The 57,671-nt window shown below is 46.8% G+C and carries 46 protein-coding genes, 1 tRNA gene and 1 pseudogene; 30 read left to right on the forward strand and 18 right to left on the reverse strand.

Annotation, left to right across the window (positions count from 1 at the left end):
• Positions 1-252: 252 nt before the first annotated feature.
• The 8 genes from Q1V85_RS18930 to Q1V85_RS18965 all read right to left on the reverse strand — a co-directional run bounded on the left by Q1V85_RS18930 (position 253) and on the right by Q1V85_RS18965 (position 13,736).
• Entirely contained in the window at positions 253-1,446 is a 1,194-nt protein-coding gene (locus Q1V85_RS18930) for an aldose epimerase family protein (RefSeq protein WP_300602133.1), read from the reverse strand.
• Between the two features lie 53 nt (positions 1,447-1,499).
• Positions 1,500-3,527, reverse strand: a complete 2,028-nt coding sequence (locus Q1V85_RS18935) for a beta-L-arabinofuranosidase domain-containing protein (RefSeq protein ID WP_300602134.1) — start codon at positions 3,525-3,527, stop codon at positions 1,500-1,502.
• A 51-nt stretch (positions 3,528-3,578) separates the two neighbouring features.
• Positions 3,579-5,621 carry a family 43 glycosylhydrolase gene (locus Q1V85_RS18940; RefSeq protein WP_300602135.1) on the reverse strand — a complete coding sequence of 681 codons (2,043 nt, stop codon included), beginning with the start codon at positions 5,619-5,621 and terminating at the stop codon, positions 3,579-3,581.
• A 1-nt stretch (position 5,622) separates the two neighbouring features.
• A complete protein-coding gene (locus Q1V85_RS18945; protein ID WP_300602136.1) occupies positions 5,623-6,672 on the reverse strand; it encodes a glycoside hydrolase family 43 protein in 1,050 nt (349 codons plus the stop codon).
• Positions 6,672-7,619, reverse strand: coding sequence for a glycoside hydrolase family 43 protein (locus Q1V85_RS18950; protein WP_300602137.1), 948 nt, complete (start codon positions 7,617-7,619; stop codon positions 6,672-6,674). The genes Q1V85_RS18945 and Q1V85_RS18950 overlap by 1 nt, the downstream gene beginning before the upstream one ends.
• Positions 7,620-7,776: 157 nt before the next feature.
• Positions 7,777-8,949, reverse strand: coding sequence for a cellulase family glycosylhydrolase (locus Q1V85_RS18955; RefSeq protein ID WP_300602138.1), 1,173 nt, complete (start codon positions 8,947-8,949; stop codon positions 7,777-7,779).
• Between the two features lie 181 nt (positions 8,950-9,130).
• Entirely contained in the window at positions 9,131-10,657 is a 1,527-nt protein-coding gene (locus Q1V85_RS18960; RefSeq protein ID WP_300602139.1) for a RagB/SusD family nutrient uptake outer membrane protein, read from the reverse strand.
• 58 nt (positions 10,658-10,715) lie between these two features.
• Positions 10,716-13,736 carry a TonB-dependent receptor gene (locus Q1V85_RS18965; RefSeq protein ID WP_300602140.1) on the reverse strand — a complete coding sequence of 1,007 codons (3,021 nt, stop codon included), beginning with the start codon at positions 13,734-13,736 and terminating at the stop codon, positions 10,716-10,718.
• A gap of 462 nt (positions 13,737-14,198) precedes the next feature.
• On the opposite strand from Q1V85_RS18965, the gene Q1V85_RS18970 reads away from it, so the two are divergent.
• The 3 genes from Q1V85_RS18970 to Q1V85_RS18980 all read left to right on the forward strand — a co-directional run bounded on the left by Q1V85_RS18970 (position 14,199) and on the right by Q1V85_RS18980 (position 20,461).
• Positions 14,199-17,357: a two-component regulator propeller domain-containing protein gene (locus Q1V85_RS18970; protein WP_300602141.1), complete on the forward strand. Its 3,159-nt coding sequence runs from the start codon at positions 14,199-14,201 to the stop codon at positions 17,355-17,357.
• Between the two features lie 116 nt (positions 17,358-17,473).
• Positions 17,474-19,360, forward strand: coding sequence for a family 20 glycosylhydrolase (locus Q1V85_RS18975; RefSeq protein WP_300602142.1), 1,887 nt, complete (start codon positions 17,474-17,476; stop codon positions 19,358-19,360).
• 306 nt (positions 19,361-19,666) lie between these two features.
• Entirely contained in the window at positions 19,667-20,461 is a 795-nt protein-coding gene (locus tag Q1V85_RS18980) for a response regulator (RefSeq protein WP_300602143.1), read from the forward strand.
• On the opposite strand, the gene Q1V85_RS18985 is transcribed toward Q1V85_RS18980, so the two are convergent.
• Complete coding sequence (locus Q1V85_RS18985; RefSeq protein ID WP_300602144.1) at positions 20,458-21,687, reverse strand: NAD(P)/FAD-dependent oxidoreductase; 1,230 nt, start codon at positions 21,685-21,687, stop codon at positions 20,458-20,460. The two genes, Q1V85_RS18980 and Q1V85_RS18985, sit on opposite strands and share 4 nt — an antisense overlap.
• 118 nt (positions 21,688-21,805) lie before the next feature.
• Here Q1V85_RS18985 and Q1V85_RS18990 point away from each other — a divergent pair, with 118 nt between their 5' ends.
• Positions 21,806-22,120, forward strand: a complete 315-nt coding sequence (locus Q1V85_RS18990) for a hypothetical protein (protein WP_300602145.1) — start codon at positions 21,806-21,808, stop codon at positions 22,118-22,120.
• A 7-nt stretch (positions 22,121-22,127) separates the two neighbouring features.
• Here Q1V85_RS18990 and Q1V85_RS18995 read toward each other — a convergent pair whose 3' ends face one another.
• The gene (locus Q1V85_RS18995) at positions 22,128-23,066 is read right to left on the reverse strand and encodes an alpha/beta hydrolase (protein WP_300602146.1); all 939 of its coding nucleotides are present in this window, start codon (positions 23,064-23,066) and stop codon (positions 22,128-22,130) included.
• Positions 23,067-23,202: 136 nt separating this feature from the next.
• Between Q1V85_RS18995 and Q1V85_RS19000 the strand changes: the two genes are divergently transcribed.
• Positions 23,203-23,913, forward strand: a complete 711-nt coding sequence (locus Q1V85_RS19000; protein WP_300602147.1) for a M15 family metallopeptidase — start codon at positions 23,203-23,205, stop codon at positions 23,911-23,913.
• Positions 23,910-24,467 (forward strand): AAA family ATPase, encoded by a 558-nt coding sequence (locus Q1V85_RS19005; protein ID WP_300602148.1) that lies wholly within the window; start codon positions 23,910-23,912, stop codon positions 24,465-24,467. Before Q1V85_RS19000 ends, Q1V85_RS19005 begins: the two co-directional genes overlap by 4 nt.
• Before the next feature lie 22 nt (positions 24,468-24,489).
• Here Q1V85_RS19005 and Q1V85_RS19010 read toward each other — a convergent pair whose 3' ends face one another.
• From Q1V85_RS19010 to Q1V85_RS19025, 4 genes are all read right to left on the reverse strand, one after another.
• Positions 24,490-26,190 carry a sodium:solute symporter gene (locus Q1V85_RS19010; protein ID WP_300602149.1) on the reverse strand — a complete coding sequence of 567 codons (1,701 nt, stop codon included), beginning with the start codon at positions 26,188-26,190 and terminating at the stop codon, positions 24,490-24,492.
• A complete protein-coding gene (locus tag Q1V85_RS19015) occupies positions 26,187-26,324 on the reverse strand; it encodes a hypothetical protein (protein ID WP_300602150.1) in 138 nt (45 codons plus the stop codon). The genes Q1V85_RS19010 and Q1V85_RS19015 overlap by 4 nt, the downstream gene beginning before the upstream one ends.
• 101 nt (positions 26,325-26,425) lie before the next feature.
• Positions 26,426-26,605, reverse strand: a complete 180-nt coding sequence (locus tag Q1V85_RS19020; RefSeq protein ID WP_300602151.1) for a hypothetical protein — start codon at positions 26,603-26,605, stop codon at positions 26,426-26,428.
• Entirely contained in the window at positions 26,595-29,090 is a 2,496-nt protein-coding gene (locus tag Q1V85_RS19025; RefSeq protein ID WP_300602152.1) for a PIG-L family deacetylase, read from the reverse strand. The genes Q1V85_RS19020 and Q1V85_RS19025 overlap by 11 nt, the downstream gene beginning before the upstream one ends.
• 641 nt (positions 29,091-29,731) lie before the next feature.
• On the opposite strand from Q1V85_RS19025, the gene ggt reads away from it, so the two are divergent.
• The 24 genes and pseudogenes from ggt to Q1V85_RS19145 all read left to right on the forward strand — a co-directional run bounded on the left by ggt (position 29,732) and on the right by Q1V85_RS19145 (position 52,067).
• A complete protein-coding gene (ggt, locus tag Q1V85_RS19030; RefSeq protein WP_300602153.1) occupies positions 29,732-31,459 on the forward strand; it encodes a gamma-glutamyltransferase in 1,728 nt (575 codons plus the stop codon).
• Positions 31,460-31,563: 104 nt separating this feature from the next.
• Positions 31,564-32,091, forward strand: coding sequence for a DUF1572 family protein (locus Q1V85_RS19035; protein ID WP_300602154.1), 528 nt, complete (start codon positions 31,564-31,566; stop codon positions 32,089-32,091).
• Positions 32,092-32,094: 3 nt separating this feature from the next.
• Entirely contained in the window at positions 32,095-32,577 is a 483-nt protein-coding gene (locus tag Q1V85_RS19040; protein ID WP_300602155.1) for a GAF domain-containing protein, read from the forward strand.
• Between the two features lie 9 nt (positions 32,578-32,586).
• A complete protein-coding gene (locus Q1V85_RS19045; RefSeq protein ID WP_300602156.1) occupies positions 32,587-32,859 on the forward strand; it encodes an acylphosphatase in 273 nt (90 codons plus the stop codon).
• Positions 32,860-33,523: 664 nt separating this feature from the next.
• Positions 33,524-33,790: a hypothetical protein gene (locus Q1V85_RS19050; protein ID WP_300602157.1), complete on the forward strand. Its 267-nt coding sequence runs from the start codon at positions 33,524-33,526 to the stop codon at positions 33,788-33,790.
• Between the two features lie 135 nt (positions 33,791-33,925).
• A complete protein-coding gene (locus Q1V85_RS19055; RefSeq protein ID WP_300602158.1) occupies positions 33,926-34,669 on the forward strand; it encodes a DUF1080 domain-containing protein in 744 nt (247 codons plus the stop codon).
• A gap of 102 nt (positions 34,670-34,771) precedes the next feature.
• Positions 34,772-34,844: transfer RNA gene (locus tag Q1V85_RS19060), tRNA-Gly, on the forward strand.
• Positions 34,845-35,388: 544 nt separating this feature from the next.
• The gene (locus Q1V85_RS19065) at positions 35,389-37,641 is read left to right on the forward strand and encodes a TonB-dependent receptor (RefSeq protein ID WP_300602159.1); all 2,253 of its coding nucleotides are present in this window, start codon (positions 35,389-35,391) and stop codon (positions 37,639-37,641) included.
• A 174-nt stretch (positions 37,642-37,815) separates the two neighbouring features.
• Positions 37,816-38,196: a hypothetical protein gene (locus tag Q1V85_RS19070; RefSeq protein ID WP_300602160.1), complete on the forward strand. Its 381-nt coding sequence runs from the start codon at positions 37,816-37,818 to the stop codon at positions 38,194-38,196.
• A 253-nt stretch (positions 38,197-38,449) separates the two neighbouring features.
• Positions 38,450-38,752: an urease subunit gamma gene (gene ureA / locus Q1V85_RS19075; RefSeq protein WP_090391253.1), complete on the forward strand. Its 303-nt coding sequence runs from the start codon at positions 38,450-38,452 to the stop codon at positions 38,750-38,752.
• Positions 38,753-38,769: 17 nt separating this feature from the next.
• Positions 38,770-39,069, forward strand: a pseudogene (gene ureB, locus Q1V85_RS19080) (urease subunit beta); the annotation flags it as partial.
• 111 nt (positions 39,070-39,180) lie between these two features.
• Positions 39,181-40,902: an urease subunit alpha gene (ureC, locus tag Q1V85_RS19085; protein WP_300602162.1), complete on the forward strand. Its 1,722-nt coding sequence runs from the start codon at positions 39,181-39,183 to the stop codon at positions 40,900-40,902.
• A 257-nt stretch (positions 40,903-41,159) separates the two neighbouring features.
• Positions 41,160-41,747: a hypothetical protein gene (locus Q1V85_RS19090; RefSeq protein ID WP_300602163.1), complete on the forward strand. Its 588-nt coding sequence runs from the start codon at positions 41,160-41,162 to the stop codon at positions 41,745-41,747.
• On the forward strand, positions 41,744-42,247 hold the full coding sequence (gene ureE / locus Q1V85_RS19095; RefSeq protein ID WP_300602164.1) for an urease accessory protein UreE: 504 nt from the start codon (positions 41,744-41,746) through the stop codon (positions 42,245-42,247). Before Q1V85_RS19090 ends, ureE begins: the two co-directional genes overlap by 4 nt.
• A gap of 79 nt (positions 42,248-42,326) precedes the next feature.
• Positions 42,327-43,016, forward strand: coding sequence for an urease accessory protein UreF (locus Q1V85_RS19100; RefSeq protein WP_300602165.1), 690 nt, complete (start codon positions 42,327-42,329; stop codon positions 43,014-43,016).
• Positions 43,017-43,046: 30 nt separating this feature from the next.
• The gene (locus Q1V85_RS19105) at positions 43,047-43,448 is read left to right on the forward strand and encodes a hypothetical protein (protein ID WP_300602166.1); all 402 of its coding nucleotides are present in this window, start codon (positions 43,047-43,049) and stop codon (positions 43,446-43,448) included.
• Between the two features lie 126 nt (positions 43,449-43,574).
• On the forward strand, positions 43,575-44,210 hold the full coding sequence (ureG, locus tag Q1V85_RS19110) for an urease accessory protein UreG (protein ID WP_300602167.1): 636 nt from the start codon (positions 43,575-43,577) through the stop codon (positions 44,208-44,210).
• 1 nt (position 44,211) lies between these two features.
• Positions 44,212-45,000, forward strand: coding sequence for an urease accessory protein UreD (locus tag Q1V85_RS19115; RefSeq protein ID WP_300602168.1), 789 nt, complete (start codon positions 44,212-44,214; stop codon positions 44,998-45,000).
• Positions 44,982-45,683, forward strand: a complete 702-nt coding sequence (locus tag Q1V85_RS19120; RefSeq protein WP_300602169.1) for a sulfite exporter TauE/SafE family protein — start codon at positions 44,982-44,984, stop codon at positions 45,681-45,683. The genes Q1V85_RS19115 and Q1V85_RS19120 overlap by 19 nt, the downstream gene beginning before the upstream one ends.
• A 94-nt stretch (positions 45,684-45,777) precedes the next feature.
• A complete protein-coding gene (locus Q1V85_RS19125) occupies positions 45,778-46,656 on the forward strand; it encodes an urea transporter (protein WP_300602170.1) in 879 nt (292 codons plus the stop codon).
• A gap of 245 nt (positions 46,657-46,901) precedes the next feature.
• A complete protein-coding gene (locus Q1V85_RS19130; RefSeq protein ID WP_300602171.1) occupies positions 46,902-47,810 on the forward strand; it encodes an AraC family transcriptional regulator in 909 nt (302 codons plus the stop codon).
• 427 nt (positions 47,811-48,237) lie between these two features.
• The gene (locus Q1V85_RS19135) at positions 48,238-48,825 is read left to right on the forward strand and encodes a hypothetical protein (protein ID WP_300602172.1); all 588 of its coding nucleotides are present in this window, start codon (positions 48,238-48,240) and stop codon (positions 48,823-48,825) included.
• Between the two features lie 18 nt (positions 48,826-48,843).
• Positions 48,844-50,994, forward strand: coding sequence for a cation:proton antiporter (locus tag Q1V85_RS19140; protein ID WP_300602173.1), 2,151 nt, complete (start codon positions 48,844-48,846; stop codon positions 50,992-50,994).
• A 248-nt stretch (positions 50,995-51,242) separates the two neighbouring features.
• Positions 51,243-52,067: an ATP-binding protein gene (locus Q1V85_RS19145; protein WP_300602174.1), complete on the forward strand. Its 825-nt coding sequence runs from the start codon at positions 51,243-51,245 to the stop codon at positions 52,065-52,067.
• A gap of 79 nt (positions 52,068-52,146) precedes the next feature.
• On the opposite strand, the gene Q1V85_RS19150 is transcribed toward Q1V85_RS19145, so the two are convergent.
• The 4 genes from Q1V85_RS19150 to Q1V85_RS19165 all read right to left on the reverse strand — a co-directional run bounded on the left by Q1V85_RS19150 (position 52,147) and on the right by Q1V85_RS19165 (position 57,669).
• Positions 52,147-53,184, reverse strand: a complete 1,038-nt coding sequence (locus Q1V85_RS19150) for a hypothetical protein (protein WP_300602175.1) — start codon at positions 53,182-53,184, stop codon at positions 52,147-52,149.
• 91 nt (positions 53,185-53,275) lie between these two features.
• Complete coding sequence (locus Q1V85_RS19155) at positions 53,276-54,004, reverse strand: EcsC family protein (RefSeq protein WP_300602176.1); 729 nt, start codon at positions 54,002-54,004, stop codon at positions 53,276-53,278.
• Between the two features lie 65 nt (positions 54,005-54,069).
• Positions 54,070-55,749, reverse strand: a complete 1,680-nt coding sequence (locus Q1V85_RS19160) for a sodium/sugar symporter (protein ID WP_300602177.1) — start codon at positions 55,747-55,749, stop codon at positions 54,070-54,072.
• A 228-nt stretch (positions 55,750-55,977) separates the two neighbouring features.
• The gene (locus tag Q1V85_RS19165) at positions 55,978-57,669 is read right to left on the reverse strand and encodes a sodium/sugar symporter (protein WP_300602178.1); all 1,692 of its coding nucleotides are present in this window, start codon (positions 57,667-57,669) and stop codon (positions 55,978-55,980) included.
• Positions 57,670-57,671 lie beyond the last annotated feature (2 nt).

Here is a 57,671-nt window from a genome sequence, read left to right on the forward strand (position 1 = left end):
TTTCCTGCCATGATTGAAAGCTGCTCTTTTATGGCTGCATCGCTCAGGTGATTTATCAACTTTAGCGTTCGCATGTATATAAGTTTGAACGCAAAGATAAGAAATTATTATTTTAGTATTTTTGATAGCGGGATATTATAACATCGTTTATACCACCGGCCATTCTTTGGTTGCCGGCTATATAAAATAAGGGCCATCTCTTTCTTTGAGACGGCCCTTATTCTAATAGGTCCTATAAAAGCAGAAGGACGCTTATTGTTTCACTGAAAATTTATAATAAGAAACGGTATGATAGGTTGCCCCTGGTTTTAATACTACGCTTGGAAAAGCTGGTTGATTAGGAGAATCGGGAAAATGCTGTGTCTCCGCACAGAAAGCACCACGATGAATGTCTTTTGCCCCGGACTTCAATGTGTTTTTACCTTCATTAAAGTTACCGCTATAAAACTGCAGGCCGGGCTCCTGGGTATAGATGTCCATTACAACACCCGACTGGTCGCCGGTGAAGGTTGCGGCATGCGTTAAGCCATAAGCGCCCTTGGTTCCGTTCAATACAAAGTTATGATCGTACCCCTTGCCATATTTTAACTGGATATTATCTGCACCAATACGCGTACCGATAGCTTCCGGTTTTGTAAAATCGAAGGGAGTACCTGCTACAGGCTCCAGCTTACCGGTAGGAATCAGGGTTGAGTCAACCGGTGTATATTTATCGGCATAGATCTGTGCCGTGTGTTTCAGAATATCGCCGCTCCCTTCACCGTTGAGGTTGAAGTAGGCATGGTTGGTCAGGTTTACAACCGTATTCTTACTGGTTTGAGCACTGTAATCCATTTTTATGGCATTGTCGGAAGTAACGCTGTAGGTTACCTTTACTTTCAGCTCACCCGGAAACCCTTCCTCCATATCCGGGCTGGTATAGCTTAATTCCACGGTACTGTCGTTGGGTTGCACGGCATCCAATACCAGGTACTGAAATCCTTTCTTGCCGCCGTGCAGGCTATTGGGACCATTGTTGGCAGCCAGCGTATATTCTGTACCATCCAGTTTAAAACGGGCATGCCCGATGCGGTTTCCGTAGCGGCCGATCGTAGCACCCAGGTAGGCTTCTGTTGCTTTTTCATAGCCTTCCACGCTGTTCAGTCCGATCACCACATCTGTAGGTTTTCCGGATTTATCCGGTACCCAAAGGCCTACGATGCGACCTCCGTAATTGGTAATGGCTACCCGCATACCATTATTATTTTTCAAGGTATATAACCCCGTCTTCTTTCCATCGATGGTAGCTTCAAAGTTTGCCGGGTTCAGGTCCGAATTGCTGTTGGCACCGGCTACGGCAGTGGAGTCGCTGCTGCCTTGTGCGCCTTCTTTATTTTCCGGGCTCTTGCAGGAAAGAATGCCTGCCGCCATCAGCGAAAAAGTTACCATTTTAAGCGTTTGATTCATGTGTATCATTTTTCAATTTTGTTTTACATTTTTAAAAATTACAGCGCCTTTCTTTACGGTACTACCGGAAATGCCACGATCCTTAAACGGGTAAACCCGTAAGGGATCAGGATCAGCGGGGTTTCTCCGCCGGCAACCGGTCCCTTATAAATACCTTCCCTGTCGGATACCGGCTGATCGGCTACCCTTCCTTTTTCCGCATGCCATGCCGGTATCTGTTTACCGGTGGCTGTAATGGTAACAGGTGCCATTTCCTGTACCCATTTAAAATCCTTCTGCAGCGGCAGTTCCGCCACTTTTAGTGCCGAAGGTGTTTCAATTATCTTTTTTACTAAACCGTAGTTCCAGGAATCCGTTGTGGTCAATGTTTCATAAGTACCTTCAGCGGCCTCAGTACCCGAAGCCATTTCTTCTTTTAGTTTCAATGCATATACCAGCGGCCCGCGTTCTATAGCGCTTGAGTTGCGTCCCCAATTGCTTACCTGGATAACCATGGGCAGTTTCAGCCGCACTACATCACCTGTTTTCCAGGTTCGCTTCAGCGTTACCAGGCCCTGATGTACATCCGGCAATTGTGCCTCATTGTTTACCCATAGTTCCGGTTGCCGGCACCAGGCAGGAATCCGCAATAAAAGCGGAAACGAAACAGCCGTCCCGTTTTTTATTTCAAACAGGATTTCATCACTGAACGGATACGTTGTTTTTTCTGTAATTGTTACGGGTTGGTTCCCGATGGATGTGGACAGTTCACTGGGTGCATAAACAAGTGCGGCAATACCGTTTTGCTCCGTTTTATGCCAAAGGTTCCGGACAAACTTCGGCCAGCCCTGATGCATATTGGCCAGGCAACAACTGTACCCGCTGCGGGCGCCAAAAACATTGTTCATCTGCCGGTCGAAGGGCAGCGAGAAATCGTAAACGCCGCGCTCCACAGCAACCTGGTTGGCGATCTGGAAATATTGTTTCTTTTCAAAATCAGCCGTAGTTTGAGGGGGAAACGCGTTAAAGGTCATCCGCTCCAGGGCATCCGCAAATTTCAGATCGCCGGTAATCGAAAGGGCTTCCTCCATAGAAAACATTGTTTCTACAATAGCACATAATTCGGTACCCTGTGTAGGAAGGTTGCCATGCAGGTCTTCATCTGCAGAAAAAATTCCGTTGGGCAATCCATGCAGTAACATAATATCGCTCCACCCGGTGTTCAATATATCGATATACTTTTTATCGCCTGTCCGTTCGTAGTTGAGTGCCGGTTCTTTAATCGCCATGCCCACATTTACCCCGTGGCGGGTCATCCAGGCTTTGTTATTCTGAAAGGCAGCCGCATGCATCACCCAGTTGCGCCCTCCCAGCATCGCACTCCAGGGTAATGACTGGTCGCGGATCAATGCTGATAACTTTAATAGAAATGGTTCTTTCGTAACACTGTACAGCCATTGCGCAACGAGCATATTTTCCGAACCGCGGGATACGGCCCACTCCGTCCATTTTGAAAGCGGCGCTTTTTTTAGCGCTGCTTCCTGGTAACGGAAATAGCGGAGCATAAACGGCAACACCCTTTTATCTTTAGTAGCACTGTAGTATTGCTGCAGCACTTTTAGCATCACCATTTTGGGCCACCAGTCCTCCCCCTTATCGGCCGTTTCGGGCGTTATGATGTTCCCGGTTTCGCGCTCGTAGGCGGTAAGCGGACCAAAATACCCGGAGGGCCGCTGATGCTCTAATGTCCAGTTGATATACTTTAATACTTTTTCCTTCAGCTGCGGATCATTCAGCATATAGGCCACAGGAACGGCCCCATCCAGCCAATACGGTGTTTCTTCCCATCCGTCTCCTTTTCCACCCAGCCAGCCATTGTCCTTCTTTATCTTATCATGTGTTTCGTCCAGGTGACCTGTAGAATGCCCGGCCACTGTTTTCAGCTGATCCAGCAACCAACCGGCGGGCTTTACAGCCCCAATGTCAAACGGCTGGTATACGCGGGGCATATAGTGTACCGCTTCAGCCGGTGCCTGTTGTTGCGCCGGAACAGCGGAGGCTAAAAACAATAAAAGGATGCCGTAAAAACTATGCAACCGCATATGCAATCATTAATAAAGTCAAATATACAATAAATCATTCCCCTGGCAGGCCTACAAATTACCGTTTTTTTCGATGCGGCCAAACCGGATTTTTATATCATGTCCTCCACCGGCTCTTTTTCTTGATGTTACAATACCGATGGTATGTGCATCAAACTGATACATACTCTGCCATAAGGTTTGCGTCCAGTCGGTTTGAAAAGATACCGGATGTGTCCAGGGCATCGGCTGCTTTCTCCAGGTGACGCCATAGTCACCGCTTATAGTAACCATTCCCAGGTTGGAGGAAAGCAGCAGGTTCCCATCCGGAAGTGCCAACACATACGGTGCAGCTTTTTGCTCCGGGGCTTTTGTTCCCAGCCCTTCATCCCAGCGAAGGCCATCTTTACTTATTTTATAATAAATGCCACAATCTTCCGGCCCGCAAACTTCATACACCGCCATGTAGTTACCATCCTGCATCCGGTCTACAACCGGCATACCAGGTCTCGATTGCGGATGCCCCGGTGTATGTGCTACCCATTGTTCTTTTCCCCAGGTTTTTCCAAGGTCATCAGACACTTTCTGTGCAATGATCTGACTGTACGAAGGCGATTCCGTAACATGCTTTTCACTGGCATACATTACCGCCAGGCGGCCATCCTTTAAAAAATAAAAATGGGGCTCATAAATTCCTTTATCCGGTTTCCCCAATGCGCCCGGGGACCCTTCATTGAAATCAATCACGCTTAACAGCTTCCAGCTTTTTCCATTATCGCTACTCTTATATACCGGCAGCCGGTACGATTCCTGCCAGCGAACCGAACGTCCTGCAAGCAACACTGTTCCATCCGGCAGCAGGATCATTTGTGCATTATCCAGATCCCTTCCAGGGTCTGTAATCCAGCTGACCGGTCTCCATGTTCTGCCTCGGTCCTTACTTTCTGCAATCTCCAGCTCCAATCCGCCTTTGGGATCGTTACGATAGCCTTTATTTCGCTGTACGGTATAAGCTGCCAGCCAGTTGTTTGCTCCAAGCTGCAATAATCTTGGGTATTGAGCTCCATAGTTGGGCAGTGGTTCTCCCGATGCATTTTGCCGGTATCCCGTACTAATGGTAACACTGTCCGTCCACCGTATGGAAATGGCAGGAGGCGCTTGTTTTACAACTACCGGCCAACCGTTCCGGTATTCAATCCGATCCAAATACATAACCCTTCCATATCGCTTTTGGGCAAATGCTTCTTTTGGAATGGCATGATAGGCGATCCATTTTTGCCCGCTCCGGTCTTTTAGTATTGAATTATGCCCCGGTGCAATCATATAGTCATCACTTTTGAGGATTACACTGCTTTTGTTAGCTGCTACTGTTGCTAAACGCGTGTACGGGCCCATAATATTTTTGGAACGGGCCACCATTACCGCGTAATGCGCATTCACACCGCAACAATTGTCACCGGAGTAGTAGAGATAATAATACCCGTTATTGTAATCGATCCAGGCACCTTCCACCAGTTTTCCATAATCCCGGTCGGCTCCTGCCGGTATCACAGCCCGGTCGGTTGATCCTTTCGCAAAAGCGGTCATGGAAGGATCCATTTCCCGGATCCTTAATGGCTGAAACCCCGAACCCCATACCATAAAGAATTTTCCGGATTTCGGATCTTTGATCACCATCGGATCGATGGCCTCGAATTCCGGGCGTACAATCAGGGGTTTACCGGAATCTTTGAAGGGCCCTTCAGGCTTGTCGGCAAAAGCAACACCGATGGCCTTTCCTGCCGCTGCATCTACAGTTTCAGCCGAATAAAACAGCACATACTTTTTCAGTAGTTCGTTATACAATACATGGGGAGCCCAGAAATCTTTATATCCCCATACCGGCTTTTCCGGCAGCGCATCCCCGATAATTTTCCAGTTTTTCAGATCTTCCGAAACCGCCACCTGCACATGCAGGAATTTTCCTGCAGGACCAGAGTTGGTAGCATAGGCATAGTATTTTCCATCAGCAACAATTACGGTAGGATCCGGGAAATCGGTTTGGATCACCGCCTGCTCCTGGGCACCAGCCTGTAAGCATAATACCAGTACAATGAAACAAAGCGTTTTTTTCATACTACTTCTTTTTCGATGGTTCCGGCAAAGCGGTACTTGTTGGCAACGGACGGCCAAAATCCGGAGTACCATCTTTGCGCCAGGTGAAACGCTGCGCACGTGGTGAACGGTGTCCCCCACATCCCTGTCCGGGTTCCGGATTGGCATGATAAAGGATCCAGTCTTCTTTGCCATCGGGTGATTTGAAGAATGAGTTATGTCCCGCGGCATACACGCCGTTTTCCGGTGCCGCTTTAAATACAGGTTCGGGACTTTTTATCCAATTATTCCGGTCCAAAAGATTTTTATTGTCTTTAAGAGTTAGCATGCCCAGCGTGTAATTTTCAGTCCAGCAACCGCTGGCCGAATACACAATAAAAATACGATCGTTACGGATCAGGAACTGCGGCCCCTCATTTACATATACATGATCGGGGGTTTCGCCCCTGAGGTATCCATATTTTTCCCATTTGTATTCGGGTTCTGAAATCAGCACCCGCTCCCCTTCGATCGTCCAGGGATTGCTCATTTTTGCGATATAAATATTCTGCTGGCCATTGGTATCACCGGCCCACCCGGACCAGATCATATACAACTGTCCCTTGTATTCAAATACATCCCCGTCAATGGCCCATTTATCGGCGGGGTCTGCAACTTTCCCTTTAAACACCCACTCCCCCTGCATTGGATCGGCGGCACTGTTTTCAAGGACATACATCCGGTGATTATGATTATTGCCGTCGTCCGCCGCAAAATACATATACCATTTACCTCTTAAAAACAGGATCTCAGGCGCCCACAGCTCTTTCGAATACTTCGTATTACGGGGCGGCGTCCAGATCGTTTTTTGCTCCGCATTTTTCAGATCAGAAAGGTTTCTGGTTTTCCACAACACCAGCCGGTTCTGCGCCGTATGGGTATAATAATAATAGCCGTCTTTATAAAAGCTATAGGGGTCCGCCCCTGAAGGTAACAGCGGGTTGGTAAATGTGTGTACAGCTGTAGCCGTCTTAGTGCCGGAACATCCGGCCATAACTACCACAAAAAGAAAAAAAGAAAAGAATCGCAGCATTATTGAAGATTTAAAAATCGAAATGTTTCGGGAACAGTAGTGATTGTTTCATGTTGATTTTGCGGCAGCAACACCTGTATGATTGCGGTTTTACGCGGCCCCACCCGGGTTTCGGAAAAATGCGTGTGCAATACATACTGCCAGTTACCCTTTTTATCTTTAAAAAGATCGCCATGCCCCGTACCCTTAAATCCTGTATTGTTTTTTGAAATAACCGGGTTGCCTGCCTGTTTGATCCAGGGGCCCGTTGGAGATACACTTGTTGCAACTCCTATTGCATAATCGGGGTTACGGAAATCATTTGCAGAATAGAGCATATAATAACGGCCGCCTTTTTTAAAAACAGTAGGGCCTTCCGTAACGCTCCATGTTGCATTGGCCGTATTTTCCCAGGGCTCGGTAGCATGTATGCATTCCCGGGCGGTTGCTTCCTCAATGCGTTGGAGTGTTGCATCCATTTCGGCTACAAAGATCCGGTTACCTTCCTGCAGCCGTACATGGTACAGATAAATTTTGCCCTTATCAAAGAAAACAAAGGGATCGATCATCCGTACCGGAGCCTCCAGCGGCTTTAACTCCTTTTGCTTAAATGGCCCCAGGGGACTATCGGCTACTGCAATGGCAATATGTTCATTTGCTGTATAGGCCATGTAAAACCGCCCCTTATACGCAAATACCTGTGGGGCCCAAAACCCTTTTGTGCCAAATGCCGCTCCGGGCGTAAGTACCTGTCCCGCGGCCTTCCAGGTATACAGGTCTGTGGAAGTATAGGCCATAAATCCTTTATCAGCATTATGTCCGTTCGTGCCATAGAGATAGTACACTCCTTTGTGATAAAAGATTGTTGGATCCGCTGCCAGCGGGTTGGGCGCATCGGCGGTTTGGCTCACAGCTTCAAAACGCAGTACAGTCAGGCAAATCAGAAGGCTTAAAAAAAAGCGATACACGTATCAGGGATTTAATGGTTCAAAATACGAAACTGTAGGTTTCAAACAACCGTTTTTTTTATATTTGTTTCAGCTCCTTTTATCCGGATCCCCGTTCATGATTTTACCACGAACGGGGATCCGGTTTTATAAGAAACACCAATCTTGCGAAGGTACCTTATTGTTTCCCGGTCATGGACTTTATAAAATCTACTTCGTCCTGTTTATAAGGCGTTCCATCTTTCCGGAAAATATCATGGAACCACAGAGGCGGCTCACCGGTATAGGTTTTTGTCCAGCTATCCCAGGGATAAATGGTTTGGGATTTACCATCTACAAACCCCCAGTTGATCATCGCCACTTTGTACTCTTTACCAATAGGCAATGCGCTCTGGAAGGTGCTTTTATTCGGGCGTGCCATATATTCCGTACACCACATGGGTTTATTGTATCTTTTTAACTCGTTGATCTTTTTGCGAAGCGTTACCGAATCATCATAGCAGTGAAAGGATACAATGTCCGATTCCTCCAGCTGCAACCGCTCTATCGGTTTCAGCGTACTGTCCGCCGCCCAGTTACCGGCCCACACGCCAGAGGTAAGCGGCTGTGAAGGATTCGCACTCCGGGCCCATTCAAATGTCTTTTTCAGCAAGGGCAATACAAGCGCCACTTTATTGGGGATCTCCACTTTTTCATAAGAGGCTCCGGTCATATTATCCGGCTCGTTCCATACATCCCAGGCAATGATGCGCTGATCATTTGCAAACTTGCCTACGATGGCTTTTACATATTGTTCTAATGCCGGGTACTGCGTGGAATCCTTCAGCACTGCCTGACCGGGGCTTTGCACCCAGCCGGAATTATGCGTAAAGGGCTTCGGATCTCTTTGTTTACCGGCTTTTGGAAAAGGATCCCAGCAGGAATCAAAAATGGTAAATAATATTTTTATCTTATGCCGGTCGGCGATCTCCAGGAACTTATTGATCCGGTCATAAAATCCCTGCTCATCATTTTTGAACACGAGGTCGTGCAGGTATACACGCATCACATTCATACCTATAGAAGCTGCCAGGCCCAGTTCTTTATCAATGGTAGCCGTATCAAAAGTTTCAGCCTGCCACATTTCCAGCTGGTTGATAGCGGTACTGGGCAAAAAATTGGCTCCCACATACCAGGGCTGTGTTGCATACCAGTCATTGGCCTGTTGTGCCGTCCACACTTCCCGGGCAGCTGCAGGCTCGTTATTTTCACTTCCTGCCGTTTCCGGGTTATTACAGGACGCGAACAACAGGACCGCTACTGCCCAGGCCATTGTTCTTTTCATTACATGTCTAAGGTTCAATTTTTTCATGATGCACTATGGTTTTATATAATTATTTTATTGCTGAGCGGTTCTATTTAATCTATGATGGATTACCGCTCTTTTCCGGTGAACCGAAAATATTGGAATTTATTAAACAACTAATTTCTTTTAGATGCCGGAACAAGTTCCTCATCACATCAGAGCTTCCTTTTATCAACACCCGCGGTCATCAATACCCCGCATTCTGTTTTAGGTTTGGATTGTTCAGCACTTCTGTTTGCGGTATTGGCAGGCGGATATGTTTTCCCACTGTAAAGTTTTTAAAATCCGGATCACGTTGTGCCACCACATCCACTTTCTGCTGGGTTTCCAGATCCCCCCAGCGTTTCAGGTCTGCCCAGCGTACACTTTCGCCGCAAAGTTCCAGGGCCCGCTCTACCTTCAGTCGCTCACGGAACAGGTCTTTATTATTACCGATTGCCGGGTACGCCGTGGCCAGGGAAGCCATTTGCGCTCTTGTACGTACCTGGTTCACATATTGATAAGCATCCGATGTGTTGCCCAGTTCATTTAACACTTCCGCATACATCAGTAAAATATCTGCATAGCGAACCAACCGGTTGTTTACCTCAGAATAATAATCCTCATTATTCCGGTAATAATCCCGCGAATACTTCTTAAACCAGGCTTCATCGGTGCCCCACTCCCAGCTGCGACCGTATACTTTATCGCCAAAGTCTTTTTCAAGATCGGGGTAAAACAGCGAGTAACGGAGCCGGGGGTCGATCTTATCATCCGTTGTTTTTTCCTTCTTGAACTCCTGTACCAGCCAGAAGCGGGCCTGGCCGTCGGACCAGCCAATACCCCTTGGCGCAAAGAACTGCGTGCGGTTACTGCCCATATTGGCATTTACACCATCGCCCTCCCCTGTTTTGTTGGCGTCGGAAAACTGGATCTCAAAAACCGATTCGGCATTATTTTCCTGTGTAGCTCTAAAATTCTCTTTGTAATCTACCAATTGATACAATCCCTTTCCTTCACCGGTGAAAAAATAATCAAGCGCCGTTTTAGCCTCAGCCCATTTATGCTGTTGCATATAGGCGCGGGCAAGATAAGCATTTACAGATCCTTTGGTAGGACGTCCAACATTCGGATTGTCCCAGGTTACCGGAAGATCCGGTAATGCCTCTTTAAGATCTTTTTCCACTTGTGCCCATACTTCAGCTAATGTACCGGCAGGTGGTGTATATCCCGGATCATCCAGATGTGGATCCGTCATCACCGGCATATTTTCCCAGAGTACCGCTCCATAAAAATAATAAAACGCTCTAAAGAATTTTGCCTGGGCCAGAATGGCCGCCTTTTTCTTTTCATCTGCAAAGGGAATATTCGGAACAAATTTCAGCACCTGGTTGGCGCGGAAGATCGCTTTGTATGTATCTTTCCAGGTATTCCCATTCCCTTCGAAAAAATTATAATTTACATAGTTAAAACGCGTCCAGTCAGCCAGCTCTACCCAGGGACTTTTACTCATTCCTTCATCGGATGTAAGATCCAGCCTGAAATAGATCCAGCGGTTCCAGCCCCCATTCTGATAGAACATCGCATAAATAGCATTCACCCCTTTCTGGGCATCGTCTTCCGTTTTCCAGAACTGGGAAACCGGCATTGCATTCGGATTTAACTGATCCAGCACTGATTTACTGCAGGAGGTCAGCAACAGCACTATTAGTATAAATAATAAACTCTTTTTCATTGGAATATTTTTTTGTTACCGGCGTATTATAGCCGGAATAGCACTTAAATCAAATATCTTAAAAACCAAAATTTAATCCTACGGAGAACATTTTCAGATTTGGATAAGCGCCAAAATCATAACCTCTTTCATAGATATTCGTATTGTTAAATTCTGGATCCAAGCCGGTATATTTTGTAATGGTTATCAGGTTCTGACCCGAAACGGATAATTGGGCATTGGTAAACCCGATCCTGGAAAGCCATTCTTTTGGCAGGTCATAAGACAGACTGATCAGTTTTAAACGTGCAAAAGAGCCGCTCTCCAGCCAGCGATCAATGTCTCCCCTCGAATTCAACGTAGATGCATATAATGCCCTGGGTGTATTGGTGTTTGGATTCTCGGGTGTCCAGGGCTGTATGCCTTTGCGATAGTTGGCATTATCAGAAAAACCGTCCATTGCAATACGTGGGCCATTGATCACCTTTGCCCCAAATGAACCGAACCAGTCCATTGCCAGTGAGAATCCCTTATAAGAAGCGTTCAGATTAAGTCCTGTTTCAAATTTGGGCCATGCATTTCCCATATCCATTTTATCGCTATTGGTGATCTGGCCGTCGTCATTCAGATCCACGAACCGGAGATCGCCCGGCTTTGCATTTGGCTGTATCACCTGCCCCTTTGAATTTTTGTGATTGTTCACTTCGTCCTGTGTTTGGAAAAGCCCATCCGTTTTCAGAAGATACCACAACCCTAATGGCTGTCCTACGGTGGTACGGGTCAATCCTGTAAACAGATCATTACCCTGGTAGCCCAGTTTTAATACTTTATTGCGTATTGCTGTAAAATTCAACGTCCCCCCGTATCTAAACGCATCGGTATTTTCCTGATAGGTAATTGCAAACTCAAAGCCACTGTTTTGAAGTGAGAGCGCATTCACCAGCGGGTTACCACCGTCATTACCAGTAGTCATTAATATAGGCGCGCCATAAAGTACGTCATGGGTTTTTGCAATAAAATAATCCCCTGTCAGCGATAGTTTGTTATTAAGGAACGACACATCAAACCCGTAATTCTGCTGCTCCAGTGTTTCCCAGCGAAGATCCGGATTGGTAAGCTTCACCTGTGTTCCCAGATGTTCCACATGCTGGTCTCTTCCCATGGCAATGGTCGGAAATGTATTGATCACCGGGAATGGATCATAATATCCGATATTGGAGCTACCCAGTGTTCCATAGTTCGCTCTTAGCTTTAGATCACTGATCCAGCTCACATTGAAAAATTTTTCGCCGCTGATACGCCATGCTGCAGATACGGAAGGGAAATAGCCGGTTTTATGATCCGTACCTAACCTTGATGTTCCATCGTAACGTAACACACCATTGATCAGGTATCGATTATCATACGCATATTCTACCCGTCCAAAGTAAGAGATCAGATCAGCCTCCTGCCGGTATCCGCCCAATTGCCCGCCATCACCCTGATCCAGTACATCATAATAATGGCCGGATGCATCCTGTACAATGTTTCGTTTTGAACCCCATATCTGGGCATAGGTTTGTTTTTGGAATGATTGTCCTAAAATAGCAGAAACATCATGTTTTCCAAACTTTTCTTTAAATGTCAGCGTATTTTCAACCAGTTTATTTTCATAAGAAGCCCGGTTTTCATTTGCAATGGATGGATCGTAAGACTGGTTGAGTGTCCAGTAGCCATCTTTTTTCAGGTATTTATAATGATCCCGACTCGTTTCATAACCCAGGTTCAACCTGTATTTTAAAAACGAAGTAAACTTTAACTCACTCCACAGATTCCCTCTTACACGAAAATTGTCAACGCCTGAATTGACAATATTTGCGATTGCCAGCGGATTGGTTCCGAAGGTTCTTGCTTTTTGTTCATCACCATACCCATATCCTCCCGGATGCGTGTTGTCATATACCGGTATTGTAGGTAGTAAGCGGTACACATCTACCACCGGGTTGCCCTGCATATCAGCTACATTCGCGTTACTAATAGCCAGGTTTTCCCCGATACTGAAAATGCCTTTTGAGCCTTGTGTATTTACCCGCAGATTATAGCGATCGAATTTTGTTCCGATCACTGTTCCTTTGTTTCCAAAATACCCGCCGGAAACATAATAAGAGCCACTGTTACCTCCACCGGAGAAACTCATGTTCAGATCCCTCGCTGCTCCGGTACGAAATGCAACGTCCTGCCAATCGGTATTAACTGTACTATCCAGCTTTTGTCGCGGAACGCCAGCATTATCATACGCCTGGTAATTTAGCTTCATAAAGTCCGGTGTTTCCATCAGATCATACAGCGGCATTTTCTGAACAGTATACCGGGCGGATGCCTGGATCTGCATCGGTCCGCTTTTTCCTTGCTTCGTAGTGATAATGATCACCCCGTTTGCTGCCCTGGATCCATAAATAGCAGCGGCCGAAGCATCTTTCAGGATCTGGATGGACTGGATATCAAAACTGTTAAAATCGCGATTGGCATCCGTGATCAATCCGTCAATTACATAAAGCGGATTGGTTCCCGTAAGATTTTTCGCTCCCCGGATCTGTATCAGCGCCTCTGCTCCTGGCTGTCCGCCACCTCTGACACGAATACCGGTGGTTAACCCCTGCAAAGCTTCAGCTACAGTGGTGGACTGTCGTTTTAATACATCAGAAGCCTTCACTACGGAAACCGCCCCGGTAAGATCCTTTTTTAATTGTGTTCCATAACCCACTACTACTACTTCATTCAGATCAGTAGCAGCAGACTTCAATACCACATTAATTTCGGACCGGTCCTGCACCGGTATTTCCTGGGAAGCATATCCCACACTTGAAACCACGAGCGTGCCATTACCTGGCACTGTAATCCGATACGTTCCGCCTTCGCCCGCAACAGTGGCATTCGATGTACCCTTTATAGAGATACTAGCCCCGGCCAATGCCGTTCCCCGCTCATCGGTAACAGCACCAGTAACCGTTTGCGGGTTCTGTGCATGCACAGCGTTTAATAAAAAACAAAGGGAAAAGAGGCAAAACAAATGTCGCCCATAAAGGACGCGATTCAATGGCGTTTGAAATCTATATTTCATATAGCATAAAATTTAACAATCAGAATACTTTCAAAAATAGAACAACCCTTTACCGAATATTGCACATTTTGTCTCATTCTTTCATCAAATTGTATCAGGAACGATTCAATCCTTTTCATACCCGATGTACGATCCATTTCTACATTTTCAATTCAACAGGGAGACTGGGAGGCTGGGGAAACACAGAATACGTGCAATGAAATAGGACCTTATTTTTTGAAATTTGGTTTTTGCTTTTGGTCCAAATTTTCACATCTTCAAATTTTTAAATTCCAATACTGTCAGCGGTTCAACGCTTAAGTCAGATCCCGTTCATATTTGATGCCAGATCGCCGATCCCAGGCATAATCGACTGATAACTGAAAACTGATAACTGATGGCTGAAAACTGATGGCTGATAACTAATAGCTGACAGCTGAAGACTACGAAATTTTATGTACGTTTGAAAAAAATCAGTTCCGGTTGTACACCCGTATTATTTGCATCCTGTTGTTGTTCCTGGGAATGGCCTTTTCACTCAGGGCGCAGCATTATTATTTTGAACATTTCCAGGTAGAACGGGGCTTATCTAATAATACAGCTACCTGCGTCATCCAGGACAGGAAGGGATTTATCTGGATCGGCACCAAGGATGGCCTCAACCGGTTTGATGGCTATAGTTTTAAGGTTTTCCGCAATATAGCCGGCGACAGTACCAGCCTGGGAAATAATTCAGTATGGCAGCTGCACGCGGGAAATGACGGCACGCTTTGGGTAGGCACCGAACACGGCATTTATACTTACAACCCGGAGCATGAAACCTTCACGCATCTGCCCAACACACCAAAACAACTGGTACGGGGCATCGCTGAAGACCAGCAGGGCAACCTCTGGTTTGTGATCAATTTTAAGCTTTACCAGTTCCCTCGCAACAGTCGTGAAGCCCGGCTACACACGGAGGAAGGATTGAACCAATGCACCACACTTACGATCTCGAACAACAACCAGCTTTGGGTAGGCACGCTATCCGGAATGATAGGGCGCTATGACCCGGCAACCGGCCGCTTCCGGTTCCGTTCGGTCTTTGACCACTCACGCCCTGCAGTGTCTACCTGGTTAGAGCGGATCTATGATACAGGAGAAGGATATTTCCTCATCGGCACCGCAACACAGGGCATTAAAAAATTTGATCCGGCCAGGGAAACCTACGAGGACCTGCTCACCTATAATACGGATAATACGGAAATCTATGCACGGGATTTTGTACGGTCAAAAGAAGGAGAATACTGGATCGCAACGGAAAGCGGCATTTATATTTATAACACGCAAAGCAATCAATTTACCAACCTGAAAAAAAATTATCAAAGCCCTTATGCGCTTACTGATAACGCCGTTTATTCTTTTTGCAAAGACCGCGAAGGTGGTATCTGGATCGGTACCTATTTTGGAGGGATCAATTATTATCCCAGGGAAAATCCGGTTTTTGAAAAATATTTTCCCGGAAGTGGTCCCGGTACTATCGGTGGGAACGCCGTACGCGAGATCACCTCCGACAGCATGGGGCATCTATGGATCGGTACAGAAGATGCAGGATTGAACAAACTGGATCTGAAAACCGGTACATTTAAAAACTTTAAACCTACCGGCGGTAGCTCCGGAATTGCACACACCAATATTCACGGGTTGTTGCACGATGGCCGGCAGCTATGGATCGGTACCTTTGAACACGGCCTGGACCTGATGGACCTGCGCACAGAATCGGTGGTCCGTCATTTTACCGCAGGACCAGGTCCCAATGACCTGCGCAGTAATTTTATTCATAGTCTTTATAAAACATCCGATAACCGGGTTTGGGTGGGTACTTCCAACGGAATTTATATTTATAACAGTAGCAACAATAACTTCATTTCACCCAGCTATTTTCCCCGAGGCGGATTCTATTCCAGTATCCTGGAAACAACGGATGGCACCATCTGGGCCGGTACCTTCCAGGACGGACTGCATTATTATAATCCCCGGAAAAATATTTTTGGACGGTTGCAGGTACTACAACAGCACAAAGACCGGCTGTCGGAAAACCGGATCACTTTCATTCATGAATCTTCCGGCAAAGATTTATGGATTGCAACAGAAGACGGATTGTATATGATCAATCCTGCTTCGCAAAAAGTAACGATTTATACAACAGCCACCGGGTTGCCCAGCAATCTTGTTTATACCATTATTGAAGATGACCTGCACCGGCACTGGATCACCACATCAAAAGGGCTCGTGTTACTGGATCAACACAACCGCGTGCTGCGCACGTTTACCAAAACAAGCGGACTGCTGGGAGACCAGTTCAATTATTCCTCTGCATTTAAGGCACCGGACGGCCACATTTACTACGGCAGCGTAAAGGGGATGATCAGCTTCAACCCTTCTGAGCTGGTGCCTGACAATTATACCCCACCGGTTTACATTACCAATTTTTCGGTATTTAATGTACCCCTGACCATTTCTCAGCAGCAAGGCGCTTTATCCCAGTCCTTGCTCATTACCCGTCATATAACACTTACGCATACCCAATCTACCTTTAATATCGATTTTGCCGCTATCAATTTTACGGCTCCTGATAATGTAGAGTATGCATACAAACTGGAGGGACTGGATAAAGACTGGAATTATATAAAAACCAACCGGAGCGTTTACTTTACCAACCTGCCGCATGGTGAATATGTGTTTAAAGTGCGCTCCACCAACAATAGCGGACGTTGGCAAAATAATGAACGGGAACTTCGCATCACGGTACTGCCACCACTCTGGAAAACACCCCTGGCCTACCTGGTCTATTGCCTGCTCCTGATTACCACGGGGTACCTGATTATAAAAACATACCGGGAAAACCTGGCGAACCGCCAAAAAAGAAGAATGCAGCTCTATGCCATGCAAAAAGAAAAAGAGCTGGTAGAATCAAAAATCGATTTCTTCACAAAGGTGGCTCATGAAATACGCACGCCGCTTACGCTGATTAAAGCGCCGCTGGAAAAGATCTCCGGGCAAATCACAAAAACACCTCAAACAGAAAAATACCTCAACAGTATGCATAAAAATACGGAGCGGCTGCTGGAGCTAACCAACCAGCTCCTCGACTTCCGGAAGATTGAGGAAAAACAACTGTCACTGAATTTTACAAAAACGAATATTCCGCAGCTGCTGACCGATATCTGGAATAGTTTTCAACCAACTGCTGAAAATAAGAACATCGATTTCCGCATCATGCTTCCTCCCGGCACATTTGATGCATTTGTAGACCAGGATGCCTTTACAAAAATTATCAGCAACCTGCTTAATAATGCCCTGAAATATGGAAAGAAGCAGGTAGTTACGGAATTAACCGGCCCTGGTCCGGATAAACATTTCAAAATTACCATCTGCAATGATGGAGATCCCATTCCCTTTGCCGACCAGCAAAGGATCTTTGAATTGTTCTTTCGATCAAAACCTGCAGCATCCATTACAGGAACCGGTATCGGGCTTTACCTGGCCAGTTCGCTTACCGAGCTGCACCAGGGAAGCATCCGCCTGGTAAATGATGAAAAACGGGTTTGTTTTGAACTGATCTTTCCAGGCCACCTGGAGACGTTTCCTCCGGAAATCTGATAAGGTCTAATCCCTTTATATAAAACCCAGGGTACTATAAAATCAATTTAGAATAAGATTTTACCTGCACTTTAATTAAATTTACCGCTTATTATCCATTTGAACGATTCACATATATGAAACAACGACTTGCCTTTGTAGCTCCCGGCAACCGCCGGGTAAGTAATTTATTAGCATTACTTTTCTTTTTTATACTGTCTGGCTCCGCCATCGCTCAATCAAAAAATGAACCGGCCATTATACCAAGGCCTGCATTTGTAAAGTCACAACCAGGTGCTTTCCGGTTAAGCGCAACAACAAAGATTGCTGTTCCTTTGGGAAACACAGCCGCGCGGAAATTAGGCGAAGTATTGTCTCAGGCGATTAAGGATCAAACCGGGCTTCTGGTTCCTGTAACGGAAAAGAATGGTTCCGCTCCCAATACCCTGTTTATTAACCTGGCCCCCCAAGCCGATGTGCCGGGCAAAGAAGACTATCAACTGACTGTAAATACCCAATCGATTGTATTGCGCGCATCCGAACCCAACGGTGCTTTTTACGGAATACAAACGCTGTTGCAATTGTTACCCACAGATCAAAAGGAGCTGGCCAAACGCCCGGTCAGCATTCCTGCAGTGAGCATTACCGACCAGCCCCGTTTTGAATGGAGGGGGTTGATGCTGGATTGCGGCCGCTATTACTATTCGATGAACTTTTTAAAAAAGCTGATCGATTATATGGCCATGCACAAAATGAATGTATTTCACTGGCATCTTACGGAGGACCATGGCTGGCGGCTTGAAATAAAAAAATACCCGAAGCTTACAGATATCGGTGCCTGGAGAACCACGACAGAATTTTCACAGGGACGGTTAAATGGTACACCTACCGGTGGCTATTATACCCAGGAACAAGCCAAAGAACTGGTGGCATATGCTGCTGAGCGCTATGTAACGATTGTACCGGAAATTGAAATGCCCGGCCATGCATCCGCTGCACTGGTGGCCTACCCGGAATTATCCTGTACCGGAGGCCCCTTCAAAACCCTTACGCGCTGGGGCATACAAAAGGAAATTTTTTGCGCCGGTAATGAAAAAACATTTGCATTTATTGAAGACGTCATCAAAGAAGTGGCCGCTATTTTTCCAGGTGCCGTTATTCATATGGGGGGCGATGAAGCGCCTAAAGACCGTTGGAAAACTTGTCCCAAATGCCAGGAACGGATTCACAAAGAGGGCCTCAAGAATGAGCACGAATTACAAAGTTATTTTGTGAAACGGGTTGAAAAAATATTTACTGCCCAAAAAAGGAACTATATCGGTTGGGATGAGATCCTCGAAGGCGGACTGGCCCCCAATGCGTGGGTAATGAGCTGGAGAGGGATCAAAGGCGGTATTGAAGCAGCAAAACAACATCATAATGTAGTTATGGCTCCCTATGATTATTATTACCTCGACTATTACCAGGGGAAACCCTCGCTGGAACCCAATGCCATTTTTGATCACGCGATCAATACCCTGGAAAAGGTATATGGATTTGAACCCTGTCCCCAGGAGTTGACTGCAGAAGAGGCCGGTTTTATAAAGGGTGTACAGGGAAATGTATGGAGCGAGTTTATTCATACCCCCGAAAAAGTGGAATATATGGCCTTTCCCCGTGCCGCAGCCATTGCAGAAACCGGATGGACGTCAAAGGACCGGAAACAATGGACCGATTTTGCCCGGCGGATGGAGACCCAATATCAGCGCTATGATCTCCGGAACCTGAATTATGCAAAAAGTGCCTACAATGTATGGCAGACCACGGTCCTCGACAGTGTTACCAATACGGCGGAAATCAGTTTTAAGACCAATAGTTATCAGCCGGAGATCCGTTACAGCACGGATGGCAATGAACCCACGGTCCAATCTACATTATATACGGGTCCGTTTAAAGTAAAAGCCCCGGTGTTGATTAAATCTGCAACATTTAAAAACGGGAAAATGATCAGCAAAGTATATGAAGAAGCGGTGCTCCGGAAATAAGGCGGGATGAAAAAGGAATGATTTCCCGCTGATCTTCGCAAACCAAATACAGCACAGATCCAGGCCGGCTGTCTTCTGGGTTCATCTGCGACACAAATCAGCGAAGATCTGCGAAAAACAGGTCTTAGCGACTTCAGAAAAGTAAACAAAAACGACTTGTTTTTTTACGGCATCGTTAAATGATCTTATCTTCCCGTTGATCTTCGCGGCTCAAAATGCAACGCAGGTCTTAACTAATGGCGTTCTGCGTTCATCTGCGGAAGACATCGGCGCAGATCTGCGGGCAACAAATTCAACATTAAAAACTTGAACCATACAGAGTATCATAATCAACCTTCCAATACATTTACCCTTTTATTGGTAGATGACAATGAGGAAATCCTTGATTTTCTGAAAGATGACCTGGAAGAAAAATATACGGTTCTTACAGCCACTAATGGACAGGATGCACTGGAACAGCTGAATGCCCATATAGTACATCTCATCATCAGTGATATTATGATGCCCGGAATGGATGGGCTGGAGTTTTGTGATTATGTAAAATCTCACTTTGAGCTGAGCCATATTCCCATTATTTTATTAACTGCCAAAAATACGCTGCAATCAAAAATTGAAGGACTGGATGCCGGCGCCGATGCCTACATCGAAAAGCCTTTCTCTCCGGAACACCTGAATGCACAGGTGGCCAGTTTACTCAGCAACCGGATGAAGCTAAAAGATTATTTTGCCCAGTCGCCGCTGACACATATAAAAACCATGGCGCATACAAAGATGGATGAGCAGTTCCTGGAAAAACTGCAACAACTCATCGAGGCGCATTTATCTGACACACTCCTGGATGTAGAATTCCTGGCACAACGGCTGAACATGAGCCGCCCTACCCTTTACCGGAAAATAAAATCCATTTCTGATCTCTCACCTAACGAAATGATCAACCTGACAAGACTTAAAAAAGCCGCCTTGCTGATCAGCCAGGGCCACCACCATATGAATGAAATTGCAGAAACAGTGGGTTATAATTCCCTCACACAGTTTGGAAGAAACTTTCATAAACAATTTGGGATGACGCCTACAGATTATGCCAAAAAAATCAGCAGTTAACGATAGCCTTGTACAATGGACCGGGCAGCCACAAAACCAGAGCTCCAGGCATTTTGAAAATTGTAGCCGCCTGTAATGCCATCCACATCGATCACTTCACCCGTAAAAAACAATCCCGGTACTTTTTTACTCATCATGGTCTGAGGGTCCAGCTCAGACAACGTAATACCGCCGGCTGTAACAAATTCTTCCTTATAGGTTGTTTTGCCGGCAACCGGCAATTCAAAGGTATTGATGTGTTTAATGAGCAGGTTTTGATTTTTTGACGGAAGATCGGCCCAGCGTTTCTGAGTATCAATACCCGACTGCTCCAGCAGAAATTCCCAAAGCCGGTTTGGCAATCCCAGTTGATTTTTACCCCACACTTTCTGTGCAGCTTTTTCCGATCGCCATTGTGCCATATACTCCCGCAATAATGGTTCAGGTATTTCCGGAAGCCAATTTACAATGGCCCGGAAGTTCCAGTCCAACGCCGCCAGTTCCCGTGCACCCCAGGCGCTTAACCGCAATACAACCGGGCCGCTGATGCCCCAATGGGTGATCAGCAATGGCCCGCGCTGCAGCAACTTTGTGCCGGTAACCGCAACCTTTGCGTCGGTTACGCTCACGCCCATCAATGCCGTAATGGGATGACGGGGGCTGTTAAAGGTAAATAAAGAAGGTACGGGTCCCGCTATCGAATGTCCCAGGTCCAGCAACCATTGAAACTGTGCAGCCTTAGGAAATCCGCCGCAGGCCACACATACAGCATCACCATGCAAGGCTTCCCCCCGCGTTGTGTGAATAGTAAAACCTGCAGCCGTTTGTTCCAAAGCCGTTACACCGCATTGCATGCGGATCTCCACGCCATGTTTGCCGGCTTCTTCCAATAAACAGTCGATGATGGTTTGCGAGGAATCCGATACCGGAAACATACGCCCGTCGGCTTCCGTTTTCAATGCCACTCCCCGTTCTTTAAACCACGCGATGGTATCGCTGGTAAAGAACTGGTGAAATAATTTTTTTACAAAATGCCCACCCCGGGGATAACGCCGGATCATTTCTGCAATATCATAACAGGCATGCGTTACATTACAACGCCCGCCGCCGCTGATCTTTACCTTTGACAGCAGCTTATTGCTTTTTTCAAGAATGATTACTTTTAGCTGCGGATTCATACGCGCCGCATTAACCGCACAAAAAAATCCCGAAGCCCCCCCCCCGATGATATAGACCGTTTTTCCCAATGCTCAATTTTTACCAAAGATAAGGCACCGGTTTTTTAGTGCCACTGCCGGTTTAAAAGCCCCAGTTTTCATCCAGGTTGCCTAACTTTATATCAACTATTTTTAAACATCAACTACTATGAGCAAAACGTACGGGAACAATGCTTACCCAGGCGCTCAGCTGGTTGTTGATTCTGTGCAGTATACAGTAGCCATTGATACCCAAAAGACGAACCGGGTGAAATGCATTTTTACCAACGACAAACGGTTTACACTTCATGGCAACGCGGTGATCGGCAAGCCGCTGAACGCATTTAAAAACAGGGAGCATGCAAAATATCTCAGGGGTAATGGCAGTTTTGTACCGCTGGATGAGGGCTGGTATGCGGTGTTTCCTTTTAACGCAACATCGGAAACATCCAGGTGTATTGCCGTACTTAAAAACAGGTTTTAGAAACACGCTACTTTATCCAGCCATTCGCCTGCATCCAGTTCAAACATCTTTCGAACCAATGATCTTTATTAGTTTTGTTACGGAGTCCATACCCGTGGCCACCGGCAAAGTAGATATGCATTTCGGCTTTTATCCCCGCAGCCAGCAGGGCCTGGTAATACGCAATACTATTGGAAACAGGTACTACTTTATCATCTGAGCTGTGCAACAAAAAAGCCGGAGGTGTATCCGCTGTTACCTGTTTTTCATTAGAATATTGATCCGTTTTTGCCACCACGGCTGTATCTTTTCCCAGTAAGGCACGCCTCGATCCTTTATGTACGAGCGGCTCTGTAAAGCTGATAACCGGGTACACCAATATTGAAAAGCCCGGGCGCAAACTCGTGTTCTGTGGGTTGTCAATTACAGGATCGTTAAAATGCGTAGACGCTGTAGCTGCAAGATGCCCACCGGCAGAGAAACCGATGATGCCTATGCGGGCCGGATCGATATTCCATTCCGCAGCCCGCTCCCTTACCGTTTTTATAGCCTGCTGGGCATCCTGCAATGGCCCAATGGTTTTATGGATCATTATCCGGTCATCCGGTAACCGGTACTTCAAAACAAAAGCTGCAACACCGTTTTTTGCAAACGCTTCCGCCACATCACTTCCTTCCTCGTTCATCACCAGGTAAGCATAGCCGCCACCCGGGCAAATCACCACGGCTGCACCACTGGCTTTTTCTTTTGCGGGCAGGTAGGCGGTTATCGTTGGCACCGTAACCGATCTTATCAGGATCCGGCCGGTAGCGGTCGTATCCCGTTTTTCAATGATCCCATCGGTTCTGATCGCATTCGGTATATCCCGGTATAACGGAAACACCTGCTGTGCCATTCCATCTCCCAATGTCAACAGCAGTATAACATTAAAAACAATCAAATGCAGATAAAGCCTTCTTCTTTTCATATCCGGTCGTTAACAGTTTAAAAATAGCCGACCCAAACAAACACATGCCCTTATGTAGTACATAACAAAAATATCAATAAAACCTAAAATAAAAAAACTATTTGCCATTTTATGAACTTGTAATATTTTTCCAGGTATGAAGCAGCAACACCTTTCTTTTTATAAACGCGCCTTTTTTCTTATCGTATGCTGGGCAGCTTTGACCTGCGCTGCCCAATCCTATTCCTTCCCTATCCTGCGATCCGGAGAAGATTACCGGGATGCGATCCGTAAAAACCCGGATAACCGCCTGGTGGAATTAAAAAGCCGTGTACCGGGTCTGGCTTACGATCTCCAGTATGCAACCACCAATAATTTTATGCACCGGCAAATGTACCCGCGAAATACCACCACTACCTTTATGCGAGAACCGGCTGCCGAAGCGCTGGCGGCCATTCAAAAAGAACTGAACCGGGAAGGACTGGGACTTAAAATATTCGATGCCTACCGGCCCTTTAAGGTTTCTGAAAAATTCTGGGAACTGGTAAAAGATGAACGGTATGTAGCCAATCCTGCGAAAGGAAGCAACCATAACCGTGGAACGGCAGTAGATCTTACATTAATCGATCTGAAAACAGGACGGGAATTACCGATGGGTACCGGGTTCGACAATTTTACCGACACGGCACATCATAGCTTTACAGCCTTACCACCGCAGGTACTCCGAAACCGGGAGCAATTAAAAAGCATTATGCAGCAGCATGGCTTTAAGTCCCTCGATTCGGAGTGGTGGCATTATACCTATACTACCGGCACCTTTGATGTACTAGATCTTTCATTTAAACAACTCAGCAAATACAATAAATGATCTTCAACCGCTTCTATATACTTACCGGTGGACCCGGATCCGGGAAAACCACGTTGCTGACGGAACTGGAAGGCCCGCATTTTCATGTAGTTCCGGAAGTGGCCCGGCAAATCATCAGGGAACAGATGGCTATTGCAGGAACAGCGCTGCCCTGGAAAGACCGGGCACTTTATTCCGGTCTGATGCTGGAGCGGTCTGTAGAAAGCTATCAGGAGGTTATACAACAAGCACAAAACGAGCTGGACAGCTATTATTTCTTCGACCGCGGCATACCGGATACCTTGTGTTATGCGACCCTCACCGGGATAGGGATTTCTGCATACATGAATGAAATGGCATGGACGCACCGGTACAATCCAACCGTATTTATATTGCCTCCATGGAAAGAAATTTACACCACCGATACCGAGCGCAAACAAAACTGGGAAGAAGCCGTACTAACCTACGAACAACTGAAAGCAACCTATACCCGGTATCATTACAACGTGGCGGAAGTACCAACCGGTACCGTCCAACAGCGTTGCGACTTTATTTTAAATACACTTCGAATTTGAATATTACTACCGTTCTCCTGCGTCAAATACGGGTTGTCCGTTGTGATGCCAGTAGCTGCAGCAGGGAACTGATCCCCCATACCAGCAGTGCCCCGATTGCATTCAACCATAAAAATCCCAGGGATATCACCTTATATTCATTCAGGAAAAACAACACTACTACAATCAGTTCGGCAACCAATGCCGCCCAGAACACCGCGTTTCCCCTGATTTGTTTCGAGTAGAACGCTACCAGGAAAATGCCCAGGATCGTTCCGTAGAACAGTGAGCCCAGTACATTTACTACTTCAATCAGGCTATTACCCCAGTTGGAAACAAACATGGCCACTGCAATACAGAAGAGTCCCCACAAAAGCGTATAGTTTTTCGAGATCCGGTACTCTTTTTCTTCCGGGTCTTTTTTTATCGAAAACCGTTTATGAAAGTCGATCACGGTACTGGATGCAAGGGAATTCAGGGCCGCTGCAATGCTTCCCCAGCTGGCCAGAAAAATAATGGCAATGATCAGTCCCACCAGCCCGGCCGGCAAATAATCTACCACAAAATGCAGGAAAATATAGTTCGTATCATTATCCGCTCCCCCGTTCTTCTTCACCAGCCCCTTGATCTGCGTTCGCACGGCATCGGTTTCCTTTTGAAGCCCACGCAATTGCTGAAATGCCGTTTCCTGTTGGCTCGGATAGAGTGCCAGCGCCGTTTCCTTTCGCTGTTGAATGGATTGCAGCTCCTGTTTTAGATGATGCAGCGAATCGCTGTAAACCGATTGTTCCAGCCGTTTCAACTCCAGTTCGTTAAAAAATGCCGGTGCTTTATTAAACTGATAAAAGGCAAACACCAGCACACCGATCAATAAAATAAAAAACTGCATAGGTACTTTCACAATGCCGTTCATCAGCAAACCCAGGCGGCTTTCGGTAAGGTTACGGGCGGTCAGGTAACGGCCTACCTGCGACTGATCGGTGCCGAAATAGGATAATAGCAAAAAAAAGCCCCCGATCATTCCACTGAAAATATTGTAACGATCGCCCCAGTCGAACCGGCCGTCTTTAAACCCGGTGGTGATCACATTCATCTTTCCCAGTTTTCCCCCAACCAGCAGCGCATCACTAAAACCAATACCGGGCGGCAGGTCTTTTACAATAAAATAACCTGCGGTGATCATAGCGCCGATGATGATCAGGAACTGGAAGGTTTGGGTATAGGCCACCGCACGGGCACCACCGGTAACGGTATAAATGATCAGCAACCCGCCCATAAAAAGATTGGTAAGATAGATATTCCAGCCCAGCAATATCGACAGGATAATGGAAGGTGCATAGATGCTGATACCGGTAGACAGCCCCCGTTGCAACAGGAACAGGAATGAAGTCAGGGTACGCGTTTTCAGATCAAAGCGTTGCTCCAGGTATTCGTATGCTGTAAATACTTTAAGGCGGCTAAACACCGGAACAAAGGAAATACAAATGACGATAGCGGCCAGCGGCAACCCGAAATAATACTGAACAAAGCGCATTCCATCGGTATACGCTTGTCCCGGTGCCGCAAGGAAAGTGATCGCACTTGCCTGGGTACCCATAATACTCAACAGGATCAGGTACCAGGGCATGCTGCGGTTAGAAAGAAAATACCCGTCGAGATCGCGCGTGGTACGGCTTTTATATACCCCGTAAAGGATAATGACCGCTAATGTTATAATGAGTACAACCCAGTCCAGCGACTTCATGAATAATTTTTTGTTATCCAGTAAAAGCAGGCGATCAGCAGCAAAAGCACCACCATTACAAGAACATACCATCTTGTCCAGGAACCCAGCAGGGGCGCCTTTTCTTCATCCTGTATATGCTTATTTTGCTGCATTTATGTGCATTAAAGATCCCTTATCCGTATCCCCATCAATTCCCATTCCCCATTACCACCTCACTATTGACTATTAACCATTGACTATTACCTATTCCCCCTCACCGCTTCGACCGCAGGCTGTTCATAAATACGATTCCCAGCCCGATGATCAGCCCCAGCATCAGCCCCAGTCTTATTTTTTTAATAAGGGTACCCACCAGCAGACCGATCACAATGGCCACCAAAAACGCCATTTCACCCCGGCGCATCCCCATAATTTCCTTTTTCTTATCTGTCATTTCCCGTTGTTGAAGTCTGCGAATTTAGCGCAATAATATTTGCAAATAAACGGATCGCACCCGGAACGGCCGCCGGCAGTTGCCGGAAGAAGGCAAGCCCGCAATAGGTAAAATATCCTTTTCCGTATTTACCGGTCAGCAAGGCACCGGAATCATCCTGTTCGCCCGGATCGTGCATAGCAAATACCGGCTTCAGATGCGCATCCCACCCGGAGCCATGATACGTACTGCGTTCCTGCACCCATCCCACAAAATCGTCTGCCGTAATTTTATTCGGATAGCGTAGTACGGGCATCGAAGCATCGATAAAACGCACTGCAGCCCGCTCATCGGTGATCCGGTTCCGTGAAATGGAAAAATCATAAGGACCGATCTTTGCTTTTACCGGGCCAATATTATTATTAGTATTGTATTGCACGACCAGGTTTCCCCCGTTGCGCACATAGGTCATTAACTGATCATAGGCATCGTTCAGCCATTCGTGAATATTATAGGCCCGCACTCCTGTTATAATGGCGTCAAATTGCGAAAGATCGGTTGTCATCAGCCGGTTCCGGTCCAGCAACACCACCTGGTAACCCATGGCAGTAAGCACATCCGGTACTTTATCTCCTGCGCCGGGTATATACCCGATCTTTTTCCCGGCCGTTTTAAGATCGATATTGAGCAACTTTACAGAATCGGTAAAGAAATAATTAATATAAGGAATATGATCATAGTGAATCGACTTCAATGCCTCCGTATATTTTTTCCCCGGTGCTGTTTGATCCCAAACCATTCCGTATATGGCGGTTACGGGCTGTGTCAGTTGCCGGTTACTCAATGGTATCTGCACGCCTGCACCCGTATCTGCTACCGCTGCGGCACCGGCGGCTTCCGGCAATCCTGCCAGGCCGAAGCCCAAACGCCCCTGAAGTGGCTTATTGATGACCGGCTGTAATTTTAAAGATCGGGTCTCCGTTGTTCCTTTTTGAAATAACACCAGTTTGGGCGACAACTGTACCGCAACTTTTGGAGCAACGATCAGCGGTTCGTACAATTCTCCTTTTACCGGGTCTGCAAAATTGTATAATACCGGTTCGGTAATGGTAAACGGAACATCTTCTACCGTAACGCTGATTTCGGCCCTGTACGCCGGAATGGCATCCGGAATCCCTATCTGCAGCTGATTTTGTACGGTATAGTTGGCAGGCTCCATTGGCTCGCGCAACCAGTACGGTTGTGTAAATGCTGCGGTATCGGCAATGGCCACAGTCACTGCCTGGTTTACATTCCGGTTTTTTTCCAGTAACTGATCCAGGGTTAAGGTGCTGTTGCCAATTTTTACACTTTTCAGCAACACCCGCGCATCCGAACGGTTAATGATATTGGCGTTCAGTTTGATCGTTTCTCCCGGAAATACCATCTGCACATTGCTGGTGGCTCTTACAAACAAGCCACAGCACTGGCGGATGAGTTCCTGTACTTCTTCCTTCTTTTTATCCTTCCAGTAAGAGCCTGGTAATTGCTCCAGCTGCTGATACAATGCGATCAATGGCTTCACCGATGCTCCCGGATTCAAAACGGAGAAACCTTCCTCTATTTTTTTTACTGCATCCGCGATCTTTTTTCCTTCCGGGCCGATCCGGTTCCAGCTCAGATCAACCCCGTCCATCAGGTCTTTTCCCGGTGCGGAGCCTCCTGTTGTTTTAAAATACTCCCAGCTCTCGCCCCGGGTGCCGGCCGAACCAAATCCCTGGCTCTTATGCTGACTTCTGCTAAGTGCTGCTATTTCCCCATAACTTTTTCCCAACGGCGCATTATATCCGCCAGCATCAATTTTAAACTGAGAAGGGTCCGTGGTATTGGTACCACCGAAATTAAACGTATTCCATAAAATCCGGCGGGCCTGCCAGGGCTTTACATATTTCAATTGCTCTGGATATTGCCGGGGATCGGCCGCAATCTTAAACGCTTCATTGGCAAGAATGGCAGACGCCGTATGATGACCATGCCCCCCTTCCCCGGTAGTAGGAAACCGGGTAATGATCACATCCGGCTGAAATTTGCGGATCACCCATACCACATCGCTCAGCACCAGCCCGCGGTTCCACAGGGTAAAGGTTTCCTCCGGGTTTTTTGAAAATCCAAAGTCAAAGGCACGTGTAAAAAACTGCTCGCCTCCATCGATCCGCCGTGCCGCCAGCAGTTCCTGCGTCCGGATCAATCCCAGCTCGATCCCCTGCTCTTCCCCGATCAGGTTCTGACCGCCATCTCCGCGGGTAAGTGACAGGTAGCCGGTACGGTAAAATTTCTCATTCGCCAGGTAGGTGATCAGCCGGGTATTTTCATCATCCGGGTGAGCTGCCAGGTAAAGCACAGAACCCAGCACGTTCAGCTTCCGGATCCCCTGCAGGATCTCACTGCCCGACCAGCTCCGCGGCCCCTGGGCAAACGCCACTCCGCAAAAACACACTAAAAATAAAGAATACACAATACGCTTCATCTTACGAATATACAATGGAGACGCGAGAGTTACGCTTTCAGCCTGTAGCTTTTAGCCTTCAGCCTACCTGATATTATTTTGTTTAAGTTCACTATTCCAAGTGCACGCACGCCGTGGCGGGTTAGATCCGTTTTAGACTTGACGGACAATCCCATTTTCACATTCCTAAATTTTCAAATCTTCAAATCCCCTCATGGTTGATAAATCTGGTTGGCTCTTAATGATCAACTAAAAACTGATGGCTGAAAGCCTATTAACCGTTGTCTTTTTGTGGAACATGTAGACCGGGGAGACTCGAAATTTTTCAGGCAGAGAAAACAATTCGCGCCTATGGTTGCTGAATGATAAAGGCTAAAGACTTGTTCAGCATCGGAGAAAAGATCTTCAAATATAACCGGGGTTTCATTTTCACATTTTCACATTCTCACATTCTCAAATTTTCAAATCCCCTACCATTTCTGGTTCAAGATTTAACCTTAGCCCCATTCAACATCAGATGCCAGATCGCCGATCCCAAACGTAATCAACTGATCACTGAAAACTGATCACTGAAAGCTGATCACTGAAAGCTGATTACTAAAAGCTGAAAGCTACCCACGTAAACCAGAAAGTTTTTTTACCTTTCGCTAAATTTTATATTCATGCGTCACCTCCTTGTTACAGGAACCCTGATCTTGTCCGCTGTCTGCACGGCCGCCCAAAAAGCCGGCAAGCAGCCTGTCCCTGCCTCCGGTATCGATGCCTATCATTATACCATTACCAAAAGCAGTAATACCGCCAATGGAGCCGTTGTATCGGCACACCCGCTGGCCAGCCTTGCAGGGTTGGAAATGTTGAAAAAAGGCGGCAACGCCGTAGATGCTGCCATTGCCACCCAATGGGCATTGGCCGTTGTTTACCCGGGTGCCGGCAATATCGGCGGCGGTGGGTTTATGGTAGCACGATTAGCCAATAATGAAAAAATAGCACTGGATTACCGGGAGATGGCGCCTGCCAAAGCGCACCGTGATATGTACCTGGATGATAAAGGCGATGCGGTTGCCGAAAAAAGTTTAAACGGTCATCTTTCGGCTGGCGTGCCGGGAACGGTAGCCGGTTTATATGCGGCCCACCGGTATGCCCGCCTGCCTATGGAAGTACTGATACAGCCAGCGATTGATTTTGCAGAACATGGTTTTGCAATCACCGCAGCGGAGGCGCATGGATTAAATGCAAGCAGGGAAGATTTTCAAAACCTCTGCACCCGGCCCACGGCTTTTGTAAAAAAAGATCCCTGGCAAAAGGGCGATACCCTGGTTCAGAAAGAACTGGCGGCCACCTTAAAACGGATTCAGAAAAACGGGCAACGGGGGTTTTATGAGGGAGAAACGGCCCGCCTGATTGTGGAAGAAATGCAACGCGGCCGCGGTATCATTGGGCTGGATGATCTCAAAGCCTACCAGGCAAAGCTGCGCACCCCGCTCAGCTTTACCTATAGAGGCTATGATATTGTAGGCATGCCCATGCCCAGCAGCGGCGGACTGTTGCTAAACCAGATGCTGAAAATGATTGAGCCTTACAATATTGGTGCGATGGGTTTTTCATCACCGGCAGCCGTACAATTGATGACGGAAGCCGAACGCCGGGCTTATGCCGACCGTGCCCGTTATATGGGTGATGCCGATTTTGTGCAGGTGCCCGTTGCAGCACTTACCAGCGACGCCTACCTCAAAAACAGGATGAAGGATTATAACCCGCAAAAGGCCGGCAACAGCAAACAAACCGGAAGAGGCATTGTTCCCGGTTATGAAAGTGAAGAAACCACCCACCTGAGCGTACTTGATAAAGAAGGCAATGCCGTAGCAGTAACAACTACGCTTAACAACGGCTATGGAAGCAGAACCGTTGTAGGCGGTGCCGGTTTTCTTTTAAACGATGAAATGGATGATTTTAGTGCCAAGCCCGGTTCACCCAATCTGTTTGGTGCCGTAGGCGGAAAAGCCAATGCCATTGCACCCGGCAAACGCATGCTGAGCTCAATGGCGCCTACCCTGGTATTAAAAAACGGACAACCTTACCTGGTGGTGGGTACACCCGGCGGCACCACCATTCCTACTTCGGTATTTCAAACGATCGTAGATATCATCGATTTTAATATGAGCACCGATGATGCTGTAAACAAACCAAAGTTTCATCACCAGTGGCTGCCCGACCGCATCGATATCGAAAGCGGTTTTCCGGAAAGCACAGCCGCTGCATTAAAAAAAATGGGTTACCAGCTATACGATCGTAAACAAATCGGCCGCACAGAGGTTATAAAAGTACAGCCAGGCGGAAAACTGGAGGCCGTGGCAGATCACCGGGGCGACGATTCAGCCGCGGGGTTTTAGCGTGTTCCAGGTTTCAATACAATATTCTGAATCTAAAAACTGATAACTGATGACTGATAACTGATGACTGATAACTGATGACTGATAACTAAAAACTCAAAACAATGAACGAAACCCTTTTTATTCAAAGCGCCATTCAGCAATTTAAAGATTATAAAGCGCTTGCTGAAAAGACATTTGCCCAATTAAAGGATGCCGACTTTCATTTTCAGCCGGATGGGGCGAACAATAATCTTGCGGTAAATATCACGCATATGCACGGCAATATGCTCAGCCGCTGGACCAATTTCCTTACTGAAGACGGCGAAAAGGACTGGCGCAAAAGAGACGAAGAATTTGAGGAGCAGTCATTTGACCGCACACAGCTAATGGCACTTTGGGAGGAAGGATGGCAATGTCTGCTTAACGCATTGGAATCGTTAAAACCGGAAGACCTTGAGCGCACCATTACCATCCGCACCAAACCCTTAACCGTAATAGAGGCCATCCATCGTCAACTGACGCATTATTCCTACCATGTGGGGCAGATCGTTTTTATCGGCAAGCATATCCGGAACGATGAATGGCAAAGCCTTTCCATCAATAAAGGCGATTCAAAAGCATTTAACGAACAGTTAAAATCCCAACGATAATTTATGGCAGAAGATCTTACCATACATACCGGATCAAAAGAAGAACAATACAGCGCACTACTTCCGCAGATCGGAGCCCTCATCGAAAACGAACCCGACCTGATCGCCAACCTTTCCAATATTGCAGCGGCGTTGAAAGAACAGTTTCACTGGTGGTGGGTGGGCTTCTACCTGGTTAAAAATGATGAATTGGTGCTGGGGCCATTTCAGGGGCCGGTGGCCTGTACCCGTATCCGGAAAGGACGTGGTGTTTGCGGTGCTGCCTGGGAACAGGCCGCTACCATTCTTGTTCCGGACGTGGAGCAATTCCCCGGCCATATCGCCTGCAGCAGCTTCTCAAAATCGGAAATCGTTGTTCCCATTATACGTAATGGCCAGGTGTTGGGCGTGCTGGATGTAGATAGTGAGCTATATGATCATTTTGATATAGTGGATCAGCAATACCTGGAAACACTGGTCGATCGTATTTCTTTTTCCTCCATTTAAAAACGGTATATGAGCACAAAAAAAATTGTGGTAACCGGCGCCGTGCAGGGCGTCTTTTTCCGGAAAACGGCAAAACAACAGGCAGATGTAATGGGGATCCTGGGCTCGGTGCAAAACCAGCCGGATGGCAGTGTACTCATTTACGCATACGGCGATGAGGAGCCCCTGCAGCGTTTTATCAACTGGTGCAAGGAGGGCCCGGCCGGTGCCAAAGTGGAAAACGTAACAGTAACCGATGTTCCCGAAACAACCGAATACCGGTGGTTCGAGATCCTGGGCTAGCACATTCAGACGAATACGGGAATAATCGATGTCACTCCTTCGGAGTTTTAAACAAACGCCTATTTGAACAAGCTATGAATTCTTTCATCCCTTCGGGATTAAGAAAGTAAAAAACATTCAGGCTCTTTTTTGTTTTCGATATTTAAAGCTCCAACATCTGTGACCATATATACCATCTTAAATTCCAGTCATTCATTGGAGACCCCGTACTTTGTAATTTTTTATCCCCTCTTCAAATAAAAGCTTTGATCTTAAGCACCCAAAATCTGCGCATCCGTGGCCACTATTTATCGCCTTAATTGCGATCAACACTTTTTTATCGCTGCTGATTCCCAGCACTCCGTTGCGATCCACAATTTGTGAAATTTGCAAACCTTTTCAAGACCGGATTGCTTGTAATCCCTGCAAACTTATCATACCACTTGCAATAAAAACATGTAGCAATAATGTTTCATAAGTTATCCAAATAAACGTTTAAGCCATTTTTTTTGCTTTTTGATGTTAAAAGCACTCAAATCTGTGCATCTGTGCCTCCTATTTGCCTATCTTTGATCAGGCCTCTTCCCAATGTACGCCCTTGCACAGCAGACGACGCCGTTATTCAGCATTTTTATTTCACAAAGGCCCGGGCCGCAGAAATATTGAAAACATCAAAATACATCCAATGATCACAAAGGAAGTTACCATCCGGAACAACAGTATCGGCACTATTTTGCCGGCCGCCCTTCAATTGAAAGCAGAAGCGCTGCATATTACGGGTACCATGAAGACCGATAAGTTCCATACGATCACCCTTATAGCCTCCGGCCCCAAAAAGAACCTGGAGCAATATATCGCCTGGTGTGAAACCGCCGCTATGGAACACGGAGCAACGCTCACCCTGATCCGTGACCGGGCCTTTAAAGCCTTCTATAATTTTTCCAGGATCTGATATTTGCCGGATATATGCAGACAGGACCTTCCATTGACCGTACCAACCGGGTCCTTTGAAAAAAAATCGGGCAGGTGCTTTACTTCTCATCGATATTGTGTAAGTTGCTTCTTATTTAATCAACTTTTCTTATACATGAAAAAGCAACTCTATGTAGCGATTGCGGTGTTGTATGCCGGCAATTCCCTGTATGCGCAAAATGGCGATCCCAAGATCACCGAAGTATGGAATCCGGAGCCCAGGATCGTAACCCCCGGTTCTACAAGCGCAGATGCTCCATCCGACGCCATTGTATTATTTGACGGATCCGGTCTTTCAAGCTGGGAGCGGGCTGATGGAAAAGGACCTGCAAGCTGGAAACTGGACAATAAAATCATGACGGTTGCAAAAGGTTCCGGCGCCATACGCACCAAACAAAGCTTTGGTGATTGTCAGCTGCACATTGAATGGCGCTCCCCGGCAGAAGTAAAAGGCGACGGCCAGGGAAGAGGAAACAGTGGCATCTTCTTAATGAGCAATTACGAGCTGCAGGTACTGGATGGTTATAAAAACCGCACGTACAGCAACGGCCAGGCCGGCAGTATTTATAAACAATTGATCCCGCTGGCTAATGCATGCCGCAAACCCGGAGAATGGCAGACCTACGATATCATTTTTACCGCACCCCGTTTTAACAAAGACAGCACTCTGAAATCGCAGGGAAGGATCACCGTTATACACAATGGTGTGCTGGTACAAAATAACGCTGCCATCCTGGGTGCAACCCAGTATATCGGCATTCCCCAAAACACCTTCCATAAAGAGAAAGAGCCCATCATCCTTCAGGATCATGGCGACCCGGTAAGCTTCCGGAACATCTGGATCCGGGAACTGGAATAAAAGGATCCGGCAACTATCATTTTGAACTTAGCCGGACGCTCATGTAGTATGAGCCCGGTTATGTTTTTATGGAGAACTTCGGTATCTTTATATGTATGTAAAGCGGAAGTAGCTCACGTGGTAGAGCGACAGCTTCCCAAGCTGTAGGTAGCGGGTTCGAGTCCCGTCTTCCGCTCTGAACGGAGCCGTTCTTAATGCACATTACGTCACCTCTCAATAACATATATCGGCCAAAACACCTTTCAAAATACAGATACGGGGGTAACATTCCTTCCATCCCGTTGATATTAAGAAAACCAACAGATTTAAGATCAAAAAACATTCTCCGCCCCGTGAAGGGTCATTGTACCGGACCAGGTTGTTCCTGCTTAAGGAAAAACGGGCTTCACGAATGCCCCGCAAATGTAACGTGTCCGGTATCAGTTGCCATACATAAAGGGAGGAGCAGGAAGAAGGCGACCGCGTGGTTGATACGTTCTGCCTTCTTCCTTTTTAAAACAGCCTATGTTTGTGGGTCTTGATTTTTGTTATTTGTTATTTCGGGCCGGAGTTAAATTGGAATACTCCGGAAAAGCTTCATGCTGCTGAAACACCGTTTACAAATTTCATTTTTCCTGTCACTTTTCCGCATCATTACCGCATGAATGCACTATTGCTGCAATCATTTTATTTTCACGATTATGGTTACTGATTATTTTCGCATTCGCAAAATGTGGCGCATGTATCAATATCTCCTGACCGCTCTCCTGTTGGTTACATCGGTTTGTTATTCCCAGTCGAAAAATATTACGGGTACGCTTAAAGACAGCAGCACTCACCATACCATCGCCGGGGCCACCATTGTACGGAAACCCGCCGGGCTTTCCGATATTTCCGATGCCGGTGGAAAATTCAGCTTCCGGGTATCCGGCGGCAGTGACACGCTACACATATCCGCACTCGGTTTTCAGCCCAGGGCCATCCCCTTAAGCAGCATCCGCAACGGACAAACCATTTTTTTACAGCCCCAGGCCGTACAGCTGGCCGACGTGGTCATTACCAGTAATACCACCAACCCCTATAAAGCCATCAGTGAAACCGATATCCGTCTGCGCGGCGTGTCCAATTCTCAGGAAGTATTGCGCATCGTACCCGGCCTGTTCATTGGGCAACACCAGGGCGGTGGCAAAGCAGAACAGATTTTTTTACGGGGCTTCGATAACGATCACGGTACAGATATCCGCCTCAGCATGGATGGGCTGCCGGTGAATATGGTATCCCATGCGCATGGCCAGGGCTATGCCGACAGTCATTTTATCATCCCCGAAACCATCGCTTCCACCACCTATAAAAAAGGCATGTATGATGCAGAAAAAGGGGATCTGGCCGTTACAGGGTTTGTGGATTTTCATACGGCCGATCATATCGATAACCTGGTGAAGCTGGAAGCCGGTCAGTACAATACCTACCGGACCCTCGCCATTGTAAACCTGTTGGGGCCACAACAACAGCAAAAAGATCAAACCTGGTACGCCGCCGGGGAATACCGGTACAGCAACAGCTATTTCGACCATCCGCAGTATTTTCAACGGGCCAATTTTTTTACCAAATACAATAGAAAATTAAACGGCCGCAATGTGCTTTCGTTTTCCGCTTCTTCTATGTACAGTACCTGGAATGCTTCCGGTCAAATACCTGAAAATGCCGTAAACAGCGGGCTGATCGGGTTCTATGGAGCATTAGACCCAAAAGAGGGCGGCATTACTTCCAGAACCAATATCAACGCACAGCTAACCACCACGCTAAAAAACCATGATCTTATAAAAAACCAGGTCTATTACACCTATTATGACTTTGACCTGCATACCAATTTTACGTTTTTCCTGGAAGACAGTGTGAACGGAGATGAAATACGGCAGCGCGAAAAACGCAACTTGGTGGGTTATAACGGCAGCTATCTGCACCAGGGATACTGGGGAAATACCCGGCTTACTACTGATGCCGGCCTGAATCTCCGCTTTGATCAAACATACAACTCCGCACTCCTGCATACGATGGATCGCTATACCCTGTTGAATCCCGTAAAACTGGGCGATATCGGTGAAACAGCAGCAGGGATCTATGCAAATGAAACCGTTCACTTTAACAACCGTTTTACCTTAAATGCCGGTTTACGGTTTGATCAGTTATATTACCGGTACAACAATAAACTGGCAGAGGATTCCGCCTTTAACGGAGCCGGCATATACCGGGCACGGAATTATACCATCAGCCCTAAACTGAATTTTTATTACCAGGCAGCGCCTCATCTTCAGTTTTACTTATTTACCGGCAAAGGCTTCCACTCTAATGACGCCCGTGTAGTGGTAGCGCAGCAGGGTGCGGAAACACTTCCCGCGGCTTATGGCACCGACCTGGGTACGGTATTTAAACCAGCTAAAAATCTTCTAATAAATGCAGCAGCCTGGTACAGCTATTTACAAAAAGAATTCGTTTACGGGGGTGATGGCGGTACCGTGGAATTTAGCGGGCGCACCCGGCGTATCGGCTTCGATCTTTCGGCGCGGTATCAGCCGGTGCAAAGCATTTATATGGACGCCGATCTGAATTATGCAAACGGACGTTCTTTGGATGATCCGGCCGGGCAACGCTATATTCCCCTGGCGCCGGCTTGGAGCAGTACCGGCGGTATTACCGGGATCTTCAAAAACGGTATCAATGGAAGCCTGAGATACCGGTGGCTGGGAAACCGGCCTGCAAATGCCGACTATTCCCTTACCGCAACCGGCTATTTCGTCAACGATCTTGTGTTGAACTACACCCGAAAAAAGTATGAAACCGGCCTAACCATCAACAATCTTTTCAACGTAAAATGGAAAGAAACCCAGTTTGAAACCATTACCCGTTTAAAAAATGAAGCTCCTGTAGATGGTATTGCCTTTACGCCCGGTACCAAATTCGCTGTCCTGCTGCATTTCAGCTATTTCTTTTAAACACTGCTATGTGAAGCATCCTGCGCTGTGTGAAGCGTCCTGCGCTATGTGAAGCATCCTGCTTCACATAGTAATTCCTATAAAAATGCAAAAACGAGATACGTAACAATTTTGTCGTGATTTGTGCTATTTTTAAATAGCAGATGGCAGTACTTTTGAATTGCAAAAATCAACATGAAAAGTTTATCGCGGATTTTAATCATTGTCTTTTCATTCATCATTGCAGGGCATGCAACAGGTCACCCGGCGACCGGCAAGCCTCATTTAACAAAAACGCACAACTGGCACCTGGCCGCCACAGATCCCATTGATCTTGGCTACAGCAAGGCCAATAATCCCCAGGACGATGTTCTTCTTTTTTTAGCGGAAGAAAATTTTTCCATCGACAAATACCTCTCATTTTCTTTTACTTTTTTAAGGACGGCCTACCCGGATTACCGGCTTCAGCAACAGATCGTTCAGCCGGATAAAGAACAGATCAATCGCTCCGCATTGATCACCGGGAAACTGCCGATCTACCTGCTGCATCACACCCTTCTGATCCCCTTTGTGTAAGAGCGGGTCTGAAAGGTCTGCTTATGAATGCCCGGTATCCTGAGCGGTATCTCCGGGCATCCACTCTTGTACTTTGATACTGATAAGCCCAACAATACCGGGTATCCGTTCCAAAAGCGTCCTTTTAGCTCCTGTATTTCCGGCAGTAAACGCTGCCCGGTTTCACGCACCCTGTATCCGTCTGCCACCATGTGCAGCTACCGTTCAGGTGCCCTGATCGCATTTTCAATCACAATTACATAAATTCCTTATTATGCATTTAACGCCTCGCGAAACGGAAAAGCTAATGCTCCATGTGGCCGGAGAATTAGCCGCAAAAAGAAAGGCCCGCGGTTTGAAATTAAATTATCCCGAATCCATCGCCTATATCAGCAGCGAGCTGCTGGAAGCGGCCCGGGATGGAAAAACGGTTGCCGAACTGATGCAGTATGGAGCCACGCTCCTTACCCGCAGCGATGTAATGGAAGGCATACCTGAAATGATCCACGACATACAGATCGAAGCCACATTTCCGGATGGCACCAAACTGGTAACCGTACACGACCCTATTCGATAATCTTAAAATTCACTCCCATGATTCCAGGAGAATACTTTATAAAAAAAGGCGACATTATTGCCAACAAAGACCGGAAAACAGTAAAGATCAACGTAACCAATACCGGTGACCGCCCTATCCAGGTGGGTTCTCATTTTCATTTTTTCGAGGTTAATAAAGCCATGTCCTTCGACCGTGAAAAAGCCTTTGGCATGCGGCTGAACATCATTGCAAGCACCGCGGTACGTTTTGAACCCGGAGAAACCAAAGAAGTAGAACTGGTAGAACTGGGCGGTATGCGCCGGGTATATGGCCATAACAACCTGGTAAACGGCGATACCACCCTGCCCAAAAACAAACTGGCGGCCATGCAGAACGTAGAAAAATACCAGTTTAAAAACAAAGAGGTAAAATAATCATTCCGTTACCCATTTAAAAATTGATGCATCATGAGTCTTAAAATAAGCAGAAAAACGCATAGCAATATCTTCGGTCCCACAGAGGGCGATAAAGTACGCCTGGGCGATACGGAGATCATTATCGAGATCGAAAAGGATTTTACGCATGCCGGCGATGAAGCCAAATTCGGAGGCGGAAAAACCATCCGGGATGGTATGTGCCAGTCATCCACCGCCGTGCGCGACCAGGGCGTGCTGGACCTGGTAATTACCGATGTGATTGTGATTGATCACTGGGGCATTGTAAAAGGCGATGTGGGTATTAAGGATGGTAAGATTGTAGGCGTAGGCTGTGCAGGCAACCCCGATACATCCGATAATATTTCACCCAATATGATCATCGGCGCTTCCACTGAAGTACATGGAGGCTCCGGCTATATCCTTACCGCAGGCGGTATCGATACGCATATACACTTTATCAGTCCCACCCAAATAGAAACCGCGTTGTACAGTGGTGTTACCACGATGATCGGCGGTGGTACCGGACCCGCAGATGGTACCAATGCCACTACGGTAACCCCGGGTAAATGGAACATCCAGCGTATGTTACAGGCAGCAGAGGCATTCCCCATGAACCTTGGTTTTTTTGGCAAAGGAAACTGTGCAACGGAGGCCCCTATTGCCGAGCAGGTAGAAGCCGGCGCACTGGGCGTAAAGATCCATGAAGACTGGGGCGCCACTCCGGCGGTGATCGACGCTTCGTTGAAAGTAGCCGATGCTTACGACGTGCAGGTGGCGATCCATACCGATACCCTGAATGAAGCCGGTTACCTGGAAGATACCATCAATGCCATTAATGGGCGGGTTATTCATACTTTCCATACCGAAGGTGCAGGCGGCGGGCACGCACCGGATATTATTAAAGCAGCAATGTACCCCAATGTACTGCCCGCATCTACCAATCCAACCCGTCCCTATACAAAAAATACGATCGATGAGCACCTGGATATGCTGATGGTATGCCACCACCTGAGTAAAGACATTCCGGAAGATGTAGCGTTCGCCGACTCCCGGATCCGTCCGGAAACCATTGCGGCGGAAGACATCCTGCAGGATATGGGCGTATTCAGCATTATGAGCTCCGACTCGCAGGCCATGGGACGTGTAGGTGAAGTGATCACCCGCACCTGGCAAACCGCCGATAAAATGAAAAAACAAAAAGGACATTTGCCGGAGGATGAAAAAAATGAAAATGACAATTACCGCGCAAAAAGATATGTTTCCAAATACACGATCAACCCGGCCATTGCACATGGAATTTCTTCCTATGTAGGTTCCATCGAAACCGGAAAGATCGCTGACCTGGTACTCTGGAAGCCCGCATTGTTTGGGGCCAAACCGGAAATGATCATCAAGGGCGGTATGATCATCGCCAGCAAAATGGGCGATGCCAATGCCTCCATCCCTACCCCGCAGCCCATTATCATCCGGAATATGTTTGCGGCATATGGCAAGGCTTTAACCCGGTCTGCATTCACCTTTGTTTCAAAAGCCTCCCTGGAAAAGAACATTGCACAGGAATACGGCCTGGAAAAAACATTGTTGCCGGTAACCAACTGCCGCAACATTTCCAAACGGGATATGATCCACAACAATGCGTTACCGGAAATTACCGTAAATCCTGAAAACTACGAGGTGCGGGTGGATGGTAAAAAGATCACCTGCGAGCCTATAGCAGAGGTATCCCTGGGGCAGCGGTACTTCCTGTTTTAGCAATGATGAAGTTGTTTATACTTTGGGATGCGGTTGTATTTCCCGCGGATTTACGCCGATTTTTTGCGCAGATTTTCGCAGAGATCGATCTGAGGAAAGTTAACCACTCCATTTTTCCGGGAAAGCGTTTAAACAGCGCCCTTGTTAATATACAAATCAGCCACATAGACACATAGCTTTTCGCCATAGCTATGAAGCCTATGTATCTATGTGGTTTAAAATTTTCACCCGGCGTTCAATATTTAATTTTTTATCTGATGCAATTCAAATTTATTACAGCATTACTCTTAATATTAGGTCTGGCATTTGCCGGCAGCACCTTTGCTCAGCAGGGATCAGTAATGATCTACGGATCGTTAAATTACCAGGATCATAATAAAACAGGACAAACATTTGGTGCCAACCCCATTGGTGTGGGATACTTTTTTAACGACCATGCGGTTACCGGTATCAACTATGCCTTCAGCCGCGAGAAAGACGCGCTGCACGATCTAGTAGAACGGCATCATGAAGCAGGGCTGTTTTACAGCGATTCAAAAATGCTGGGCGAACACTTTGTACTCATCGGGCAACTGGATGCGCATTATGTATGGGGTTCTACAGACCTCAACACAGCCGGAGCCTATGACTATAAGGGATACCTGTTCCGGCTATACCCGCTGGTGGGTGTGCTGCTGGGACATGGATGGGCATTAAAGGCCAAATTCTGTGAACTGTCGTACAAGCAGACCAAAGGAAACGATGCCGCTCAAACAAAAGACAAGCTCTTTATTGCCGGTATCAATGGCAGTACCATTGGACTGGGCGTATCCAAAAACATTTCTTTTAATAAACACAGATCATGATCGTAAAAGAAATCATGGGCAATATTTCCGATATGGCGGCAGATGGGTTAACGCAGGACCTGCTGGAACTGGAATGGTACGAAACCACCAAACGCATCCAGCGGAAGCGCACCCTTGCCGGCAGGGAGATCGCCATCAAATTTTTGCGTGAAGGACAACGGCTTCGCCAGGGTGATGTGCTGCTGCAGGATGGAGACACGCTGGTAACGGTAGACATTAAACCCTGCGAAGCCATTGTAATTGCTCCGCAAACACTACTGGAGATGGGTACGGTATGCTATGAGATTGGCAACAAGCATATGCCCCTGTTTATCCAGGATAACAAGGTGATGATGCCGTTTGAAATGCCGATGTTCCGCTGGCTGGAAGGCAGCGGATACAAGCCTGAAAAGCAGGTGGTGCGGCTGCTCAACATCTTAAAATCAAATGTAGAGCCACATAGTCACGGCAACAACAATTCTCTTTTTTCAAAGATCCTGAACCTGGCATCAAAGGAATAAAAGTTGAGCGCTGTATGAAGCGTCTACGCTTCATATGTTTATTTTATCGGCTCCGCCGGTTAACAAAAAATACAAATTTATGCATGCATCTTTTTTAGGCGCTTTACTACACCTTTCGGATCCTACCTTACCTATTGGCGGGTACACGCACAGCAACGGCCTGGAAACCTATGTGCAGGAAGGCGTCGTTCATAATACAGCAACAGCAAAAACATTTGTAACCCAGATGCTGCAACAGAACATCCGGTATAATGATGCCGCCTTTATGTCGAGAGCCTACCAGGCCACGGAGCAGCAAGACGTTCGCCGGCTGCAGCATTTAAGCCTGGAATGTACGGCCTTAAAATCGCCGATGGAGATCCGGCAGGCCAGTATCAAACTGGGATTACGGCTCATAAAAATCTTCCGCAGGCAGCAATCCTTTGAGATCGTGGAACGGTTTGAGCAACTGGTAAAGGAAAAAGAAGCTGATCCGCATTACTGTATGGCATTTGGTATGTATGCCCGGCTCCTGAACATTCCGTTACAGGAAGCGCTGTTTGCGTTTTATTACAATGCCGCGGTAGGTATGATCACCAACAGCGTAAAACTGGTTCCGCTGGGACAGTTGGAAGGACAGGATATTCTTTTCCAGATCCAGCCCTTATTAAAAGCGTTAAGCGAAACAACAGCTGATATCCCGGACGAAATGCTGGGACTTTGTGCTGTGGCATTCGACATCCGGTGTATGCGGCACGAACGGCTGTATTCGAGGTTGTATATGTCTTAATAATATGAACCACATAGGCACATAGGAAACATGGAAAAAAGAGGACACATAAAAACATATCATCTTCCAATAGCAGGAAGGCGCTGCACCATCTTCAGCGACGTCTATATCTCTTCAAAAGATTTAAAAAGCGATGCTTCTGTGTGGTTCAAAGCAGATCGGCAATTTTATAAACCGATGATAGCAGTTCCTGCAGCAATTGGGTTTGAACCGCCAGGAACGCAAAGACTGCGCGCGATTCGCAAAGACATACAGCAGCCGTGTTCCTTCGCATTGCGATCCTTGCGAAATCTTAGCATGTCTTTATTGTTCCGCAACATTTCCGCCACGAAGGCTGAAAGGCACGAAGAAACACTAAGATTTTTAAAGCCATACTATCCCTTCGTGCATCTTCGTGCCATCGTGTCTTTGTGGCGAGATACGTTCTTTTAAACATTCCTTTGCGCACTTTGCGTTCAGATTGAGGCTAATAGCAGCACAACCGTACAAGTGTGCGACGCAAGACCGCTGATAGCAGTACCCCAGCCGGGTTAAAAAAAAAATTATAAACAAATAACTATGGAACGAAAATATGTAAAAATAGGCGTAGCCGGTCCCGTTGGTTCGGGAAAGACGGCCTTACTGGAACGGTTAAGCCGCCGATTGATGAACGAGTATGACCTTGCCGTAATTACGAACGACATCTATACAAAAGAGGATGCCGAATTTATGGCCCGGAACAGTTTATTGCCACAAGACCGGATCATTGGCGTAGAAACCGGGGGTTGTCCGCACACCGCCATCCGGGAAGATGCGAGTATGAACCTGGAAGCCGTGGATGAGCTGGTGGAACGTTTTCCCAATATCAAACTGATCCTTATTGAAAGCGGTGGTGATAACCTTTCAGCTACTTTCAGTCCGGACCTCGCCGATGTAACCATCTTTGTGATCGATGTGGCAGAAGGTGAAAAGATTCCCCGCAAAGGCGGACCGGGCATTACCCGTTCGGATCTGCTGATGATCAATAAAATTGACCTGGCCCCCTATGTGGGTGCCAGCCTGGAAGTAATGGAAACCGACGCCCGGCGCATGCGTAAGGGAGCGCCCTTTGTGTTTACCAACCTGATGACCCAGCAGGGACTGGACGCCGTTATCGGGTGGATAAAAAAATATGCATTATTAGAGGAGGTGGAGGAGCCTGCATTAGTCCGTTAATATGATCTGTACATTAAACTTCACGGTAGAAAAAAATGAACAACGGTCCTTTCTGAAGGATGCCTACGTTACACAGCCCTTCCGGATCATACCCGTTGGTCAGCACAAATCAGACGCGCATGCCTACCTGATGATCATGAGTTCATCGCCCGGCATCCTCAGCGGGGATGCTTATGAGTACTTCATACGGGTAAAAGAAAATGCCCGGCTCCAGCTGCAATCCCAATCCTACCAGCGGCTGTTCAACATGGAAGCCAGCGCTACGCAAAAAATGCAGATCACGCTGGAAAAAGGCAGCTCTTTTTTCTTTGTGCCACACCCGGTAGTACCGCATAAAAACTCCCGGTTTACCAGCCTGAACCGCATTGATATGGCGGAAGACTGTGTATTGCTGATGAGCGAGATCATTACCTGCGGACGAAAACATCACGGTGAGGTTTTTGAATTTACCAGCTTCCACAATCTCTTCGAGGTATTTCATAGAGGGCGCCTGGTGCTTAAAGACAATATCCTGCTGCAGCCGAAGGAAAATGATCTGCAAACAATGGGCATGCTGGAAACCTATACACACCAGGGCACCCTTATTTTCTCCGCCACCACCGATACCCCATCGCTGCCCGGTCTCTCCGATAAAATACAGGAACTGTTGGAACAGGAAACAGACATTCTTGGTGGCGTTTCGCGGCTCCAGCACAATGGCCTGGTGGTTCGGGTGCTGGGACATGGCGGCGAACAATTATTCACACTTTTTCAAAACATTCAGGAATTGATATGGAACATTCCCGGTTAATTGCACTGGCCCTTACGGCCATTACCATCAGCGGTCTGCACACAGCAACCGGCCCCGATCATTACCTTCCCTTTGTGGTGCTTTCCCGCTCCAGGAAATGGAGTTTACCCAAAACCATTTCCCTTACCATCGTCTGTGGCATCGGGCATATCCTGAGCTCCGTATTGATTGGGTTGGTTGGCGTTTTCCTGGGATGGCAGCTTACAAAGATCACCTGGTTCCAGGATGTGAGAGGCAATATTTCCGGCTGGGCACTGCTGATCTTCGGTATCCTGTACCTGGCCTACGGCCTGCGGCAGGCCTGGCTGAATAAGCCGCATAAACATTTTGATGTGATGGGCGATGACGTGTATGTGTATGAACACACACATGGGCAAACCGTTATGCCGGGAAGCCGTATAAAAGTAACGCCACTGGTGCTCTTTGCCATTTTTGTAATGGGGCCCAGCGAGCCCCTGGTTCCCCTGCTTTTTTATTCAGGTACGCAGCGTTCCGTAACCGAAATTGTACTACTTATCACCGTATTTACCATTAGCACAGTCATTACAATGCTGGGAATGGTACTTATTGGCATTTACGGTTACTCATTTTTTAACACCAGCAAGCTGGAACGGTACATGCATGCCATTGGCGGCGGGGTGGTTACCATTTGCGGCATCGGTATGGTATTCCTGGGCTGGTAGCTCTCACTCCGGCCTTCCGTAAGCTGCGGATGTCCGGGCAGTGTTTTAACGTTCATTTTTTATTCGTTGGATCCTATAGCAAACTTTAAAAATTATGCAATCAAAATCATTCATCTTTACCCGTACCGTATTTAGAAGCATCGGACAGATCATGTTACAGGAAAACGCGCTGACGGGGCTTTTATTCCTCATTGGCATCTTCTATGGCTCCGTTCTGGGTGGTATTGCCGCATTGCTTTCGGCCGTTACCGGCGTACTTACCGCACACCTGCTGAAATACGACCGGCAGGAAATTGAACAGGGCCTGTATGGCTTTAGCTCCACCCTTGTAGGGGTAGCGATGATATTTTATTTCAAACCGCTTCCTGTAATATGGATTGCCATCATCATCGGTGCAGCACTGGCCGCTATTTTGCAACACCTGTTTATTGTAAAAAAAATCCCCGGCTTTACATTCCCGTTTATCGCTGTTACCTGGATCCTGCTTTACCTGTTTCACCATGTGATCATTGAGCCCAATTCCGTTGCAGTTGCCAGTGAAATGATCGAAAAAGATGATTTTGCCACCAGCATCCACGGGTTTGGAGAAGTTATTTTCCAGGACAGCACCGTTGGCGGGCTCCTGTTCTTTTTAGGCGTTTTCATTAACCGGCCTATTGCCGCTTTATATGGCATTGCCGGTGCCATTCTCAGCGCCTATGTGGCCATTCATTTATCGGAATCTACACCGGATATAGAAATGGGATTATTCAGCTTTAACGCCCTGCTATGTGCCATTACTTTTGCAGGCGATGAGCCCGTTGACGGAATCTTTGTGCTGTTTTCCGTAATACTGACCGTAATTATCGACATTGCCATGCTGCGCATGCATTGGTCCGTATTAACTTTTCCTTTTGTTGCCGCCAGCTGGGTTACGCTTATATTGAAAAAGTGGATCCCTATTCCCCGGAGAAGCCTTTCCCCTGACAAATAACCGGGGGGCTTTTCGCCCGCATTTTCTGAATCTCTGTTTTTGCGCGCTGTTCTATCCTCTTTTTCGCCGCAGTGATATAGTACAGCTGAAGTCTACCCAGGCAAGTAAATCCATTACGCTGCATAAGCGCTATCGCCCTGATCTGCTGCAGTTCCTAAAATGTTATCCACCATTTTAGAGTAAGCATCATATTTTATAATTAACTTTAAGTTACCGTATTCACCCAATCCAACAGACAGATCCTTATGGCGCATACCATAAAAATGATCAGTAACTACGAGTATAAACGGCAGTTCCTCCCGGAGATCTCTGCCAATGTACTGCACGATCATTCACAGCTCCAGCTTTACAAAATCGAATCTTATCTAAAGGATATCCTGATTCCCGTGCCTCCCTACCGGACCTCCTTTAATTTCCTGATGCTGGTAACCAAAGGATACATTCAGCAACAGCTGGAAACGCAAAGCTATACCGTTACTGCGGGGCAGGTCATCAATATTAAACAGGGATGTATTACCCGTACCCTGGAACTTTCGCCGGATCTGCAGGGCTTTTATCTCATTTATGAAAACAATGTGATCACCAGTTTTTTCCTGAACAACAAAGAACTGGATTTCTTTTTTACTGCACCTTATATACAACTTTCCGCAAAAGAAGTAAAATGGCTCGAGAAATCGTTTTACCTGTTAAAGGAGGAGCTGGACACAATTACGCACAACGGTTCGGAAGACATCTGTCTTGCTCTTTTTTCCGCCATCCTGCTAAAACTGATCAAATCCGGAAACCCCGATGCGCATGCGCTCACCCGGGATCTGAAAATTTCTTACCAGTTCCGGACAGAAGTTCAGCATGCGCATATCCAGCATAAGGACGTAAGCTTCTATGCCAAGAAGATGCAGATCTCAGAAACCTACCTGAACAAATGCGTCAAAAAAACCACTGGCAAACCACCTAAACAATGGATACAGGAAATCAGCATCCTGCATAGCCAGATCCTATTGCAGAACCTAACCAAAGAAATATCGGAAGTGGCCTATGAATTAAACTATCAGTCGGCCTCCTATTTCACCCGGATCTTTCATAAAGTAACCGGCGTTACCCCAAAAACATACCGGCTGCAGCTAAAAGAGCGCTATAAAAACAATTGGGTATAAAGCGCGTTGGAATTTGAAAATTTGAAAATATGTAAATGTGGGAATGAGGCAATGGATCTGTGAGCATGAAACGGCATCTAATATTGAACATTAAACAGTATTGAGCTATCAGTTATCAGTCATCAGTTTTCAGTGATCAGTGTCTGTCATCATCAAGCATCTATACAAATCTGACATTGCACGTTGAATCTGAAACAAGCCCCTGGCGTTCAGCTCCCGTAAGCGTGAATCAGTCCTGTAGTTTGAAAAATCCCCAGGTTTCCCCGGTCTACATGTCCCCCAAAGGCAACAATGAATGGTCAATAGTCAATAGATCTTCAAGTATCAAACGAAATGTAACATTAACGGTATAACTGAAACATACCCTTAGCATTTCGCTTTCAGCGTTTTTCTCTACCTTAGCAATACGGCATCCAAATTTCTAATTATGAAACAACCTTTGATTACTGGTATCTTCTTATTAATATGCTGCCTTTACAGCTGCGGCTTTGAAGAACGGAGGAAGCAGCTGGATGAGCGGGAGCAGGCCCTCAACCAGCGCGAACAGGCCGTAATGATTAAAGAAAAGGAAATTAAACTAAAAGAAGACAGTCTTAAGAAATATGCTGCAAAAGTAGATTCAGCAAGTCATGTACCGGTTATACCCGGCATCCCGCTGCCCGACTCCCTGTCTGGCAACTGGAATGTAACCATGGTTTGTACCCAAACCAACTGTTCTGGTTTTGCGGTGGGCGATATCCGTAAAGAAACCTGGCTTATTGCCGGAAATGGAACGGCCGTAACGGTACGGGCAATGCAGGGCGATAAGCTGATCCGTGTGTACACCGGTATCTTTACAGGCAGTGATCTGAAACTTGCCACACCAGAGTCTGAAAGCGCCCAACCTTCCGCTACCATGAAAGTGGAATTAAAAACAGATCAAAAGAACAAATTAAGCGGACAGCGGCTGATCACCCAGGCAGATGGTTGCGAAACCACCTTCAAGGTAGACCTGGATAAATCAAAGAATCCTTAATCTTAACTTGCTTTGAATATGTTGTTAAGCATTATTGATACAACACTGCCGGTTACGGATCCGATCTTAAGATACCTGATCGTTATCCTGATTGTGCTGCTGGCACCCATCCTGCTGAACAAATTAAAGATCCCCCATCTCATCGGCCTTATCATTGCCGGCGCGCTCACAGGCCCCAACGGCTTCGGTATCCTGGACCGAGACAGCAGCATTGTGGTTTCGGGTACCACCGGGTTGCTTTATATCATGTTTTTAGCCGGTCTGGAGATCGACCTGATCGAATTTAAAAAAAACAAATGGAAAAGCATCACCTTCGGGATGTATACTTTTTGTATCCCGATGATCATTGGTACACTGGGTAGCTATTACCTGCTGCATTTTAACTGGATGACCTCCATCCTCCTGGGGAGCCTGATCTCTTCCCACACGCTCCTGGCATATCCCATTGTTAGCAAATTAGGGGTTGCCAAAGACCGGTCGGTAAATATTACTGTAGGCGGTACCATGATCACGGATACGCTGGCGCTGCTGGTACTTGCAGTAATTGTGGGAATGACCAAGGGGCAGGTAGATGCCGCCTTTTGGCTGCGCCTTACGCTGTCCATCCTTGCTTTCGGGCTGATCGTTTTATTCCTCTTCCCGGTTATCGGGCGGTGGTTCTTTAAAAAAGTACAGGATAAAATCTCCCAGTTCATTTTTGTACTGGTGATGGTTTACCTGGGTGCCGTGCTGGCCGAGCTGGCCGGAGTGGAGGGCATTATCGGCGCATTCCTATCCGGACTTGCATTAAACCGGTTGATTCCGGCAACATCGCCGTTAATGAACCGGGTTGAGTTTGTAGGCAACGCACTTTTCATTCCCTTCTTTCTCATCAGCGTGGGAATGCTCATCGATTTTAAAGCTTTTATAAAAGATACAGAAACCATAAAAGTAGCGGCAGTACTTACTGTTGGCGTTATTGTGGCCAAATACCTTGCAGCCTGGGCCACCGCCAAAACCTTCCGGCTTAACAAACCCCAGCTCCGGGTAATCTTTGGATTAAGCGTGGCACAGGCCGCGGCCACCCTTGCTGCTGTAATGGTGGGCTATAATATCATCATTTCCGAAACACCCGATGGAGAACCTATCCGCCTGTTGAATGAAGCGGTGCTTAACGGTTCCATCCTCGTGATCCTTATCACCTGTACACTGGCTTCCTTAACAGCCCAGAAAGGCGGACAGGAACTGGCGAAGGAAACCGGAACCGGAGCAGAAGAGCGCAGCAGCAATAAGGAGGATGGCGAAAAAATAATGATCGCTACAAATGCATTGGATAAAACGGAACACCTGGTGCAGCTGGCCCTTTCTATTAAATCCCCAGCCAATACCGACCAGCTCTATGCCCTGCACATTATTAATAAACACGATGCGCCGGATGAATCGGACCGGACCGGTAAAAAAATGCTGGAGCTGGCCGTACATACCGGTGCGGCCGCCGATGTAAAAGTGACGGACATCCTTCGCTACGATGATAATATCATCAACGGCATTACCGGCGAGCTAAAGGCCAATAAGATCACCGATCTCATCCTTGGGTACAGCACCAAGCCCTATAACTCCGTTAAAAGCTTTGCACTCATCAATGGCATTCTCGACAATGAAAAGATCACTACCTATGTTTATAATCCCGTTCAGCCCCTGTCTACCATAAAAAGCAATGTGGTGGTCATTCCCAGAAATGCAGAACGGGAGGCCGGTTTTTTTTACTGGTTGTCCAATCTATGGACGCTGGCCAAACATTGCGGCGGCGGCGTAAAGTTTTTTGCATCAGCGAATATTGAACCATTGCTGCAAAGCCTTAACGAAAAGAATCCGATCGAATACCGTTTTACGGCATTTACCAACTGGGAAGACCTGCTGATCCTTTCCAGGGAAATTGATAAGAATGATCTCCTTACGGTTGTATTGAGCCGTCCCCAATACCCTTCCTACAACCAGCATATGGACCGCATCTTTACGTACCTGGACCGGTATTTCCGGTCGGGCAATTTTCTGCTCATTTACCCCGTACAGGTAAAACAGGCGGATGCCGACGATTTTTATATCAGCGATCAGCAGTTTCTCAATCCCACCATGGATTTGCAAGGACTTGGTAAAGATATCGGGCGGATCTTTAACCGGGAGCGGTAAGCAGATCTATCTTATAATAATTAAAACCTTTGCCCGTATAAAACTCTTCTTTCGGGTATCTGCGACCTGGTTTCACACAACGGCGCAACCCTTTAAGTCTTCACCACAAAGGCACCCAAGACACGAAGCAGCACTAAGATTAAGTTCTTCTTTGCTTCTTCCGGTCTTCGTGATTCTTACACTCCAAATGCCCGGCAGGCACCAGTAAACAGCTTTTTTAGTTATCTTCACATCTATAATATTCAGCTATGAAACCTCTGTTTCTCTTTTTATTGGCATTTACCATCAGTTGTTTAAGCAGTTACGGACAACATACCATTGTACTGGCATGGACCACTACCGATTCTATCCCTGTACCAGAATCGGTGCTGCCGGTTCCCAATAAAAAGGAACTGTACGTATCGCTGATCGACGGTAAAGGCAATGAGAAGGATGGCAAAGGCGGTATCGGTATTCTTTATAAAGATGGCAGGGTGAAAAACCTTAACTGGATTACGGGGTTAAATGCACCCAAAGGAATGGCCCTGTACAAAGGCCGTTTATATGTTGCAGATATCACAGACCTGGTAGTGATTGATGTAAAAAAAGCGCAGGTGATCGCCACCATCCCGGTTCCAGGTTCTGTTTTTCTTAATGACGTAACAGTAGATAAAAAAGGGATTGTTTATATATCGGACACCCGCGAAAATAAAATTTATAAAGTAGCGAATCAGCAACCGGAGGTATACCTGGATCAGGTGACCGATGCAAATGGGTTGAAGTCAATTGGCCCGGATCTGTATGTATTGGCCGGAAAAGAATTATGGAAACTGGATGCAAATAAAAACAAAACGGTTATTGCTTCCGGGTTTGAACAGGGCGGAGACGGACTGGAACCTACCGGTGATGGTGGTTTTATCGTTACCTGCTGGGCAGGCCTTATTTATTATGTTTCCCCTACCGGCACGATTCAGAAAATGCTGGACGTACAGGGCCGCATGAACACGGCGGACCTGGCTTACGAAGACGCTACTAAAACCTTATATGTTCCTACATTTAATAACTACAGTGTGGTAGCTTTCGAATTAAAATAAGAAAATGAAACCGCTGCCTGTTGATCCATAGTGCATCACTGCTAAAGCAGGGATAATGCCGTGCTTTATTACGCCGTTGCTACTGGTATTGAATATAAACCGGCCGGGGTTTAAAATGCAGCAATTCCACGGGCGTAAATAAACCGGTACTGCCCCGCTTAAGGTCATTTTTATAAAATAGTTTAAAACCCGTAAACTGCACCGGCTGACGATATGCAAAAGCGTTATAGGTTCCTGTTTTCAGGGCCTTGCTGCCCCAGCCATCCATATCGATCACCACCTGTACTTCGGGCACTTTTTTGATTTCCTTATACCCCGTTACCATATCATTCGTAAACCGGTGTATGACCAGCACTTTGGGCGGCAATTGGTTGTCCCGCACAATTTCCGCAAGGTAGTCGATCACAAAATTAATATCGTCCGCATCAAAGCTTCCAATCCGGCTTCCCGGCGTGGCACCATCCTTCATGGAAAATTCAGGATCGATTCCCAGGTGAAAGCCCGGTAGTTTAAAATATTTTTCGAACCGGGGAATCTCTTCCTGGAGCGTGCTTTGTCCAACCTGCACATCTATAAATGTAAGGGCCCCGATTTCTTTCGACCATTTCAGCACCGTATCAATCTGGTGAAACGGCATCCGCAGCCGGTATTTCCCATCCTTTCCGGGCGTACCCTGGGCGGTTACGGCAATATAATGCAGGGCCGGAATTACCGGAGTTCCGGGATCCGCTTTTTCCCATTTTGACACTTCTCCCTTTAATTTTTGAAGCATTTCCTTTTTGGGTAGCTCTCCCAGTATACCCATTCCTTTTGAATACAAATTGCCATAGTAAGCAATAACCCTGTTAAACGGAAACACAGCTCCCGGCAGCGGATAAGGGGCTTTTGCCGGCCAACGCCCTGAAGCATCGCCGTTAGCGAGCACCTTTATCCGTTTATCATATCCGGCCGTGTCCAGTACCGGCGCTTTAGCCTGTGCTGCAAACGTAGCTTCCGGCTTTGTAACAGCCGCCGTTTGCTCCTGCGAATCAGAAGCCGTGCAGGCCATCAGGGAAGCACTGATCAGCAATACCTGAATACATTTAAAACGGTTGGTCATACGTAACAGTTCCATCATACACATTGGTTTCAAAAGCGGCTATAGCCCATGGTGCTGTTATTCAAGTATGCTCAATAAATTTGTAACAGCAATCCCAATCCGCATTCCATTAAACAATACCTCCGGATAATATCCGCATACGATACGCATTCATTGCCGTGATTCCGAGTTTTTTTACCAACCCATAGTTGGCAATGAATCCCACTGGCGCACCTATCACCGGCAAGAGCTGTGCCATTTTTGCCAGGTCGATATAATCGCGGTATTCCTGTTGAAAACGCCGCCAGTCAAAATCCGCAACAGCTACCGGCATTTCTTTCATTTTTGTATCCCAGTCTTCCATTTTCCGGTAAACCGCATTGCGATGCTGTGCACTTGAAAAAGCCAGCTCAAAAATATGCAGCAGGTATACCCGTTCCCGGTAATCTTCCAGGTCAATGCCATATAATGAAGCAATTTCATACAGCAATTTCAGCTTCAGTGCCAGCAGCAATGGAAAATCCGCCAGTCCCATCAGCAGGCCACCGGCGCCGGTTACACCACCTTCCACTGCGGCCGTATTCCTGTAAAATTTTATTTTCTCTTTGACCGTTTGTTCCCTTAAAATAAACGCGGCTTCCTTCAGCGGTTTTGCAGTTGTATGTTTGGCACCAAATAAAACCGCCCGGATCATTTGCCGGATCACCACTGTAATGCCTTTATGAATTTTATCGGGTATCAGGGCATTGATCTTATCCTGGGTCTTTTTTGAAAGACGGTTGAAAAACCCGGGAGGGCGCTGCATCTCAAATTGCCAGCGCCTTAATTCAGCTAAAGCGATCTGTTCATATCGGTTCATAGTCCGGTAATTAAAAAGAGCAGGGACAGCCTGCTCTTTTTTAAAACAACTAAAACAAAATAAGGTTACCAGTATACCGAATACAGGGCAACCAGCATGGCTACAATGATCAGCGATCCTACCGCGAAGCTGGTTGAGGTTTTAAACATACTGGCATCCACCTCCAGCCCTTTGGACACAATTCCTCTTTTATGCTGGTAAATGCTGATAAAATACATACCGATCGCACAAATAAGAAATACGATCACCATCCGGTCCATAAATGGAATTTCGTAAACTCCTGCTGCATTCTGAACAGACCAGCCAAACTGGTGCAATGCCGACAGATCGACCCAGCCCGGTAAAAACTTGAGCAACACGGAGGCAATAAAGCCGCCGATGGTTGCAAACAGGGCAGCACTGGAGGTGGTCTTCTTCCAGAAGAATCCAAAAATAAACATGGCAAAAATACCCGGTGATACAAAACCGGTATATTCCTGTATGTACTGGAATCCCTGTTTACCCTCACCCATCAGGGCATCGCCCACTACCAGCGACAACAACACCGCAAATAACATGGACACCACTACTGTAATTTTTCCAACATTTACCAGGTTGCGTTCGCTGGCGTTGGTATTAAACACTTTTTTATAGATATCCAGTGTAAAGATCGTGGCAATGCTATTGGCTTTACCGGCCAGGGAGGCCACAATCGCCGCCGTTAATGCCGCAAACGAAAGTCCCTTCAGCCCTGCAGGTAATAACGAAATAAGCGCCGGATAGGCTTTGTTGGGATCCTGCACACCGGATGCAGTAAGCAGCTGATCCGGAGTAATGCCCCCCATATTCTCTTTCACAATATAATATACGGCAATACCGGGCAGTACTACAATTATCGGCATCAGCATTTTCAGAAAAGCCGCAAACAGCAACCCTTTGCGGGCAACGGGCAGTGAAGCCCCCAATGCGCGCTGGGTAATATACTGGTTACATCCCCAATAGCTGAGGTTGGCGATCCACATACCACCGATGAGCACACTTAAACCCGGCAGATCGATATAGTTGGGATTATCTTTTTTAAAGATCAGGTGAAAATGCTCGGAAGCCTTGGATTGTAATACGCTGAAACCGGCGCCGATACCCTTTCCTCCGGAAATAAGGTTTAACGCAATATAGGTTGCCACCAGGCCGCCCAGCACCAGGAAAAATACCTGTATCACATCCGTAAACCCGATCACCTTCATACCGCCCAGCGTAATGACAATGGCAAAGATGGCCAGCGCCAGTATACAAAAGGTAATGTTGATACCGGAGATACCGCTAATGGCCAACGCTCCAAGGTACAGGATCGACATCAGGTTTACCACAATATATAACATCAGCCAGAAAACCGCCATGATCATCGCCACTTTGGAATTGTACCGCTGACTGAGGAACTGCGGCATGGTAAAGATCTTGTTCTTTAGGTAGACAGGCATAAAAAAGATCGCCACAATGATCAGCGTTGCCGCCGCCATCCACTCATAGGCCGATATGGCCAGTCCCAGTTTAAAGCCCGATCCACTCATCCCGATCATTTGCTCGGCGGAGATATTGGAAGCGATCAGCGATGCACCAATGGCCCACCAGGTAAGCGAACCTTCTGCCAGGAAGTAATCATGCGAGGCCGAAACGCTTTCCTGGCGCTTTCTGCGGTATACCCAGTACCCATAGGAGGCAACCACGATAAAGTAAATAAAGAAAACCAGATAGTCTGAACCTTTCATATATACAAGTTTAATTTCGTTAAAAGGAGCGCTAATATATTATTTTTAGCCCGATTAACAGAAATTTTTAAATTTTCTAACAACAATGCCGGCTGATTCATCAAAACCAATGATTTTGATCGATTTATTCCTTTTTTACAAAATCCCCGTAATCAATCGCACCTCAAAAGAAAAAAGCCGGTCTCAACGCATGCTTAGACCGGCCTTCCCTTTACTATTTGACGGAGTTTAATAAAACAAAGTATACAAGGCCGCCAAAATACCACAAATGATCAACGCGCCTACCATAAAACCGGAATTCACTTTAAACATTTTTGTATCTACTTCCAGTCCATTGGGCTGTACACCTCTTGCTATTTCTATTTTGGAAATCACCAACATACCAATGATGCATAACGCAAATACGATCCCCATCCGGTCGAGGAACGGGATTTCATACACGCCGCTGGCATTGGGAACAGAGAATCCAACGGATGAAAGGAACTGAAGATCCATCACCCCTGGTAAAAATTTGAGCGCTACCGAAAAAATAAAGCCCCCGATGGTTGCAAACAATGCAGCAGAAGACGTGGTTTTCTTCCAGAAGAATCCCAGCAGGAACATGGCAAAAATACCCGGAGATACAAAACCGGTATATTCCTGTATAAACTGGAATCCACCTTTTTTGTCAATTCCCAGGAATGGAGAAATAATAATGGCCAGGATCATGGCCACCACAATAGTGATGCGGCCCACATTTACCTGCTGGGTTTCGGAAGCATTTACATTCAGCCGCTTTTTATAGATATCCAGCGTGAAGATGGTTGAGATGCTGTTGATCTTACCTGCCAGGGAGGCAACAATTGCCGCGGTAAGGGCCGCAAAGGCAAGCCCCTTCAGGCCCGCGGGCAGCAGGTTCAGCAATACGGGGTAAGCCCTGTCCGGGTTTATTTCACCATGTTCAATCATCTGGGCCTGAAAATCTACACCACCCACAACGCCTTCCTTATGCAGGATATAGGCGGCAATACCGGGTATTACTACAATAATAGGCATTAATAATTTTAAGAACCCTGCAAATAATAACCCGGAACGCGCCGTCTTCAGATCTGCGCCCAGGGCCCGTTGTGTAATATACTGGTTGCATCCCCAATAATTCAGGTTTACGATCCACATACCTCCCAGGAGCACTGTTAAACCCGGCAGATCGAGATAATTGGGGTTATCCTTTTTGAGGATCATATGAAAATGATCGTCTGCCTTTGTTTTTAAAGTTCCCAGTGCACTCATCACCCCGTCCAGCTTAAAATGATCTGCCACCAGCGACAATGCCAGATAAGTAGTTGCCAAACCACCCAGTATCAGGAAGAATACCTGGATCACATCGGTATAACCGATCACTTTCATCCCGCCCAATGCAATGATCAGCGCAAACAGCGCCAGCATGGACATACAGACCCAAAAATTGATCCCGGAAATCGTACTTACAGCCAGCGCACCCAGGAATAAGATGGAGGTGAGGTTTACCACCACGTAGAGCAGTAACCAGAATACCGCCATGATCATCGCCACGGTTCCGTTATACCGCTGGTTCAGGAACTGCGGCATGGTATAAATCTTATTCTTGAGATACACCGGCATAAAAAAGACCGCTACTATAATCAGCGTGGCGGCCGCCATCCACTCATAGGTAGAAATGGCAAGCCCGATCTTAAAACCGCTTCCGCTCATCCCAATAAACTGTTCGGCAGAGATATTGGAGGCGATCAGTGAAGCCCCGATGGCCCACCAGGTAAGCGACCCTTCTGCCAGGAAATAATCATGCGATGCGGAAACCGAAGCCTGTTTCTTTTTCCGGTATACCCAATACCCGTAAGAAGCCACAATAATAAAATAGACTAAAAAAACGATATAGTCTGAGACCCGTAACTCATTATTCATAT

It is taken from the genome of Niabella sp. (assembly GCF_030150205.1).
In the GTDB taxonomy this organism is placed as follows: domain Bacteria; phylum Bacteroidota; class Bacteroidia; order Chitinophagales; family Chitinophagaceae; genus Niabella.

Excerpts from the sequence above, each read along its gene's own strand:
- Q1V85_RS18930 (WP_300602133.1), bottom strand. The coding sequence starts at position 1,446 with ATGAATCAAACGCTTAAAATGGTAACTTTTTCGCTGATGGCGGCAGGC.
- Q1V85_RS18935 (WP_300602134.1), bottom strand. The coding sequence starts at position 3,527 with ATGCGGTTGCATAGTTTTTACGGCATCCTTTTATTGTTTTTAGCCTCC.
- Q1V85_RS18940 (WP_300602135.1), bottom strand. The coding sequence starts at position 5,621 with ATGAAAAAAACGCTTTGTTTCATTGTACTGGTATTATGCTTACAGGCT.
- Q1V85_RS18945 (WP_300602136.1), bottom strand. The coding sequence starts at position 6,672 with ATGCTGCGATTCTTTTCTTTTTTTCTTTTTGTGGTAGTTATGGCCGGA.
- Q1V85_RS18955 (WP_300602138.1), bottom strand. The coding sequence starts at position 8,949 with ATGAAAAAATTGAACCTTAGACATGTAATGAAAAGAACAATGGCCTGG.
- Q1V85_RS18960 (WP_300602139.1), bottom strand. The coding sequence starts at position 10,657 with ATGAAAAAGAGTTTATTATTTATACTAATAGTGCTGTTGCTGACCTCC.
- Q1V85_RS18965 (WP_300602140.1), bottom strand. The coding sequence starts at position 13,736 with ATGAAATATAGATTTCAAACGCCATTGAATCGCGTCCTTTATGGGCGA.
- Q1V85_RS18975 (WP_300602142.1), top strand. The coding sequence starts at position 17,474 with ATGAAACAACGACTTGCCTTTGTAGCTCCCGGCAACCGCCGGGTAAGT.
- Q1V85_RS18990 (WP_300602145.1), top strand. The coding sequence starts at position 21,806 with ATGAGCAAAACGTACGGGAACAATGCTTACCCAGGCGCTCAGCTGGTT.
- Q1V85_RS18995 (WP_300602146.1), bottom strand. The coding sequence starts at position 23,066 with ATGAAAAGAAGAAGGCTTTATCTGCATTTGATTGTTTTTAATGTTATA.
- Q1V85_RS19000 (WP_300602147.1), top strand. The coding sequence starts at position 23,203 with ATGAAGCAGCAACACCTTTCTTTTTATAAACGCGCCTTTTTTCTTATC.
- Q1V85_RS19005 (WP_300602148.1), top strand. The coding sequence starts at position 23,910 with ATGATCTTCAACCGCTTCTATATACTTACCGGTGGACCCGGATCCGGG.
- Q1V85_RS19010 (WP_300602149.1), bottom strand. The coding sequence starts at position 26,190 with ATGAAGTCGCTGGACTGGGTTGTACTCATTATAACATTAGCGGTCATT.
- Q1V85_RS19015 (WP_300602150.1), bottom strand. The coding sequence starts at position 26,324 with ATGCAGCAAAATAAGCATATACAGGATGAAGAAAAGGCGCCCCTGCTG.
- Q1V85_RS19020 (WP_300602151.1), bottom strand. The coding sequence starts at position 26,605 with ATGACAGATAAGAAAAAGGAAATTATGGGGATGCGCCGGGGTGAAATG.
- Q1V85_RS19025 (WP_300602152.1), bottom strand. The coding sequence starts at position 29,090 with ATGAAGCGTATTGTGTATTCTTTATTTTTAGTGTGTTTTTGCGGAGTG.
- ggt (WP_300602153.1), top strand. The coding sequence starts at position 29,732 with ATGCGTCACCTCCTTGTTACAGGAACCCTGATCTTGTCCGCTGTCTGC.
- Q1V85_RS19035 (WP_300602154.1), top strand. The coding sequence starts at position 31,564 with ATGAACGAAACCCTTTTTATTCAAAGCGCCATTCAGCAATTTAAAGAT.
- Q1V85_RS19040 (WP_300602155.1), top strand. The coding sequence starts at position 32,095 with ATGGCAGAAGATCTTACCATACATACCGGATCAAAAGAAGAACAATAC.
- Q1V85_RS19045 (WP_300602156.1), top strand. The coding sequence starts at position 32,587 with ATGAGCACAAAAAAAATTGTGGTAACCGGCGCCGTGCAGGGCGTCTTT.
- Q1V85_RS19050 (WP_300602157.1), top strand. The coding sequence starts at position 33,524 with ATGATCACAAAGGAAGTTACCATCCGGAACAACAGTATCGGCACTATT.
- Q1V85_RS19055 (WP_300602158.1), top strand. The coding sequence starts at position 33,926 with ATGAAAAAGCAACTCTATGTAGCGATTGCGGTGTTGTATGCCGGCAAT.
- Q1V85_RS19065 (WP_300602159.1), top strand. The coding sequence starts at position 35,389 with ATGTATCAATATCTCCTGACCGCTCTCCTGTTGGTTACATCGGTTTGT.
- Q1V85_RS19070 (WP_300602160.1), top strand. The coding sequence starts at position 37,816 with ATGAAAAGTTTATCGCGGATTTTAATCATTGTCTTTTCATTCATCATT.
- ureA (WP_090391253.1), top strand. The coding sequence starts at position 38,450 with ATGCATTTAACGCCTCGCGAAACGGAAAAGCTAATGCTCCATGTGGCC.
- ureC (WP_300602162.1), top strand. The coding sequence starts at position 39,181 with ATGAGTCTTAAAATAAGCAGAAAAACGCATAGCAATATCTTCGGTCCC.
- Q1V85_RS19090 (WP_300602163.1), top strand. The coding sequence starts at position 41,160 with ATGCAATTCAAATTTATTACAGCATTACTCTTAATATTAGGTCTGGCA.
- ureE (WP_300602164.1), top strand. The coding sequence starts at position 41,744 with ATGATCGTAAAAGAAATCATGGGCAATATTTCCGATATGGCGGCAGAT.
- Q1V85_RS19100 (WP_300602165.1), top strand. The coding sequence starts at position 42,327 with ATGCATGCATCTTTTTTAGGCGCTTTACTACACCTTTCGGATCCTACC.
- Q1V85_RS19105 (WP_300602166.1), top strand. The coding sequence starts at position 43,047 with ATGGAAAAAAGAGGACACATAAAAACATATCATCTTCCAATAGCAGGA.
- ureG (WP_300602167.1), top strand. The coding sequence starts at position 43,575 with ATGGAACGAAAATATGTAAAAATAGGCGTAGCCGGTCCCGTTGGTTCG.
- Q1V85_RS19115 (WP_300602168.1), top strand. The coding sequence starts at position 44,212 with ATGATCTGTACATTAAACTTCACGGTAGAAAAAAATGAACAACGGTCC.
- Q1V85_RS19120 (WP_300602169.1), top strand. The coding sequence starts at position 44,982 with ATGGAACATTCCCGGTTAATTGCACTGGCCCTTACGGCCATTACCATC.
- Q1V85_RS19125 (WP_300602170.1), top strand. The coding sequence starts at position 45,778 with ATGCAATCAAAATCATTCATCTTTACCCGTACCGTATTTAGAAGCATC.
- Q1V85_RS19130 (WP_300602171.1), top strand. The coding sequence starts at position 46,902 with ATGGCGCATACCATAAAAATGATCAGTAACTACGAGTATAAACGGCAG.
- Q1V85_RS19135 (WP_300602172.1), top strand. The coding sequence starts at position 48,238 with ATGAAACAACCTTTGATTACTGGTATCTTCTTATTAATATGCTGCCTT.
- Q1V85_RS19140 (WP_300602173.1), top strand. The coding sequence starts at position 48,844 with ATGTTGTTAAGCATTATTGATACAACACTGCCGGTTACGGATCCGATC.
- Q1V85_RS19145 (WP_300602174.1), top strand. The coding sequence starts at position 51,243 with ATGAAACCTCTGTTTCTCTTTTTATTGGCATTTACCATCAGTTGTTTA.
- Q1V85_RS19150 (WP_300602175.1), bottom strand. The coding sequence starts at position 53,184 with ATGATGGAACTGTTACGTATGACCAACCGTTTTAAATGTATTCAGGTA.
- Q1V85_RS19155 (WP_300602176.1), bottom strand. The coding sequence starts at position 54,004 with ATGAACCGATATGAACAGATCGCTTTAGCTGAATTAAGGCGCTGGCAA.
- Q1V85_RS19160 (WP_300602177.1), bottom strand. The coding sequence starts at position 55,749 with ATGAAAGGTTCAGACTATCTGGTTTTCTTTATTTACTTTATCGTGGTT.
- Q1V85_RS19165 (WP_300602178.1), bottom strand. The coding sequence starts at position 57,669 with ATGAATAATGAGTTACGGGTCTCAGACTATATCGTTTTTTTAGTCTAT.